Below are 56573 nucleotides of genomic sequence, written 5' to 3' on the forward strand. Positions count from 1 at the left end.
TGGCGGCAAGGCAATCTTGTCCAGACGTCGCGAACTTCGCGGCGATCGCAATATCGGCGGCTTTTTCGATATTCGCGTCCGCAAAGACGATCAGGGGGGCATGCCCGCCGAGCTCCATTACCAGCCGCTTCATCGTCGGCGCACATTGGGAGGCGATCAGGCGGCCGATCTCGGTAGAGCCGGTGAAGCTCATGGCGCGTACCCGTGCGTCTTCGCACATTCGTCCGACGATCGTTGCGGCTTTGCCGGTGACGACATTGAAGACGCCTGCGGGAAGACCGGCGCGCTCGCCGAGCTCGGCCAGGGCAAGCGCCGAAAGAGGGGTTTCGGAGGAAGGATGCGCCACCACGGTGCAGCCTGCGGCAAGGGCGGCGGCCGCCTTCCGGGTGATCATCGCGGAAGGGAAGTTCCAGGGCGTGACGATGCCGACGACGCCGAGCGCTTCGCGGCGCACGATCATTTCGGCCCCGGCAAGATGGCTCGTGACGCTTTCGGCATTGAGGCGTTTGCCTTCCTCGGCATACCACTCGATGAAGGATGCCGCGTAATCGATCTCGCCGCGCGACTCGGCAAGCGGCTTGCCCTGTTCAAGGGTCATCAACAATGCGAGGTCCTCGCGGGCTTCGAGCACCAGGTCGTGCCATTTGCGCAGGATGGCGGCGCGCCCCTGCGGCAGCATGTTGCGCCAGGACCTGAATGCCTTTTCCGCCGCGTCGATCGCCTCGGAGGTTTGGGCAGCGTCGAGCGAGGCGACGAAGGCGAGGGCGGCGCTGCTGGCCGGGTCGCTCACCTCCAGGCATGTGCCGTCCCGGCCGGCAACCCAGCGGCCGCCGACATAGGCCAGCTCCCGCAGCAATTGCCGGTCGTTCAGGTTTTTCAACGCGTCGTGAAAGGCTGTGCGCGCAAAGACGGCGGTCATATTGGTTCTCCTCGACTGTTGCGGGAAGAGTGCCATGCTTGTTGAGATAGATTGTCCAATCGGCGGTGGCGGAGGAGAGAGTTTGACCAAAGTGCGGGCAATGGGGAGAGAGATTGTCTATGTGGCGTGGCGGTGGGGTGGCTACACCCGCTGCCGACTATTCCTGCCCTGCCGGCGCGTGCGGTAGCAGCGAGCCGAACGGCAGCACCGTTTCTTCCTTTACCGTCTTCGTGACGATGTAGGTGAAATAGCGGTCGATGCCGAGTTCGCGTTCGAGCAGGCCGTCGACCAGCCGCTGATAGGCATCGATGTCCGCGGTCATGACCTTGAGGATATAGTCGACCCCGCCGCCGACCGACCAGCAGGCGACGATCTCGGGGATCGCGGCGATGGCGCGCTCGAACCGGTCGAAATCGGCCTGGCGGTGATTGCCGAGCGTCACCTCCATCATGACGCTGGCGACCGGCGCCACCCGGCGCAGCGCAACGCGGGCGTGATAGCCGGTGACGATGCCGGCTTTCTCCAACTTTCTGAGCCGCATCCAGCAGGGCGTCGGCGACAGGCCGGCCTTCTCGGCCAGCGCCAGCTTGGTGATACGCCCGTCGGCCTGGATCGCTTCGAGGATCCGCAGATCGATCGCATCGAGCTTCATAAAGAGGTCCTTCCGTCGGTGTTGGTCACGTCAAAGCCGGGAAATGACATTGGGTGCTCACTTTTACATTGTCAATTGAGCTGATTTTGATCACTGTTCAAATCATGACAAATTGGACGCCCGACACGACACTTCTGCGCCGCCCCGCCTATCTCTCTCTGGCGGACCAGTTCGCCCGCGCCATCCAGGAGGGGAGGCTCCAGAACGGCACGCGGCTGCCGACGCATCGCAAGCTCGCCGACGATCTGAAGCTCTCGGTGCAGACGGTGAGTCGCGCCTATGACGAGCTCATCCGGCGCGGCTTGATCTCCGGCGAGGTCGGACGCGGCAGCTTCGTACAGACGCGGCCGCGCGAGCCGGAGCCGCCCTATCTGCCGGAACGCCTTGGCGAATTGATCGATCTTTCGATCTTGAAGCCCGTATGCGAGCAGTACCATCTGGAAAAGATGCGGCAGGGTTTTGCCTGGCTTGCCGAGAACCTGCCGCCGAGTTCCGCGCTTTCCTTCCGCCCGAACATGGTGTTCCCGCGTCACCGCAATGTCGCGGCCGAATGGCTCTTGCGCTGCGGGCTCGATGTTTCGCCGCTCAACATCAACCTGACGAACGGCGCCACCTCGGCCATGACGGTGGCGCTGATGAGTGTGGCACCGCCCGGTTCGACGGTCGCGACGGAGGCCGTCAGCCATCATACGCTCGTGCCGCTTTCGACCTATCTCGGCATCCACCTTCAGGGTCTCGCGATAGACCGCGACGGCATGATCCCGGATGCGCTGGACGAAGCCTGCCGCAAGGGCGTGATCCGCGCGGTCTTTCTGCAGCCCTCGGTCATCAACCCGACCGCGACCCTGATGAGCGCCGAGCGGCGGGCAGCGCTGGCGGAGGTGGCGCGCCGGCATGACATCGCCATCATAGAGAACGACATTCTCGGACCCTTGGTGGAAGAACGCCTGCCCCCGGTCGCCGCACTGGCGCCGGAGCGCACGCTCTATGTGACGAGCTTCACCAAGATCACCGTGCCGGGCCTCAGGATCGGCTATCTGGTGGCGCCTGACCGCTACGTGGCCGCCGTCGCCAACCGGCATCTGGTTTCGAACTGGATGGCGACCCCCGCGATTGCAGAGATCGCAACGCAATGGGTGAGCGACGGAACGGCGATCGAGCTGGTGAACTGGCAGCGCCGGGCGCTCGCCGCTCGCCATGCGATCGCCAAGGAAGTTCTGGCAAGCCTTGCCCATCACACCCATCCGCAGAGCCTGCATGTCTGGCTGCCGCTGCCCGAGGGACACCAGGAAGATGCTTTCGTTTCCCAGGCGCGCTTGCGCGGGGTGGCGATCGCGCCGGGCGCGTCCTTCCGAACGGCAGACAGCGGCTGGCGTCCGGCGGTCAGGATATCGCTCGGCTCGACGACCGAGCTGGAGCTGAAGTCCGGGCTCGGCATCGTCGCCTCTCTGGCGCTCGGTGAGCCCGAGGCGCTGCTCCTCGTCATTTGAGGCGAATGCTCAGCTTTTGAGCATGTTTCAAATAATTGTCATGATATTATTATTCAGATTGACATGATTTTGGAACCGGATCATCGTTAGGACATTAACGCATGGCGCCCAGAAGTATGCAGCGGTCTGGAGCGACGTCATGCGCTTCAGTCTCAAAGGGAGAGGCGTGAATGTCCCAGCCGATCATTCGCATCGACAACATCGTCAAGCGATACGGTTCCCTTACCGTGCTCGACGGCCTGTCGATGGAGGTGATGCCGGGCGAGAAGCTGGCTCTCATCGGGCCGTCCGGTTCGGGTAAGACGACCATCCTCCGCATTCTGATGACGCTCGAGACCATCAGCGACGGCTTCATCCAGGTCGACGGCGAGCATCTCTATCACATGAAGAAGGCGGGCAACCTCGTCCCTGCCGACGAGCGGCATCTTCACAAGATGCGCGAGAAGATCGGCATGGTCTTCCAGCACTTCAACCTGTTTCCTCATAAATGCGTTCTCGACAACGTTACGTTGGCGCCGATGCTGACCAAGGGCATGGCGCGCGCTGCGGCGGAAAAGCGCGCGATGGAACTGCTCGACATGGTGGGCTTGGCCGATAAGGCCAAGAGCATGCCGGCACAGCTTTCCGGCGGGCAGAAGCAGCGTGTGGCGATCGCCCGGGCGCTGGCGCTCTCACCCAAGATCATGCTTTTCGACGAGGTCACCTCCGCGCTCGATCCCGAGCTCGTGGAGGAAGTCCTGAACGTCATGCGCAAGCTCGCATCCGAGACGGACATGACCATGCTGCTCGTCACCCACGAGATGGGCTTTGCCCATGATTTCGCAGACCGGGTGCTTTTCTTCGACCGCGGCAAGATCGTGGAGGAGGGAAAACCCGAGGACATTTTCCGGCATCCCAAGCAGGAGCGCACACAGACTTTCCTGCGCAAGATCATAGCGGCAGGGCACCGCGTCTAAGCCTTACGGCCGACATTGCCTCAAGGAAAACATCGAGAGAACAGAGGAGTTGGGAACGATGAAACTGAGAGATATCATGGTAATGGCGGCAGGCGCCACCGCGTTGATGGCAGTTGCTGCGGCGACGCCAGCCGCCGCGGACGAGAACAAGCTCGAGGAGCTGAAAGAGCAGGGCTTCGCGCGCATCGCCATCGCCAACGAGCCGCCCTTTACCGCCGTCGGAGCCGACGGCAAGGTCTCCGGTGCAGCACCGGATGTCGCCCGCGAGATCTTCAAGCGGCTCGGCGTTGCCGACGTCGTGGCCTCCATTTCCGAATACGGCGCGATGATCCCGGGCCTGCAGGCCGGGCGCCATGACGCAATCACCGCCGGTCTCTTCATGAAGCCGGAACGCTGCGCCGCCGTCGCCTATTCGCAGCCGATCCTCTGCGACGCCGAGGCCTTCGCGCTGAAGAAAGGCAACCCGCTCGGACTTAAGAGCTACAAGGACATCGCCGACAATCCGGACGCCAAGATCGGCGCACCGGGGGGCGGTACCGAGGAGAAGCTGGCGCTCGAAGCCGGCGTGCCGCGCGACCGCGTCATCGTGGTGCCGGATGGCCAGAGCGGATTGAAGATGTTGCAGGACGGCCGCATCGACGTCTACTCGCTGCCGGTCCTTTCGATAAACGATCTCGTCTCCAAGGCGAACGACCCGAACGTCGAGGTGCTGGCCCCCGTCGAGGGTGCGCCGGTCTATTGCGACGGCGCCGCCTTCAGAAAGGGCGACGAGGCGCTGCGCGACGCCTTCGATGTCGAGCTCGCCAAGCTGAAGGAGTCGGGCGAATTCGCGAAGATCATCGAACCCTATGGCTTCTCGGCCAAGGCTGCGATGTCGACCACCCGCGAAAAGCTCTGCGCCGCGAAATAAGCCCCGGGCTGGGGCTTCCCGCCGCCTTCCGTTCGCACAACGCGGAGGGAGGCGGTGTGGGCGGCGACGACCAAGCCGAAACTCTGACTGGAACAACGAAACGATGATCGACTGGTCCGGCTATATCGGATTGATCCTGCAGGGCGCCTGGGTGACCGTGCAACTGACCCTCATGGGTTCGGCGCTCGCCGTCGCGGTTGCCTTCGCTGCCGGCCTCGGGCGCCTCAGCCGGTTCATGGCCGTGCGCGCGCTTGCCACGACCTATATCGAATTCTTCCGCGGCACTTCCATTTTCGTGCAGCTCTTCTGGGTCTATTTCGTATTGCCGTTCGCCGGCATAACGCTGACGCCGCTGCAGGCGGGCGTCCTCGCGCTCGGCCTCAATGTCGGCGCCTATGGAGCGGAGGTCGTGCGGGGCGCGGTAAAGGCGATCGGCCGCGAGCAGCGCGAGGCCTGCATCGCCCTCAACCTCACGCGGTTCCAGGCGATGCGCCACATCGTCCTGCCCCAGGCGCTGCCTCTGATGCTGCCCACCTTCGGCAACAACGCCATCGAGCTCCTGAAGGGAACGGCGGTCGTCTCGCTGATCTCGCTCAGCGACATGACGTTTCAGGCCCAGGTGGTCCGCGCCCAGACCGGCAGCACGCTGATCCCGTTCGCGACCATCCTGCTGCTTTATTTCGTCATGGCCTGGCTGATCTCGCTCGGCATGCGGTGGCTCGAGAGGCGCGTTTCCCGCGGCCTCGACGGTGTGAGGGTCTGACCATGGAATGGGACTGGGAATTCGTCCGCCAGATCATGCCGACCCTCATCGAGGGGCTGAAGATCACGATCCTCGCGACGGCGCTCGGCTCGGTGGTCGCAGCGGTGATCGGTCTTGTCTTCGCCATCCTGCGGATGACCGCACCGGCTCCGATAGCGCGTGTCACGAGCTTTGCCGTCGAGTTCATCCGCGGAACGCCGCTGCTCGTGCAACTCTACTTCATCTTCTATGTGCTTCCGGACATCGGAATCCGCCTGCCTGCGCTGGTCGCCGGCGTCATCGGTCTCGGCATCCACTACGGCACCTATGCCGCCGAGGTCTATCGTGCCGGCATCGAGAACGTGCCGCGCGGACAATGGGAGGCGGCCAAGGCGGCGAACCTCACGACCCGGCAGACCTGGATACACGTGATCCTGCCGCAGGCGATCCCGCCGATGATACCGGCGCTCGCCAATTACCTGATTGCCATGTTCAAGGAGACACCCCTGCTTTCGGCAATCACGGTGCTCGAACTGATGAACCAGGCAAAGAGCATCGCCAACAGCAATTATCGCTATATCGAGCCGATGACGCTGGTCGGGGTGTTCTTCCTGATCATGAGCCTGATCTCGGTCTTCTTCCTGCGCTGGCTCGAAGAGCGCTATTCTCGGGTGGAGGAGCGCTGATGAGAACCCCTGTCGCCCTCTCGCTTGCGGCGCGCAGGCCGCGTCTGGACGATCGGCCGCTCGACAAGCGGATCGGCCTCGTCATCCTCGCCACGGACCATACGACGGAAGTCGATTTCCAGCGCATGGTCGCGTCGGACCGGATCGGGGTCTATGTCACCCGTATCCCCTATGCCAATCCGGTGACGCCGGAGAATCTGCGGGCGATGCAGCCGTCGCTCACCGAAGCGGCAGCCTTGATCCTGCCGGACGAGACCCTGGACGTCGTCATGTATTCCTGCACCTCGGCTTCCGTGGTCATCGGCGACAGGGAGGTGGCTGCGGCGATCAAGGCCGCAAAGCCGGAGGCGGCCGTCGTGACGCCGACGGCCGCTTCGGTCCAAGGCTTGCGTGCATTGGGTGCAAACAGGATTTCGGTGCTCACCCCTTACACGATCGAGACCAGCCGGCCCATGGCCGACTATTTCGCCGAGCGCGGCTTCGCAATCGACAAGTTTACCTGCCTGGGTCTCACCGACGACCGTGAGATGGCGCGGATCAGCCCGAAGGAGATCGTGGCCTTCGCAAAGGATGCGGCAGCGCCGGAATCGGACGCGCTCTTCATTTCCTGTACTGCCGTTCGCGCGGCAGGCGTCATCGCCGAAATCGAGCAGGCGATCGGCAAGCCGGTCGTCAGCAGCAATTACGCCACCGCCTGGGCTTGCCTCCGCCTTTGCGGCGATCGGGAAGCACGCCCGCAACTCGGACGGCTGATGGAGCTGCCACTCGAGGGGGAAAGGCCGTGAGCGCTTCTCTTCCCGTGACGATCGACGATATCGAGGCGGCGGCACGGCGCATTTCCGGCCGTGTTCTTACGACGCCGCTGGCAATGTCGGGCTCGTTGAGCGAGCTCTGCGGCGTGCCGGTCGGCTTGAAGCTCGAGCACCACCAGACGACCGGAAGCTTCAAGCTGCGCGGCGCGACCAATGCGGTGCTTTCGCTTTCTGCCGGCGACCGGGCGCTCGGCGTAATCGCGGCCTCGACCGGCAATCATGGCCGGGCACTTGCCCATGCGGCAAAGGCGGAAGGCTCGCTCGCCACGATCTGCATGTCGCACCTGGTGCCCGTGAACAAGGTCTCCGAAATCAGACGCCTCGGCGCCAATGTGCGGATTGTCGGCAATTCCCAGGACGAGGCGCAGGAAGAAGTCGAACGGCTCGTTGCGGAAAACGGTCTCGTAATGGTGCCGCCCTTCGACCATCCGGCGATCGTCGCAGGGCAGGGGACGCTCGGACTCGAGATCGTGGCACAGATGCCCGACGTTGCCATGGTGCTTGTACCCGTCTCGGGTGGCGGGCTGGCGGCCGGGGTGGCGGCAGCCGTCAAGGCGCGAAGACCGGCGACGCGTGTCGTAGGCCTTACGATGGAGCGCGGCGCGGCGATGAAGGCGAGCTTCGCCGCCGGCACACCCGTGCTCGTCGACGAACAGCCGAGCCTTGCGGATTCGCTCGGCGGCGGCATCGGCCTCGACAATCGCGTCACGTTCCGCATGTGCCGGGACCTCCTCGACGACATCATCCTTCTGACGGAAGCCGAAATCGCCGCCGGCATGCGCCACGCCTATGCCGAGGAGCGCGAGATCGTCGAAGGGGCGGGCGCCGTCGGCATTGCGGCGCTTCTCGCCGGCAAGATCAAGGACGTCGACGGTCCCATCGCGGTCATTCTCTCGGGGCGCAACGTCGACATGGACCTGCATCTGCGCGTGATGAACGGCGAAACGGATCCATTCCGCGAGGAGACGGCATGACACGGATGAAAATACTGACCGAGGCGGAACTGCGGCGCATCGTGCCGCTCGATCGCGAAGCGGTTGCCTGCGTTGAGGATGCGTTCCGCGCTCTCGCCACCAAGGCGGTGGCGATGCCGCCCATCCTGAGGCTCGATATTCCGGAGCATCGCGGCGAGGTGGACGTCAAGACGGCCTATGTGCCGGGGCTCGACGGTTTTGCGATCAAGATCAGCCCGGGCTTCTTCGACAATCCGAAGATCGGCCTGCCGAGCACCAACGGCCTGATGGTGCTTCTGTCCAGCAAAACCGGGCTGGTGCAGGCACTGCTGCTCGACAACGGCTATCTGACCGACGTGCGTACGGCGGCGGCAGGGGCGGTCGCGGCGAAACATCTGTCGCGGGAAGATTCCTCGGTGGCCGCGGTCTTCGGCGCCGGCATGCAGGCAAGGCTTCAGCTCGAAGCGCTCGCGCTCGTGCGCCCGATCCGGGAAGCACGCATCTGGGCCCGCGATGCGGCCAAGGCTGAAACCGCGGCCGCTGCTTTTGCCGGGAAGCTCGGCTTTCCGATCAAAGCCGAAACCGATCCGAGAGCGGCCATCGCAGGTGCCGACATCATCGTCACCACGACGCCGTCGGAGACGCCGGTCCTCAAGGCCGAATGGCTCGAGCCGGGGCAGCACGTCACGGCCATGGGTTCGGACGCCGAACACAAGAACGAACTGGACGCGCATGCGATCGCCCGCGCGACTTACGTCGCCGACAGCCTCAAACAGACACGCAGGCTCGGCGAGCTGCATCACGCGATTGCCGCTCATCTCGTGTCGGCGGAGGCCGAGTTCCCTGAACTTGGCCAGGTGATCGCCGGCCTGAAACCCGGACGCACGCGCGCCGACGAGATCACCATTGCCGACCTGACCGGCACCGGCATCCAGGACACGGCCATCGCCACGCTCGCCTTCGCGCGGGCCAACGCGGCGGACGCAGGCACCACATTGGAAAGTTGAGACCGGCACCCTGCAAGAACGGGGCCGGAAGAACGAGGGAAGAGACATGACCCAACCCAACCTCAAATTCTCCCTTGGAGAATATGAAGCGCGGCTTGCGAAGACCCGAAAGGCGATGGAGGCGAAAGGCGTCGACCTCCTGATCGTGAGCGATCCTTCCAACATGGCCTGGCTCACCGGCTATGACGGCTGGTCCTTCTACGTGCATCAGGCGGTCATCGTGCCGCCTACGGGCGAACCGATCTGGTTCGGCCGCGGCCAGGATGCGAATGGCGCGAAGCTGACTGCCTATCTCGATCACAAGAATGTCGTCGGCTATCCCGACCATTACGTGCAGTCGACCGAACGCCACCCGATGGACTATCTCTCGGGCATTCTCGCCGATCGCGGCTTTGGTTCGCTCAGCATCGGTGTCGAAATGGACAACTACTGGTTCTCGGCGGCCGCCTTCGCCTCGCTGCAGAAACACCTGCCCAATGCGCGTTTCAGCGACGCCACGGCGCTGGTGAACTGGCAGCGTGCGGTCAAGAGCGAGACCGAGATCAAATACATGCGCAACGCGGCGCGGATCGTCGAAGCCATGCATCAGCGCATCTTCGACAAGATCGAAGTGGGTATGCGCAAGTGCGACCTGGTGGCGGAAATCTACGATGCGGGTACGCGCGGCGTCGACGGCATCGGCGGCGACTATCCGGCGATCGTGCCGCTTCTTCCTTCCGGCGTCGAGGCATCAGCGCCGCATCTCACCTGGGACGACCGGCCGATGAAGCGGGGCGAGGGCACCTTCTTCGAAATCGCCGGCTGCTACAACCGCTATCATGTGCCGCTGTCGCGCACGGTGTTCCTGGGTAAGCCGACCCAGGCCTTTCTGGACGCCGAGAAGGCGACGATCGAGGGCATGGAGGCAGGGCTCGCCGTGGCCAAGCCGGGCAACACCTGCGAGGACATCGCGAACGCCTTCTTCGCCGTGCTGAAGAAATACGGAATCGTCAAGGACAACCGCACGGGCTACCCGATCGGTCTTTCCTATCCGCCGGATTGGGGCGAGCGCACGATGAGCCTGCGTCCGGGCGACAAGACGGAACTGAAGCCGGGGATGACATTCCACTTCATGACGGGGCTCTGGCTCGAGGATATGGGGTTCGAAACCACCGAGAGCATTCTCATCACCGAGAGCGGTGTCGAGTGCCTCGCCTCCGTGCCGCGCAAGCTGATGGTCAAGGACTGAGAGCATGAGGGAGCACCACTTGCGGCCGTCGCCGATCAGCGCGACGGTCGATTTCGAGGCCAATGGCGTCCAGCACGGCTTCCTGCGCCTTCCCTATAGTCGCGATGATTCCGCGTGGGGTTCGGTAATGATTCCGATTACCGTGGTCAAGAACGGGCAGGGCCCGACTGCCCTCCTCACGGGCGGCAATCACGGCGACGAATACGAGGGGCCGATCGCGCTCTTCGATCTCGCCCGCAAGCTGGATGCGGCCGACGTCGAAGGAAGGGTGATCATCGTTCCGGCGATGAATTACCCGGCCTTCCAGGCGCAGACGCGGACGTCGCCGATCGACAGGGGCAACATGAACCGCAGCTTCCCGGGGAGGCCGGATGGAACGGTCACCGAGAAAATCGCGGATTACTTCCAGCGTGTCCTGCTGCCGCTCGCCGACATCGTGCTCGATTTCCATTCGGGCGGGAAGACGCTCGACTTCCTGCCTTTCTGTGCGGCGCACATCCTGCCCGACAAGGCCCAGGAAGCGAAAGCTTTCGACTTCGTCCGGGCATTCGGGGCGCCCTATTCCATGAAGATGCTGGAGATCGACGCGGTCGGAATGTACGATACCGCGGCCGAGGAGATGGGCAAGATCTTCATCACGACGGAGCTCGGCGGTGGCGGTTCGGCGACTGCCCGGACCGCTTCAGTCGCAAAACGCGGCGTAGCGAATGTGCTGAGGCATGCCGGGATACTCAAGGGCGAGATCGAGGCGGAACCCACCAAATGGCTGGACATGCCCAGCGACGATTGTTTTGCTTTCGCGGAGGATGGCGGTCTCGTCGAGTTCCTCATCGACCTTGGCGCCGCAGTCGACCGCGGCGCAGTGATCGCGTGCATCTATCCGATCGGACGCACCGGTGTCGCACCGATCGAGGTTCGAGCCAAGATGGATGGCGTTCTGGTGGCCCGACATAACCCCGGGCTGATCAAGTCGGGCGACTGCTGCGCAGTCCTGGGTGTCGAGGTATAGATCTAGTCCAGCCCGGAGTCGTAGGACTTCTTGCAAGGGACCCGCCTCCGGACTTGCTCCGGACGGCGGGTCTTTGCCTGTCTGCGAAGCGCAAATGCGGCCTGCACGATAATTGGGCATGACGTGGCGGGTGGCCCAATATTTGGCCATGCCGGCAGGGTGCATGAAACGCGCGCCGGCTAATCTTTTGAATTCTCTCCCGCCTTCCGCGGATTTCGGTTTGGCACGCTGCTTGCATCCAATGTTTTGAGCCCGAGCAAGCCACCGGTGGCGCCCAATGTCGCGCGCCATGAGCAAGGTTGCCGGAGAGGATCGACGCGCCCCTTTGGGTGAGTGCGATGCCTGCTCGCGGCTATTCCCATGATCAACGACGCGTATCGCGCGAGCTATCGCGCAGGGAGATATCATGTCCGCTCTTCACCAGACGCAGTCGACCTATAAGGGCGCATCAGGACGCGCCTTGTGGGTCTCAACGGGTGCATTTACGGTCTGTTTCGCCATATGGACCATTTTTTCGATCATCGGCGTGCGCATAAAGGATGAACTCGGCCTGAGCGAAGCCGAGTTCGGGCTCCTGATCGGCATGCCGATCCTGACCGGCTCGCTCGTCCGCATCGTGCTGGGCATCTGGACCAGCCGCTATGGCGGCCGCCTCGTCTACACGATCACCATGCTGGCGGCCGCACTCGCCACCTTCCTGCTCGCTTATGCCGCGACCTATCCGCAGATGCTCCTTGCAGGGCTCGGCGTCGGACTGGCGGGAGGCTCCTTCGCCGTTGGGGTCGCCTATGTCTCGCCTTTCTTCCCGCCGGAAAAACAGGGCACGGCTCTCGGGATATTCGGTGCCGGCAACGTCGGAGCCGCTGTCACGAAATTTCTGGCGCCATTCGTTCTCGTCGCCTTCGGCTGGCAGGCCGTCGCGCAGGTCTGGGCGGCCGCGCTCCTTCTCACGGCGGTTGTCTTCTGGCTCTCGACGGAAGACGATCCTCAGTTCCGTGCCCGCCGCGATGTTGGTGCACCCAGGAAGAGCTTCCTTAGCGAATTCGAGCCACTCAAGAACGTTCAGGTCTGGCGCTTCTCGCTCTACTACTTCTTTTCCTTCGGTGGTTTCGTGGCGCTCGCGCTCTGGCTGCCGCGCTATCTCGTCGGCGTCTACGGATTCGACATCGAGGCCGCCGGCATGATCGCCGCCGCCTATTCCATTCCCGGCAGCATCTTCCGCGCCTATGGCGGCGCTTTGTCGGACAAGCTCGGGGCCCGCAAGATCATGTATGCGATGTTCGCCGTGTCTGCCGTCGCGACGGCCATTCTGTCGATACCCGCAGGTGGGGCCGGCGGTGCGATGCCGATCCTGGTGACCCCGGTGGTCTTCGTCGTCGTGACCTTCGTGCTCGGCTTCGTGATGAGCCTCGGCAAGGCGGCGGTCTACAAGCACATACCCGTCTATTATCCCTCCCATGTGGGCGCCGTCGGCGGCATCGTCGGCATGATGGGCGGGCTCGGTGGCTTCGTCCTGCCGATCGCCTTCGGCTTCCTTAAGGATGTGACCGGTCTTTGGTCCAGCTGCTTCATGCTGCTCTTCGTCATCGTAGCCGTCTCCATGGTGTGGATGAATGTCTCGATCCGGCAGATCAAGCGCGAGGCCGACCGAGGTCTTCCGGCCGGCGCACTTGCGCGATAGCGTTCGGATCGTCGCTCCGCGGGGCCGTCGTGGTCCGGGGATCCATGCGTCGCGATATCCACTTCCCCTGCAGGGATAGCCAATTCCCTGCCGACTGCCCGGCATTCTGCCGGGCATTTTTGTTGGAAGGCGGAACTTGTCGTGAGGCGGCCAGCGGTCACCGTTGACACGAACGCAAGCACGAGTAATGTGTAGCGATTGGTATGACCACTTGGCCACTTGGCCGCAGGTCGCCTCAACGGGGATCATGATGTTCTCTGCCGTGGAATCGCGTCGCCTCTATCGCCAGGTGGCGGATCAGATGCGAGCCCTGATCGAACGGGGCGAACTGGCGCACGGGTCGCGGCTTCCGGCGGAGCGCGAGCTGGCGCAGATGTTCGGCGTTTCGCGACCAACCATCCGAGAAGCGCTGATAGTGCTCGAAGTGGAAGGCTTCATCGACATCCGCATGGGTTCGGGCATCTATGTGACGGCGCGTCCGGCGCCGGCGGCCGATGCGCCGCCCGAGGATTTCGAAGGCCCTTTCGAACTGCTGCGGGCCAGGGCCGTGGTCGAATGCGCCATCGCCGAGGAAGCGGCGCGGCTGGCACGCCCGGAGCATATTTCCGTTCTCGACGACAATCTTGCCCGGATGGCCGCCACACTCGAGGATCGCCGCCTCGCGCTTGCGATCGATCGCGAGTTTCACGTCATCGTTTCGAGCATCATCGCCAATGCGACTCTGAACCGCTTCGTCGGCAGCATCCACGACATGCGCATGACGCCCTATTTCGAAAAGCTGGCGAGCTATTTCGAAAACACCGAGACCTGGCGGGCTGCGATGGAGGAGCATCGCGTCATCCGCGACGCGATCGCGCTCGGGGATCCCGCCGCCGCGCGCGCAGCCATGCGGGCGCATCTCGACCAGTCTCAGCTTCGCCTGTCCGCGAGCTTCGATGAGGAGCCGTCAGACAGCACGATACCCGCCGCGTGGAGGCGCGTCGGGCGGTAATCCACACAGCGACGATTTCACCTTGGGAGGAAAAAGATGACGATCAGACTGTTGACGCTACTCGGTGCCACCGCGACCATCCTGGCATCGGCCCTATCGGCTCATGCCCAAACGGCGCTCAAATGGGCCCATGTGTACGAAACGTCGGAGCCGTTCCATACCGAGTCCGTCTGGGCGGCGGAAGAGATCGCCAAACGCACCGAGGGGCGTTACAAGATCGACGTGTTCCCGGCGTCGCAGCTCGGCAAGGAAGCGGATATCAATCAGGGCCTGAAGCTCGGCACCGTCGATATCATCATTTCGGGCTCGAGCTTCGCCGCGCGCGATTATGCGCCGATCGGCGTCACCTATTTTCCCTATATCTTCCGCGACCCCGCCCATATGATCGCTTATACCAAGAGCGACGTATTCAAGCGTCTGGCCGCGGGATATGAAGAGGCCTCGGGCAACCACATCACCGCCGTCACCTATTACGGTACGCGCCACACCACATCGAACAGGCCGATTGCCAAATGCGCCGACATGCAGGGCCTGAAGATGCGTGTGCCGGACGTTCCGGCCTATCTCGCCATGCCGCGGGCCTGCGGTGCCAACACCACCCCGATCGCCTTTGCCGAGGTCTATCTCGCGCTCCAGAACGGCACAGTGGAGGCTCAGGAAAATCCGCTGACGACGATCGAGGCGAAGAAGTTCTTCGAAGTGCAGAAACATATCGTTCTGACGGGCCACATCGTCGATCATCTGAACACGGTCGTTTCGAAGAACCTCTGGTCGCAGCTCTCCGATGCCGACAAGCAGATTTTCACCGAGGTGATGCAGGAGGCGGCCGTGCGTGCCACCAAGATCATCGAAGAGCGCGAAAAGGAGCTCGTGGCCACCTTCAAGGAGCGTGGCATCGAAGTGACCGAGGTCGACAGGGCCGACTTCGAGAAGACCGTCAATGAAAAGGTGAAGCTCGAAGACTTCGGCTACAACAAGGAAGACTGGGAGGCCATCCGCGCCATCAAGTGAACCACTCTCGCCGGCTCGCCCTCAATGGCGGGCCGGCGTTTCGTTTTTCCAGACGCCGGATGATGCCATGTCCCAGGAAGTCCATTTGCAAACGACGCCCGAAGAAATCGCCCATGCCTTCGACGAGGCTCCGCCAGCCGCGGATCTCTCCAACTATGCCTTCGAGGATTGGGTGACGCTCGCCGTCTTCTGGCTGATGGCCGGATGCGTGTTCCTGCAGTTCTTCACGCGTTACGTGCTCAACGACTCCTATGCCTGGACGGAGGAGATCGCCACGAACTGCCTGATCGGCGTCGTGTTTCTGGGCTCCGTGATGTGCGTGCGGCTGTCGCGCCACATCCAGGTCGACGTGCTCTACCATTATCTGCCGCCGACCGTCGCCCGTACCCTGGCGATCTTCGTGGATCTGGTGCGTATCGTCTTCTTCGCCTATGCCTGCTGGCTGATGTGGCGCTACGTGGCGATCGTCGCCCACGAACGTATGGTCACCGTCGACCTGCCGCGCAACATCGTCTTCTATAGCGTGATGGCCGGTTTCGTGCTGATGCTGATCCGCTCCATCCAGGTCTTCGTGGCCAATCAGCGCCGCGGCTATTCGGTTCTCGAAAAGCCCGAAGAATTCCACAAGGTCGAGGACTGATCCCCATGCTCCTGCTCGTCGGTTCCTTTCTCGTCCTCATGCTGGTCGGCGTTCCCGTCGCCATCTCCATGGCTGCAGCGTCGGTCCTCTATCTGGTTTCCTACAATGTCGCGCCCGACATCATCGCGGCGCAGCGGATGATTGCGGGCGTCGAAAGCTTTCCGTTGCTTGCGGTGCCCTTTTTCATCCTGGCCGGCAACCTCATGAACTCCGCCGGCGTCACCGGCCGCATCTATTCCTTCGCGGTCGCCCTTGTCGGCTGGATGAAGGGCGGGCTGGCACAGGTCAACATCGTCGGCTCGGTGATCTTCTCGGGCATGTCGGGCACCGCGCTTGCGGACGCCGCCGGTATCGGGACGATCGAGATCAAGGCGATGAAGGATCACGGCTATCCGGTCGATGCGGCGGTCGGTGTTACCGCCGCTTCGGCGACGCTTGGCCCGATCTTCCCGCCGTCGCTGCCCTTCGTCATCTACGGCATGATGGCGAACGTCTCCATCGGGGCGCTGTTCATGGCCGGTGTCGTGCCGGGCGTGGTGATGACGGTGCTGATGATGCTGACGGTGGCGATCTTCGCCTATAAACGCGGCTGGGGCTCGGATACGCCTTTCGAAATGAAGCGGCTGCTTGCGGCTTCGCTCGAGGTCGTGGTCGTGCTTGCCGTTCCGCTTCTCATCTATCTTCTGATGGCGGCCGGACTGTCGATGAACCTTGCGGTCGGCATCGCACTCGTGGTGCTGCTGGCCCTCGACTGGTATTTCGACTTTTCCGCCGTCATGGCGCTGATGACGCCCATCATTCTGATCGGCGGCATGACCATGGGGTGGTTCACGCCGACGGAAGCAGCCGTCGCCGCCGTGATCTGGTCGCTGTTCCTGGGTCTGGTACGCTATCGCACGATGACGATGTCGACGCTCGCCCGTGCGACCTTCGACACGATCGAGACGACGGCATCGGTGCTCTTCATCGTCACGGCGGCGTCGATCTTCGCATGGCTCCTGACGGTCAGTCAGGCCGCGCAGATGCTCTCCGGCGCGATCCTGACGATCACCGACAACAAATGGGTTTTCCTCATCCTGGTGAACCTTCTGATGCTCTTCGTCGGCTGTTTTCTCGATACGATCGCGGCAATCACCATATTGGTGCCCATCCTTCTGCCATTGACCGCCCAGTTCGGAATCGATCCCGTGCATTTCGGCCTGATCATGACGCTCAACCTGATGATCGGCCTGCTTCACCCGCCGCTCGGCATGGTGCTTTTCGTACTGTCGCGGGTGGCGAAGCTCTCGGTCGAGCGGACGACGATGGCGATCCTGCCATGGCTTGTGCCGCTGTTCATCGCTCTCATTCTGATCACCTTCGTTCCGGCTGTGGTATTGTGGCTGCCGCAGTCAGTGGGACTGATCCGCTGATGTCGGGAGCACCCATGCGCACACGCCTTGCCCGGCTTTACGGCCCACGCGATCTTCGGCTGGAAGTCGCCGACGTTCCTGCGCCGGGGGATGGCGAGGTGCTGTTGAAGATGGCCGCAGGCGGCATTTGCGGCTCGGACCTTCACTATTACCAGGACGGGGGATTCGGGCCCGTCCGGGTTCGTGAACCGATCATACCCGGCCACGAGGCCTCGGGCCGCGTCGCGGCGCTCGGGGCCGGCGTCTCCGGCCTTGCTATCGATGATCTGGTGGCGGTCAATCCGAGTCAGCCTTGCGGGACCTGCCGCTTTTGCGGCGAAGGGCTCCCGGTCCACTGCCTCGATATGCGCTTCCTGGGCAGTGCAATGCGTCTCCCCCACACGCAGGGCATGTTCCGCGATTGGCTGGTGGTTCCGGCCGTCCAATGTCATCCCGCGGGCTCGCTGGTCAGCCCCGGCGAGGCAGCCTGCGCCGAGCCGCTGGCGGTCTGTCTTCACGCGGTCGCCCAGGCCGGCGAAATCAGCGGGAAGAAGGTACTCGTCACCGGAGCGGGGCCGATCGGCGCGCTCGTGGTGGCGGCGGCGCGCCATGCGGGAGCCGATGAGATCGTCGTGACGGATCTGGCCGATGCGGCACTCGACAGGGCGAGAGCCATGGGCGCGACCCGCACCGTCAATGTGCGTCGCGATCCGGCTGGGCTGGCCGCCTACGAGGCCGACAAGGGCCAGTTCCACGTGGCCTTCGAATGCTCGGCCGCCGAACCGGCACTGCGCAGCGCGGTCGCGGCAGTTCGGCCGCGCGGCACGATCGTGCAGGTCGGCGTGACGGGCGAAATCAACCTGCCGCTCCATTCGCTGGTCGGCAAGGAGTTGCGGCTCGTCGGATCGCAGCGGTTCGACCGAGAATTCGCCATTGCCATCGCGCTCATCTCTAATCGCCGGATCGACGTGCGGCCGATCATTTCCCATGAGTTTCCAGTCGACGAGGCGGTTCGGGCCTTCGAGCAAGCCGGCGATCGATCCGCTGCATGCAAGGTGCAGCTGACATTTCTTTCCTGAGGAGTTCACATGCGACATACATGGCGTTGGTTCGGGCCGGTGGACCGGGTGAGCGTTCAAGATGCAGCGCAAGCCGGTGCGCACGGGATCGTCAGCGCGCTGCACCATATTCCGACCGGCGACGTCTGGCCCGTTGAAGAGATCGGGAAGCGGCAGGAGGAGGTCCGCGCAGGCGGGTTGGAGTGGGAGGTTGTGGAAAGCGTGCCCGTTTCCGAGTCCATCAAGACTCAGACCGGTCCCTGGCGCGAGCACATCGCCAATTGGCAGGAAACGCTGCGCCGTCTTTCATCCGCCGGCATCCACACGGTTTGCTACAATTTCATGCCGGTCCTCGACTGGACCCGCACCGATCTGCGCTGGACCGCGCGCCACGGCGCCAAGGCGATGCGCTTCGACCGCATCGACTTTGCGGCCTTCGACCTCCATCTCCTTGAGCGGCCGGGCGCTTACGAGGACTATGACGCGCCGACGGTGGAGGCGGCCGAGCGGCGGTTTCGTGAAATGACCGAGGAGCGGCGGCTCGCGCTCTCCCGCAATATCGGCGCGGGGCTTCCCGGCTCCGCCGACGGTTACAGTCTGCCGCAGCTTCGAGAGCATCTGCGCACCTATGACGGCGTCAGTCGCGAAAAACTGCAGCGTCACCTGGTAGAGTTCCTCGCGGAAGTGACGCCGGTGGCGGAACGGGCGGGCATCAACATCTGTGCCCATCCCGACGATCCGCCCTGGGCGCTGCTCGGCCTGCCCCGCATTCTCTCGAACGCCGAAGATTACGCCTTCATGCTGCGGGAAGTCGACAGCCCGGCCAATGGCGTCACCCTCTGCACGGGTTCTCTCGGCGCCCTTGCCGCCAACGATCTGCCGGCCATGGCCCGCCAGTTCGCGTCCCGAATTCATTTCGTCCACCTGCGCAACGTCCATCGCGAGGAGGAACGGACACCCTGTTCCTTCTACGAGGACGAGCATCTGCAGGGCGACACGGACATGGTGGCGGTCATTGCCGAACTGCTCAAGGAAGAGCAGCGGCGGCGCGCCGCCGGACGGTCGGACCACCAGATTCCGATGCGGCCGGATCACGGGCAGGAGATTCTCGACGACCTCTCCCGTGGGGCCCAGCCCGGCTATCCGGCGATCGGCCGACTGAAAGGGCTCGCAGAATTGCGCGGCATAGAGCGGGCTCTCTCGCACGCGACGTATGGTCTGCCTGCCGCGAGAAGTTGATCCTTGCGCCGTAGCGTCCGGAAACCGGTCCATCGTGACAAGATGGATCGGCCGCGGCTGCGTGCCCGCAATCGAGTTCAACCCTTAGCCATCTTTCCGCCGGAATCACGCAAATTAACTCTCTGCAGTCGTGCGCCATTGACCGCGACACGTTCCGCGATAATTTTTCTGGGAATGGCAGGGTTGCATCGAAGATAGCGAACTGTAGCCTCAGGGGCTTGCTCGGGCGACACGGAACGGAAGGAAAGGCGAGGATGCCGGACGGCGATACGACACTGCCTGCTTCATCTTCCGTCGAGTCCGACTTTTTCGCCGGTTCCGACGAACTTGTCTCGCTTTATGACGCGAGTTTTCAGCTCGTCGAATGCACGCCGCGGCACAGACAGACCTATGCCGTCGATTCTCTCGTCGAGGCGTCCCTTTGGCACATCTATCCGGAACTGCTGGCGCCCGGACCGAAGTCCGCCGTCGAATTCGTCGTCGCAAGCGGATTGCCGCGAACCGTCGAGATTGCCCATGCATCGACCGGGAGCCGACGCACGCTCGTCATTTTCCGCAGTGCGCGCGGCATCGGGGTCGTCGAAGCTGAAAGCAGTTCCACCTACCGCGAAGCGTTCAGTCAGGGCGAGAGCGATCGTGCTCTTCTCCTGCATCAGGCGACCCATGACGTTCTCACTGGGTTGCCTAACCGGCGGCAGTTCAGCGATCAGCTGCGGGGCGCATTGCCTGTGCCTAACGGCGTCCGATTGGCGCTCATGCAGATCGACCTCGACGATTTCAAGCCGATCAACGACACATTGGGACACGGGGCAGGCGACGCCGTTCTCAAGATGGCGGCGGACCGGATCAGGAGCGTCCTGAGGGATCGGGAATTCGCCTACCGTCTGGCCGGGGACGAGTTCGCGGTCATTCAGTGGAGGGCCGATCAGCCGAGCGAAGCAGAACGTCTGGCAGACGCACTGATCAACGCGTTCAAGGAACCGTTCACGGTCGAGGGCATCAACGTCTTCGTCGGAGCAAGCGTCGGAATTGCCGTCGCGCCGGCGGACGGCAACGAGGTCGAGCAACTGATGAAAGCTGCCGATATCGCGCTTTATGCTGCGAAGAAGGACGGTCGGGGCCGGTCAAGCACGTTCAGCCGCTCGATGCTCATGGTGCTGGAACAAAGGGAAATGTTGCGCCGAAGCCTGCGCACCGCCCTTCAGGAGGGGCAGTTCTTCCTTGAATATCAGCCCTTGGTGAAGCCCTCCTCGGCGGTGGTCGGCTTCGAAGCCCTTTTGCGCTGGCGTCACCCACTGGTCGGCATCATCCCTCCGAGTGTCTTCATTCCGATGGCGGAAGCCGACGGTTTGATGAGCGACATCGGGCGATGGCTGCTGGAGCGGGCGTGCCGGGCTGCCATGGACTGGCCGTCCCACTTCACGATCGCCGTCAATCTCTCTCCCGCCGAATTCCTTCACGAGGGGCTTACGGACCGCGTGGCCCAGACGCTCGACCTGGTCGGCATGCGCGCAGACCGTCTCGAGCTCGAAATCACCGAGTCGGTGCTTCTGGAGCGTACGACCAACAACCTCGATACGCTCAATACTTTGAATGTATTAGGCGTGCAGATTTCGCTTGATGATTTCGGCACCTTCTATTCGTCGCTGAGCTACCTGAAGAATTTCCCCTTCGACACGATCAAGATCGACCAATATTTCATCAGGGACCTGGAAAGGGACGAGAAGAGCCAGACGATCGTGCGCTCCATCATCGCGCTCGCCCACGGCCTCGGCATGGATGTTACCGCCGAAGGAGTGGAGACCGCGGAGCAAGCAGCCTGGCTCAGGAATGAAGGCTGCGATCGCCTGCAGGGATATTTTCTGGGCATGCCGATGCGCGCGGAAGCGATAGCCGACTTTATCCGCAAAACGCCGGCCATCCCTGCGGCAGGTTTTCAACGAAGATGAGGGGGTCAATGCCGGGAATTATTTCGGGCAGTCATTGAATTTCGCGTCGCTTTTTTTGCATAACGGAGGAAGCCGCATGCACGGAGCCGAGAACCAGCCCACGGAAGCCGCTTTCGAGCCCTTGCTCCAGTTCGAGATGGAGATGGGCGCCTTTCTTTCCGATTGGAACCATTGCGATCAGCTGTCGACCTTCATGGCGCGAATGATAAGTCACAATCGCACTGATCCCGTTCGCCACTCGAATTTCTTCTCGTCCGCCTTGAACGAACTTCTCGAGGTCTCGTTTCGCAGCGGCTCCCCCGACGGCCGGATCGGCTGTGCGGTTTATCGATGGGGGCCGACTGAGCGGGTGGAGCTTACGTTCCCGTGCCCGCCCGGGCAGAGGCAGTTTTATCGCGAGGCGGTGTCGAAGACCCGCGACGGCGACGCCCATGCGCGCTACCTTGATTCCATCTCCACCGATCTCGCACCGAGTCGCGAGGCCGTTCTTCTGGACTTGTCGATCAATTTCGATGCCGACGTCCGGCTCGACGAAAGCGATCCGCCATCGATCACGCTTGTCGTGGATCTGCCTCTTGAAGGAGTGGTGAGGTGAGTACGACAGCGTTTGCAGTTCCCTTCAAGGTGGAATTCGACCCGAACAGTCAGGAATTCGCTCTTTCCGGGGTGATACGGCCGCGCTCGGCCGACGAGATTGCCGCAAGCATATCGATGCTCAAAGGCGCAATCGAAGAGGTGCGGGGCGTTCTCTACATCAACGTCAAGCGCCTGGTACAGATGAACAACACGGCCTATCACGCCTTCGCGCGCGTCCTTCTCGATGCCTGCCGCACGCGGTCGGACATTCGCTTCGTCGTCGTGACCTCGAGCGTCGTGGGCTGGACCGAGCGCATGTTCGCCCATTTGAACAGGATCGAGCCGCAAGTGACCGTCGAGGTCTACGACTCGAAGTTCTATCCCGGGCAGAGCTTCGTGGAAAATACGAGCTTCATCCCGATCCTGCGTACACAGACGAAAATGACCTGGCGCCACGAGCGCACGATCCTCCCGCGTCACGGCCTGCGCCCGGGTATGACGATGGCGGACATATGTTGCGGCATCGGCGACTTCGCCATGCTGGCCCGAAAGGAGTTCCAGCCGGCACGCATCGTCGCACTCGACCATTCGAAGGCGAGCCTCGCTTATGCGCGCGATGTGGCGTCCGGTTTCGGCGTCACGGATATCGAATATACCTATGGCGATGCCTCCGAGATGCTGCTGGAGGATAACCAGTTCGATTTCGTCACCTGCCGCCATTCGCTGCAGATCTTCAATCAGCCGGACGTGCTCCTGAAGGAACTCTTCCGCATTTGCAAGCCGGGCGGGCGCGTCTATATAACCAACGAGAAAAATTCGCACTGTCTCGGCGAGCCGCGCGCACAGAGCATTCAATGGACCTACAACGAGGTCGCTAGGCTGTTCAGCCATTTCGAGATGGATGTGGAGCTCGGACCGAAGAGCAAGCGCTATCTTGTCGATGCCGGCTTTGACGATATCATCGTCGAATCGTTCATGGTCACCAATCTCGACGGAGAACCTCAAGACTTCGCCGATATCATCGCCGCCTGGGAGAACGTCTATGCCGGTGAAATGGCCGTAAAGCGCGGCGACCCGCCCGAGTTCATCGAACGATTCCGGCAGGGTTTCCGGGATCATATTTTTGCGGCTCTCCATCCCAAGGGTTATGCCGGCTGGCCGATCTGGGCGGCCTCCGGGCGCAAGCCGCTATGAGCCTGCCCGGGGAAAACACCGCGCGTTTGGGCCTGCGCTCCTTCCGCGCCAAGTTCGTGCTGGTCGTCGGAAGCGCGGTGCTCTTCGATCTGCTCGTCACCGGCGGTCTTGCGCTCTGGAACGTGCAGAGACTTTCCCGCGACGCGGCGGCGGAAGTCGGCCGCGGCCTCGAGGAGGCCAACCAGGACTATATCCGCTCCTATGCGGCAACCACGGCCGCCCGGGTCAACCTGCTGCTCAACCAGGTCCACTCCGATGTGGGCACATTGGCGGGCGTTCTCCAGGAGCAGATCGATCGGCCGGTGAGAAAATCGGAAATCGGCGAGGCGATGGCGCGCGGTGCGCCGGGAACCGTGACGGTCGCGTACGATCAGAAAGGGGGATGGGCTCAGAACCTGCCGGGCCCTCCCTCGGTCGTCAGCGTCTGGGGCTATCTTCTTGATCAGAACCACGTTCCGCTTCCCGACGTGCAGACGGACATCGAGAACAGCGCGGTGCTGGACCTTGTCGCGCCGAGCCTGCTCGCAAACGGTCAGTCGAAACTGCAGATGTATTATATCGGCCCGAAAGAGCGGCCGATATTCAGGACGGCGCCCTATACCGACCAGGCGCAGACCTTCGACAAGCTCTACCCGGGACACAATTCGGCGGAGTTCTGGTCTTTCTTCTTTCCCGGGCTTTACGAATCCTGGGAACAATGGGCGCATGATCCGAAGTCACGTCCCATGAATGGCGACATCACTCAGACGGCGCCCTATACCGACGCGATTACCGGCAAGCTCATCGTGAGTTTCTTCCAGCCGCTGTGGTCGCGCGACCGCAGTCGTGTGCTGGGCGCTGCCGGCACGGATATCACGCTCGACCAGCTGGCCGAGATCGTCGAGAACGTTAAGGTTGCCGAGACCGGTTTCGGCTTTCTGACGATGTCGGACGGCAACGTCGTTGCCATCAATCCGGTTGGAGAAAAGATCATCGGCCTTCGGGCGTCGAACGCGGCCGCCAGCGGAGGTGTGACGGGTGTCGATCGCTCTCTCCGTCGTAGCGCCCAGCCGGAAATTGCACGATTGCCCTTGGGCGAGGATGGGCTGCTCAAGCATATTTTCCTTGAGGAGAACGGCGAGAGGGTACCCTATCTGGTCGTCCTGAAACAGTTGCAGCCGACCAACCTTTGGGCATCGGGCCCGGTCCGCCGTGAAGCGATGCTGCTTGGCATCGCCGTGCCCGAGCGGGAAATCTACGCTTCGCTGTTTGCCGCCCAAGCCGGGATATCGGAGGCGACCAACAGGATCTTGATTTATCAGGTCCTGGCGCTCCTCGTATCCCTGTTTTTCGTCATTGCCGCAGTATTCGCCATATCCAAGCGGATCACCGGCGGCATCAGCGCCCTTGCCAATGCCGCCAAGCGCATCGAGGCCAAGGACTATTCGGTGCGGGTCGACATTCCGACGCGTGACGAGGTCGGCGACGCCGGCGCCGCCTTCAATCGTATGGCGGAAGAGATCAGCTTCCACACCGAGAACCTCGAACAGCTGGTCGAGGATCGGACGAAAGAGATCGAGGAGGCGAACCTCCAGATATCAGCGCTGAACCAGCAGTTGCGCAGCGAGAACCTGCGTCTCGGCGCGGAACTCGCCGTTGCCCGCCATATCCAGATGATGGTCCTGCCGAAGGCCGGCGAACTCGAAGAAATTGCCGAACTGGAGATCGCCGCCTATATGCGGCCCGCCGACGAGGTCGGCGGCGACTATTACGACGTGCTGAAGGACGGAAAGCGGCTGAAGATCGGCATCGGCGACGTGACGGGGCATGGTCTCGAGAGTGGCGTGCTGATGCTGATGGTCCAATCCGTGGCCCGCGCCTTGCAGGAGATGGGCGAGATGGAGCCGGCGCAATTCCTCAATCGCGTGAACCGGGCGATCTACAAGAATCTCGTCAGGACCAGGACCAACAAGCATCTCTCCCTGGCATTTCTCGACTATGACGGCGCAAGGCTGACGCTCTCCGGTCAGCACGAGGAGCTGATCGTCATCAGAGATCTGGAAAGGGTGGAGCGGATCGACACTCTCGATCTCGGTCTGCCCATCGGTTTGGAGCCGGATATTTCCGCCTTTGTCGCAACGCGCGAAATCTCCTTCGGTCGCGGCGACATGATCATCCTCCATACCGATGGCGTGACGGAGGCGGAGAGCGGAACCGGCGAACTCTTCGGCATCGAAAGGCTCTGCGAAAGCGCGCGATGCCGCTATGGCAGCAGCGCCGAGGACGTCAAGTCCGGTATCATCGAGGATTTGATGGCACATATCGGTACCCAGAAAATTCATGACGATATCACTCTGGTGGTGATGAGGCACAGGTGAGCGTATGACGAGCTTATATGGACTGGAGGACCTTGCCGTCGGGACGGGCGAGAATTCGACGAAACTTCGTCTCTTCGACGGCCCGCTCGATCTCGGCTGGAAGCATTGCGCGATGACGTCCGATTTCGTCGCCGAGTTCGCGGCTCTGCGCTACAAGACATCCCGCGGCCTCTACAAGGAAGTCCGGCACAATGTCGGCTATCTGACCAATGAGCTGATAGAGAACGCCGTGAAATTCCGTGCAGGCGGCGAAATCGTCGTAGAGGCGGCGATCGCCTCCAACACGTTCCGAACCAAGATTTCCAATCTTGTCGACGAGGGCACGGCCGACAAGTTCCGCCATCTGCTTTCTGAAATAACGATAGGAGATCCGTCCGACCTTCTGATTGAGCGGATAGAGGCGAACGCAACAGGATCCGGCTCCGGTTCCGGCCTTGGACTTTTGACGCTCATGAGCGATTATGGTGCACGCTTCGCCTGGATATTCGGATCCGGCGAAGCGGATGGCAAGATCCCGCTGGAAACCTATGCTTCTATCGCCATCCCCGACCTCTCGAATTGACGGACAACGAAAACATGGAAATCAAGGAAGACGAATATCGCGTTTGGTCGGAAGACAAGGACATCTATTTCGACGGGACGATGCGCTTGCCGAGCACCGAAGCCTACGCCCCGATTTTCTCCCTCGTAATGGATATGCTCGAAGCCGAGCCGGAGCGCATGACCGTGGATCTCACGGGGCTGCAGTTCCTCAATTCCTCCGGAATCAACCTGCTCGCGAAGCTCACCATCGAAGCGCGCAAGCGGCCGAACATCCAGTTTACCGTTCGCGGAAGCTCCGAGTTCCCCTGGCAGACGAAGTCCCTGCCGAACCTCAAGAAACTCCACCCCGGCGTCGATCTGAGGCTAAGCTGAAGGGCGCTCCTAAGTTCGAAGGCGTGCTGAAGGCATCACGGATACTGCACGCCGTTCGTTGCCGTGTAGATGGAATAGAGCGACCGGGTGGCCGTAATGAAGAGGCGGTTCTTCTTGGGGCCGCCAAAGGTGAGGTTCGACACCGTCTGCGGCACGAGGATCTTGCCGAGCAGGGTGCCGTCGGCGTCGAAGCAATGCACTCCGTCGGCAGCACTGCACCAAAGATTTCCCGCCACGTCGAAACGGAAGCCGTCCGGATTGCCGTTGTCGATGGAACAGAAATAGCGGCCGTTTGCGAGAACGCCGCCAGCGGCGACGTCGAATACGCGAATATGGCGAGGAACCTCATGCTTTGCAGATCCCGAGTCGGCAATAAAGAGCCGCGCCTCGTCCGGTGAGAAGGCGAGCCCGTTCGGCTGGATGAAATCGCTGACGACGGCCTTGATAGCGCCGGATAGAGGGTCGATGCGGTAGACGTTGCGTGTCGGCTGTTCCGGTTCCGCTTTGTGGCCCTCATAGTCCGATATGATGCCGTAGGTTGGATCGGTAAACCAGATTGAGCCGTCGGAGTGCACCACGGCATCGTTCGGTGAATTGAGCCGCTTTCCTTCATAACTGTCGGCGAGCACGGTGATGCGGCCGTCATGTTCCGTGCGTGTCAAGCGCCGGCCGCCGTGCTCGCAGGAGATCAGGCGGCCCTGGCGGTCGCGCGTGTTGCCGTTCACGTAGTTCGAGGGGGAGCGGAAGACGGAAGCGCCGCCGTGCGGCGTCCACCGCATCATGCGTTGGTTCGGAATATCGCTCCAGATCAGGCAGTCGAGGTCGGAAAACCAGACCGGCCCTTCCGCCCAGCGGCAGCCGCGATAAAGTTCTTCGAGCGCTGCGCTGCGAACGATCAGCGAACGGAAACGTTCGTCGCGAATGTCGTAGAGCGGATTGTCGGCCAATGCTGTTCCTCCATTTCCCGAGAGCCCTGGCGTGCGTGCGGGCAAATATCTCCGGCTGTAGGGTTTCACTTATAGTTCGACACCGGCCGAAGGGAACAGGCGACACCCCATCGCCTGCATGGATTTCCTCCAGCAGGGCATGAAGGCGCGATTTCGCCAGCTCGCTGCGTGACGCATTCCGCCAAGCCACGGAACAACTCCTGAGCCCAACGGGTTGTTTGGCGGAAGGGACGCATTTCGCATAACGGGAGAATGCCTGATGAAAGATCTGATCGTCAAAGGTGCCATTGTTCTGGGTCTCGGGCTCGGCTGCTTTGCTGCTCCAGCAGCAGCGCAGAGCACGACCAAGAACAGCACCGTTACCGGCGCAGCCGGCGGAGCTGCTGCAGGTGCAGTCATAGGAGGCCCTGTCGGGGCAGCCGTTGGTGGTGTCGCAGGAGCAGTCGCGGGTGCGGCGCTCGACCCGCCGCCGCCGAAGGTAATCGAGTATGTCGAGGCGCAGCCGCTTCCGGCAGAGCCGGTCGTCGTTCAACAGGAGATCGTAGTCGGAAAGCCGCTGCCCGAGACGGTGGTGGTCACGCCGATCCCGGACGACACGCGCTATGCCTATGCGGTTGTCAACGAGAAGCGCGTCATCGTCGAGCCGAAGAGCCGCACGGTGGTGCAGGTCGTTCAGTAATCATGGGTCTTAAACGCGTTCGAGCGGAAGAAAGCCTTTCTCTCCTGCTGTGAACCTCAAGCTTGCCCGGCGAGTATCCGAAGCCCGCCGGGCATTCCTATGATGCAGGGTTTTGCGTCAACACGCCCCAGGCGGCCATTGCGCCATCGGCGACGTTTTTCAGCGCTTCATAGCTGCCGCCATCGCGGGCGAGGATCGACATTCCATGTTGTACCGTCGCATAAAAGGTCGCGACGGCGCCGGCATCCACCCCGTCGGGCAACTCGCCTCCTGCAATTGCAGCCTCAAGTCGGTCGCGTAGCTTATCAATGTTTTCCGTGCGGTGACGGGTCAACGCTTCGCAGACCGCTTCGGGAATCGCTGCCTGGTGAAGTCCTCCGAGCGCTATAAGGCAGCCGTGCGGGGTATCCGGCTGAGAATAGGCTTCGGCTGTCGCGAGAAGGAATCTCTTGACCGCTTCCCTTGCGGTCGGCGCTGTCTCCAGCGGCTCCCAGATTTCGGTGCCGACCGTTTGCGCGTAGAGCTCCATTGCCTCCAGATAGAGCGCTTCCTTGCAGCCGAATGCGGCATAAAGGCTGGGCGCATTGATGCCCATGGCGGCGGTCAGGGCTGTCAGCGACGCGCCCTCGTATCCTTTCTCCCAAAACACCTGCATGGCGCGCACGAGCGCATCGGCACGATCGAAGCTGCGGGGCCGGCCTTTGTCGGACATAGGATCAACTCTTTTCTGTAACGATCGATAAATATATCGCTTGACAGGCATTGGCAAGCTCGGGCAACATTTGTGTATCGATCATTACAAAAATGGAGTTTTCCGATGACATCGATCAGTTTGGGCGGAAAGACCGCTTTCGTCACCGGCGGCAGCAGGGGTATCGGCGCGGCTATCGCCAAGAGGCTTGCTCTGGAGGGGGCAGCGGTGGCGCTGACTTATGTGAATGCGGCCGACCAGGCTCAGGCGGTCGTGTCCGAGATCGAGCAGGCGGGCGGTCGCGCCCTAGCAATCCGCGCCGACAACCGCGACGCCGAAGCCATCGAGCAGGCTGTTCGCCAGACTGTGGAAACCTTGGGCGGGCTGGACATACTGGTCAACAGTGCGGGCATCTGGCACTCGGCTCCTCTGGAGGAGACGACTGTCGCCGATTTCGACGAAGTGATGGCCGTCAACTTCCGTGCGCCCTTCGTGGCCATTCGTTCCGCGTCAAGGCATCTCGGTGACGGCGGCAGGATAATCACGATCGGCAGCAACCTGGCCGAACTGGTTCCCTGGCCGGGGATCAGCCTCTATTCGGCCAGCAAGGCTGCTCTGGCCGGCCTGACGAAAGGCCTGGCCCGTGACCTCGGACCGCGCGGGATCACCGTCAACATCGTTCATCCAGGCTCGACCAACACCGATATGAACCCGGCCGATGGCGACCATGCCGAAGCGCAACGGGAACGTATCGCCACCGGCAGCTACGGTGAGCCGCAAGACATTGCCGGACTCGTCGCCTGGCTGGCGGGGCCGCAAGGCAAGTTTGTCACCGGTGCATCGCTGACCATAGACGGCGGCGCCAACGCTTGATGCCGAAAGCCACGGCGATCATGACGGTGTCGATAGTCCACGACGCCCGAACATGTGCCACGTGTGCGCTGCTCATCCCTCATCCTTGAACCGACTTGAGCCAGTCGCCGATCGTCGCCCCGCGGTCCCGCTCCGGCGGGGCAACGGGCGTGGCGAGGCGCTCGGCGGCCGCAGCCTTGCGGATTTCGCGCGGGCTCGCTCCGAATTCGTGGCTGAAGGCACGTGTGAAATTGGCGGCGAGGTCGAATCCGGCCGCTTCGGCGATCTCCGCGATGGGCCGGTTGTTCGTCGGATCGCTGAGCTCCGCGTGCGCCTGCAGGAGCCGACGTCTGCGGATATAGTTCAGCACGCCGCCGCTCGGCTCGAACAGCTGATAGAGACGGGTTCTGGAAATGCCCAGCTCCCGGCATATGGCTTCGGGCGTCAGGTCGGCCGAGTGCAGGTTCAGGTGGATATATCGATGCGCCCGCTCCATCACTCCCATTTTTGCCTGGGAGCCTCCCGCATCCGGTCTCACCGCCGCCACGCAGGCGACGACCATATCGCGTATCGTGCGAACGATGCGCGGCACTTCTTCCACGGTGATGTTGCCGAGGTTTTCTTCCATGCCGTTGATATAGGTCGCGAGCAGGTCGGCGAGGCTGCCGGACAAGACCGAATTGTTTGCGCCCTCGAGCTTGCCCGCATCGTCCGCGAGCAGTTCATAGGGCATGAAGAGAAGGATAGATGCGGCATCCGTCATGCGCCCGCGATAGGGATAGCCGAGCGACCGGAAGAAGAACTCCCCCGGCCCCGTCTCGGTGACGCGGCGGTCGGCTTCTGTCCAGGACCGGCCGCTGCGAAAGAGGCCGACGTTCCAATGGTCGATCGGGCTCGAGCGCAACATAGTCTGGGAGCGCTCGTAACTATGTGCCGGCGTCACCTGTTGAACGATCAGTAAGTCGCCGAGATGCCATCCGGTCAGCTCGGCCGCAAAGCCGTCCTCTCCGGACACTCCGTCGGGCAAGCGCACGTCCACGAGCGGCGCCATATGCGCCCGCCAGGATCTAAATTGCTCTTGCGGCGGCAGATCATGTGTCGAAAATCGCGAAGGTACGAGCGCCGGCGACCTTTCGGCTGAACGGTCCTTTCGGGCTGCCGGATCGCGCGGCCAACGGCGCCGCTCCATATGGGCAGGCCAGGCCGGAACTTCGACGGGGTCATCTCCTGATCCGGAGTCCTTCGTCATGCAACCCTCCAGCGAAATGGATTGCCCGTTCGGGTGAGCCCGAAAGAGCGATTTACCCGAGCGGCGAATCTGTCCCACCCTGACGCAACTCGCCTCAGGGTGGAATCGAATCGTCGAGGTGCACCTGCCAGTTTCCAGTTTATACCCCGTTATATGTAGAAATGCACGGCGGGATAACAATCGGGATTGGGTGATAACGACAATCCCCATCTGCTGCTTGTATTAAATACCTACAGTTGTTCCAAGCATTGCCCGAAAGTAATTAAGGTAGTTTCGAACGGTAAAGTTTCGATCACCAATTTATTGTGCCTGCTGTGGATGAATTTTAGAAGTTAGCAGATAGTGTGAGGATTATTCCGTGAACTATTTCACAAAAGACTTCAGGGGATCCATCTTCGGTCCGAATGACGATATAGATTCATTGCGGCGCCGAAGCCTTCAAAAGAGAATACTTGTTACCGGCGGTGCCGGCTTCCTTGGATCGCATCTTTGCGAACTGCTTCTCGGCGCCGGGCACGAGGTCGTCTGCCTCGACAATTTCTCGACGGGCCTGAGGCGCAATATCGCGCCGCTCAAGCGTTTCGATACCTTCCGCGTAATCGCCCACGACGTCGTGGAGCCGATCGACCTCGAGGTCGACGAGATCTACAACCTCGCCTGCCCGGCATCGCCGCCGCATTACCAGGCAGATCCGATCCAGACGACGAAAACCTGCGTGATCGGCTCGCTCAACCTCCTCGATCTGGCCGCGCGTCGTGGCGCACGCATCTTCCAGGCGTCCACATCGGAAATCTACGGCGACCCGCACGTCCACCCGCAGGTGGAAAGCTATTGGGGCAACGTCAATCCCTTCGGCCCGCGCTCCTGCTATGACGAGGGCAAGCGTTGCGCAGAGACCCTGTTCTTCGACTTTCACAAGTCCCATGGGGTCGAAATCAAGATCGTCCGTATCTTCAACACCTACGGCCCGCGGATGCGCCCGGATGACGGGCGTGTCGTTTCCAACTTTATCGTCCAGGCCCTGAAGGGTGAGGACATCACGATCTACGGCGACGGCTCGCAGACCCGTTCCTTCTGTTTCGTCGACGACCTGATCGACGGCTTCGTCCGCCTGATGGCATCGCCGCCGTCTCTTACCGGACCGGTCAATCTCGGCAATCCGGCAGAGTTCACGATCGGCGAACTCGCCGAAGAGGTGGTGCGGTTGACCGGGTCGCGCTCGAAGATCGTCCGGCGGCCCCTGCCTGTCGACGATCCCCGCCAGCGCCGCCCGGACATCTCGCTCGCGAAGGAAGAGCTCGGTTGGCGTCCGAAGGTCGATCTGGCCGAGGGCCTTGCGCACACGATCCGCTATTTCGACGACCTTCTCTCCCAGTCGATACGGGAAAGCGCGGAGTTGGTCTGATGGTTGCGCCAAATATCCTCGTCACTGGTGGCGCCGGCTATATCGGCAGTCACACCGCGAAGCTTCTGCGCCTCGAGGGCATCGAGCCCGTCGTCTACGACAATCTGACGACCGGAAACCGTTCCGCCGTGCGCTGGGGACCATTCATTCAGGGAGATATCCTGGACGGGCGGCACCTGATCGAGGTCATCGAGGCCTATCAGCCGGACGCCGTCATCCACTTCGCCGCATCCGCCTATGTCGGCGAGTCCGTCGCGGATCCTGCGAAATACTACAACAACAACGTCGGGGGCACGCTGTCGCTCCTCGATGCATGCCGCCAGACGGGTGTCGACAAGGTGATCTTCTCATCGAGCTGCGCCACCTATGGCGTACCGGCGTTGCTGCCGATCGACGAAGCGACGCCGCAGGCACCGATCAACCCCTATGGCAAGACGAAACTGATGGCCGAGCACATGCTCGCCGACTATGCGGCCGCCTTTGCGCTGAATTATGTCTCGTTGCGCTATTTCAACGCATGCGGCGCTGATCCTGAGGGTGATCTCGGCGAATGGCACGACCCCGAAACGCACCTCATTCCGCGGGCTCTGATGGCCGCGGCAGGCCGCATTCCGCATCTGGAGATTTTCGGCGAGGACTACGACACCCCGGACGGAACCTGCGTGCGTGACTATATTCACGTTGCCGATCTTGCGAGCGCCCATGTGCTGGCATACCGGCATCTCGCCAAAGGCGGCGGGAACCTCGCGCTCAACCTCGGTACCGGCCGCGGCTTCTCGATAAAGGAAGTCCTGCGGACGATCGGCGAAATTACCGGGCATAACGTCCCGGTCGTATTTCGCCGGCGGCGTGCCGGAGATCCGCCGGCGCTTTATGCGGATGCCGGGCTTGCCTGCCGGACGCTCGGCTTCCTGCCGCGATATTCCGATCTCCAGACGATCGTGCGAACCGCCGCCCCGTTCTTCGGGCTGGAGGTGCGGTCATGACCGCCCTTTCCGCCAATGAGCCGACGCGCATTTCCGAAGACGGTGAGCCGCGGCTTGTGCCTGTGCTCACGCGCGGACGCCGGATGGAATTTCTGCTCGGCGCGGGGCTCTGGGCCGCGGCGCTCGTCCATTTCTGGTCCTGGTGGCTGGAGCCGCGCCATCACGTTGACGCTTTGGGCAGTGCCATCGTGACTTCGGTCCTTGCCTGGGTCACCCTGCTGCCGGCCTATTTCATTGCGGTCTTTTATGGCGCGTTGAAACCGAACGGGCCGTTGCGGCTCCCGGCCGGCAGTCGCATTGCCATGGTCGCCACCAAGGCACCGTCGGAACCCTTTTCCGTCGTCGCCGAGACATTGGAGGCGATGCTTGCGCAGGACGTGCCGCACGACACCTGGCTTGCAGACGAGGATCCTTCCGAAGCGACGCTCGACTGGTGCCGCAGCCATGGCGTCCTCGTCTCCACCCGCAAAGGCCGGGCAGACTATCACCGAGCCACATGGCCACGGCGCACCCGCTGCAAGGAAGGCAATCTCGCCTTCTTCTACGATCACTACGGTTATGCCCGGTACGATTTCGTGGCCCAGCTCGATGCCGACCACGTCCCCGCACCCGGGTACCTCTTCGAAATGCTGCGCCCATTTGCCGACCCGGAAGTGGGTTACGTCTCGGCGCCGAGCATCTGCGACCGCAATGCTTCAGAAAGTTGGTCGGCGCGCGGCCGCCTCCATGCGGAGGCGAGCATGCACGGTGCTCTCCAGGCCGGATACAATGGCGGGCTCGCGCCGCTCTGCATCGGCTCTCACTACGCGGTGCGCACGGCTGCCCTCAAGGAGATCGGCGGTCTCGGCCCGGAGCTTGCCGAAGACCATTCGACGACATTGATGATGAATGCGGCAGGCTGGCGCGGCATTCACGCGCTCGATGCGATCGCCCATGGCGACGGACCGCGCACCTTTGCCGACCTGGTGACCCAGGAGTTCCAGTGGTCGCGCAGTCTCGTAATGCTCCTGCTGCAGTATTCGCCGCGTCTCGTCGGCCGGCTGCCGCTGCGACTGAAGTTCCAGTTCCTCTTCTCGCAGCTCTGGTATCCGCTCTTCGCGTGCTTCATGGCGCTGATGTTTGCTATGCCGATCGTTGCCCTTGCGCGCGGCGAAACCTTTGTCGCCGTGACCTATCCGGAGTTTCTGGCCTATTTCGCGCCGCTCTCGATCATACTCGTCCTGCTGGCCTATCGCTGGCGGGCAACCGGCGCCTTCCGACCTTACGACGCGAACATCCTGAGCTGGGAGTGCATGCTCTTCCTGTTTGCGCGCTGGCCCTGGGCGCTTGCCGGTACGCTGGCCGCTCTGCGCGATTGGCTGACCGGGTCCTTCGTGGATTTCCGTGTCACGCCGAAGGGATCATCCGAGGTCGATCCGCTGCCCCTGCGCGTGCTCGCGCCCTACTTTTTCCTGGCAGTTTCGGCCGCCCTGCCGGTCCTGTTCGTCGAAGATGCGGCGAAGGCCAAGGGGTTCTACCTCTTCGCGATCCTCAATGCGGCAATTTACTGCCTGCTTCTGCTGGTCATCGTCCTGCGGCACTCGAGAGAAAACGCCGTTGGCACCGCCTCCTGTTTCTATCGTCCCGCAATAGCGGCCGGGCTCCTGGCGGTCGTCGCACTGCCCGGCATTGCGACTGCCGAACACGGGAAGGACGGGCTCGAGGCGCTTGCATGGGGCAGTGGGCACCTGCGCATCTTCGAAGAGCGTTATGCGGTGGCCGGAGCCGGGCAGGGCGGTTCGGCATTGCGCAAGATCGTCTTCCGGCCACGCTGGATTTCCGCCCCCGCGGAACAGCGGGACGGCAACTCTAAGAGGGGATAAGAACATGAAAGTGAAAGTCCCATTCTTCGGGAGAGAGGGCCGCGGCACCCGACATGCGCTGCCCGGCCGGCGCTTCGCCCTTGGCATGTTGGCCGTCCTTGCCCTCTGCCAATCACCGGCGTCCGCAGAAGTTGCCGTTCCCGAAAAGGCCCGCACCATGACGGGCGTCGAGCTCTACATGATCTTCCAGGACAAGACCTGGAAATGGGAGAGCGGCGCCGGCCGGATGGACCGTGAAGGTCGCGCCTTTCGGGCCTGGGCGCAATCGGCCACGGGGGAGAGCTGGGCCGAAGGCCGCTGGAGTGTGAATGACCGCGGCCAACTCTGCCTGACGGCCGTGTGGCACAGCCAGGGTGCCGCCGCCCGAGACAAGACCTGCTTCAGCCACCGTACGCTCGACGGAACCATCTACCAGAAGAGGGAGCCGTCCGGCGACTGGTACGTCTTCAGACATGCCAAGACGCAGGCAGGCGACGAGTTCAACCGTCTGGTCAGGGAGGATCTGGTCGCCGCCAAGCTCGCAGCCTTCAAGGAGCGTATCGAGGGCCAAGTGAAACAAACAAAGATTAGCGTTGGCCGGCAAACCGGGATGAACGCGGTTGGAGGTGTTCGATGAACAGGAAATCCAAGGCCATTACCTTTGCATCTCTCGGTCTGTTGCTGTCGGGTACCGTGCTCGCGGCCAACATGCCGCGGGGCATCCCCGAACCGAACTCGCCGACGATGGCGACACCATCGGACAAGCGGCCCGTCCTGACGGAGAACTCGATCGATTTCGGCGCTTACGATCCCCATGGCGACTTCAGCGCGCCGGGCAGCTCGAAGATCGAGCATCTCTTCCTGCCCTGGGAAGACGTCGATCTGTCGACACTGACGCTTGCCGACGACTATGCCCAAGCCCGCGGCCGTTCGCTCATGATCACCATCGAACCCTGGTCGTGGTCGCCCGAGTGGCGCGTGACCGAAGGGGAGCTCCTGCGTTCGATCCTGAGCGGCGAACGCGACGAGAACATGGCCCAGGTCTGCTCCGCCGCCGCTGCCCTCAAGAGCCCCGTGATCATCCGCTGGGGCCAGGAAATGGACGAAACCGACAACCAGTTCTCCTGGTCCCATTGGCGGGGCGAGGACTTCAAAAAAGCCTATCGCCGCGTGGTAAACGTCTGCCGCAGCCACCTCAAGAACGCAAAGTTCATGTGGTCTCCCAAAGGCAACGAGGGGCTGGAAGCCTTCTATCCAGGCGACGACGTCGTCGATATCGTCGGGCTCTCGGTGTTTGGTTACCAGCCTTACGACCAGGGCACGACCGGCCGTGATCAGACATTTGCGGAGCGACTGGCGCCCGGATACGGCCGGGTGATGAACTATGGCAAGCCGATCATGGTCGCCGAACTCGGCTACGAGGGCGGTGGTTCATACGTAGCAAGCTGGGCGGCAACGGTCGCCGAGCGCCACGCCGAATTCCCGCAGCTGACAGCCGTAGTCTATTTCAACGATCGCGAGATCTATGACTGGCCGCAGGGCTACGACCGGCCCGATTGGCGGGTCGTCCGCGATACCATTAGCGGGCAGGTGCCCGATGGAGGCATGTGATGAAATCGACATCCCGAGGAATACCTTTGGCAATCGCGCTGGCCGCCAGCATAGCCGGTGCTTCGTTCGCCGAGGCCGCCACTGCGCGCCCGGAGAGGAAGGCAACTCCGCTGACGCACGCGGAACTGCTCCAACTCTACGGCCAGAAATCCTGGATATGGAAAGAGGGAGCGGGCTATTTCTCGGTGCAGGCGCGCCGGTTCACCGCCTGGTCCAAGGAGAACGGCAAACCGTCCTATGGGGTCGGCCGCTGGTTCATCACCGGTCCGGGGAAACTCTGCTTCCGCGCAGAATGGCACGCCAGGGATGGCTCGGCGCCGGCGACGACCTGCTTCAGCCACGCCAAGCGGGGTGGCGTGATCTATCAACGGCGAGAGCCGGACGGCACCTGGTACGTCTTCAAGAACGCACGGGTGAGGCCAGATGACGAATTCGCCAAGCTTCGACGCGGTAATTACGTGGGCGCGAGCCTGAGCCGCATCGAGGCGAGACTCGGCCGGGTCGAGTAACCCCGGCCGGGAAGGGGTTGCGCGGCTGGCCGATGTCAGCAGTTCAAACCGGCTCCGCAGATGAGCCCGGCGTCGAAAGGCCCGCAACCCCGCCCCACGCTTTTTCGGAAAACGCTCAGCGAAGGAAACAGCGCGAGGTGCTGCCGAAGCCGCTGGGCGTGCAGACATAGGGAGCCCGCCCGAGATAGGCCGAGCGCACGAGTTTGGGCGTTTTTTTCGTGACCGCTTGCTTGCCAGGTGCGGGCTTTCTTTCAGGCAAAGGATAGCCGACTTCCCTGGCGATCGAAGCGGTCGTTTCCTGGCTGACCGTCGAGGAGCAGCCCCAGGTGGTCACGGCAAGGATGACGGCAAGGGTGCTGCGGGCGACGGTTTTGCGGGCTTCGAACAGTCCGGCCAATGCTTTCGACTTTACCTTCACAATCGGAACTCCCCGTTTTTTGCTTGTGAGGGAAGGTTAGCCGAAAGCCTTTAATTCACGGTCGAGGAAAAGCCGACAATTCGCCGGGATTGCGCATCAGGCCCTTAACCATTCGGGCACTCACGCCGGCGTGGAAGCTGCCGCGCCGCGTCCTCAATTTTCGAGCTTGTTGCTGAAATGCGCGTTGCCGAGGCCCGTCCCGATCGTCAGGATTCCCCAGCTCGAAGCATTCTGCACGAAGGGTATCTGCGACAGACCTTGCACGACTGCGTCGTTGTGCATGATCACGAAAGTCTCGTGATCGCCGATTTGCGGAATGGCGTCCTTGAGCGCGGCAGGCAGGTTGAAATGCTCGCTTTCCCAGTTGCCGCCCGGCAGGTTCTGGCCGCCGCGAAGGATCGATCCATCTTCGTTGATCACGCCAGGACAGGCCACGCCGATGACCGGCGCCGGCGCGAGGTCCGCCTTATCCGCCTTGGCTATAAGCTTCTCGATCATGCCGATGAGCTCCTCGATGGTGGTGCTCCTGTTGGGCTTGTCATCCGCATGTCGCCAGATGTCCGATTTCCAGACCTTTGCCTTGGAGAGGTCGGTTTCATCCTTCAGGTGCAGCTCGACTATGCCTACGCGGATATTGGTGCCGCCGATGTCGATGGCGAGGATCGCCTTGTGGCCCTTCAGCATCCAGGCGGGCATGAGATGCGCGGCGCCGATGAGCCCGGCATCATCCGGATGGTGAACGATGGGGGAGAGTTCGATCTTGATGCCTTCAGCCTTCAGCAGCACCATTGCGCGGGCAATGGCCAATTCGCCCGCTGCGCTTCCCCGGAAGCCTCCGCCGATGACGACGCGCTGCGTATTTTTCCAGCTCTTTTGTTGCAGGAATCGTTCGAGAACGCTGGCGAGCTCGCCGGCGAATTCGTCGACCGCACCCATGATCAGGGCGGCCGCCTCCTTGTCGTCGCCGCGCAGAAGGGCATCGACCCGCTTTTTGGACAGATCCTGGGTTAGGGCCTGGCCCAGCGGGTCGTCGCCGCCCTTGCGCACGCGTTTGCGCCAGGCGTCGAGCTTCTCCTGGAAGGCAAATTTGTTGGCCCTGTCGCCAAGGAAGCCGTCGCCGTCACGCAGCTCCAGATTATAATCGTCGACCGTCACCGACGGCAGATTGCTGGCGCCATGAATGAGCGGGACGCCATTTCGTTTTTCGTTCGCGGATTTGCCCACGCAACCTCCCGAGTGACGCCTGGCCTGGCCTTGCCGGATAGCTGAGTACCTTACAACGTGGCGGGCGGTGCGATGTTCCCGTCCGAGACTTTCGAGACGCGCGTGACGATCTGCGGGGGCGCGCTTCGCTTCGGCAACATTGTTGACGCAGGCATCCATGATTGCGACAACGCATTCATGCAGACACCGATCAATATAGACCCGGACTATCTCACCAGCCGGCTGAATGCTCTGCTCGACATTGCGAGCCCAACCGGTTTCACCGATGAGGCGGTGCGCTACACGGCGCGTGAGCTCGAGCGGCTGGGCCTGGAAGTCAAGCTGACCCGCCGGGGTGCGATCCGCGCTCTTCGGCCCGGGGCCGCCGAGCGCCCGGCCCGCGGGATCGTCTCGCACCTGGACACCCTCGGCGCGCAGGTGAAGGCGCTGAAGGAAAACGGCCGCCTCGAACTGGTATCGATCGGGCACTGGTCTGCACGGTTCGCGGAGGGGGCCCGCGCCTCGATCTTTTCCGGCAAGGGCACCTATCGCGGTTCAATTCTCCCGCTGAAAGCCTCGGGTCACACTTTCAACGAGGAGGTCGACACGCAACCCACGGGCTGGCGCCATATCGAGCTGCGCGTCGATGCGCTCGCACGCGACCGGAACGACCTGGTGCAGCTCGGAATAGACGTCGGCGACATCGTCGCCATCGATCCGCAGCCGGAATTCCTCGAGAACGGGTTCATCGTTTCGCGGCATCTCGACGACAAGGCGGGGGTCGCCATCATGCTTGCGGCGCTCGAGGCCATGCAGCGCGAGAAGGTGGAAACGCCGGTCGATACCTATTGGCTCTTCACCATCGGCGAGGAAGTGGGTGTGGGCGCGTCAGCGGCAATCGTCCCGGAAATCGCCTCGCTGGTGGCGATAGACAACGGCACGACCGCGCCTGGCCAGAATTCGGACGAGTTCGGCGTGACGCTCGCGATGGCGGACCAGACGGGACCTTTCGACTATCACCTTTCAAAAAAGCTTTACGAGCTTTGCGGCGAGCATGGCATCCGCGTCCAGAAGGACGTCTTCCGCTACTACCGTTCCGATGCCGCTTCCGCGGTCGAGGCGGGGCACGACGTCCGCACGGCGCTTCTCACTTTCGGCGTCGACGCGTCGCACGGCTACGAGCGTATCCACCTCCATGCACTGATGTCCGTTGCAAAGCTCGCGGTGTATTACGCGGCAAGCGAGGTCCAGATCGAGCGCGACGCCGAGGAGGTCTCTGGCCTTCGGGGCTTTACCCGGCAGAAGGTACGACAGGCCGAGCAGGACCTGAAAGCGGACGAGCCTGACGTATCCTGAGGCGTCTCGCTTTTCTGACTCGCTACGCATGCGACGAGACCGGCCCCGATCGTTTAGCGCTGCCACCTGAAGGGTTGAATGGCGCTGTGGGACCCGGAAACGAAGCTGGTTCTTTAGGCTGCGATTCGACATAATCCCCCGTGTTTCTCGGAATTTGTGGGTTGCCTGTCTTCCGCTGCGGATTTCCTCCCCTCGAGAAGATCCGTCGCGCAATACAGAAGAGGGTTATTCGTCATCGAAGGAGCGCATGATGAGGGTGCCGCGGGCCTTCTTGCGGCGGGGTTTCAATCTCCGCAAGTGGTATACCACGCTCAAGGGCAGGATGGCCGCCGAGACGGGTTGGGCGGCCGCGCTCTTCGATGGGGCACCGGCAATTGCGACCAGCCGGCAAACATGGATCAATACATTTCGCGCGCGCTCGGACAGTGTTATCGCCATCGCTCGCATTCTTCTGGCCGTTGGAAGCCTCTGGATCACCTGGATCGATGCTACCATTCGGCCAGGTCGCTCGGACCTCGTCTTCTGGTTCCTCGTCATCTATCTGGTCTATGCAATCGCGGCGGCCCATTTTGTCTGGAAAGCCCAGGTCCATCGGGTCCGCGGGACCTTCATCAGGCATCTCATCGACGTCTCCAGCTTGGTGATCCTGGCGTTCCTTGCGGACCGCGTATCCGGTCCGGTCTTCATGCTGATACCATTTGTCCAGCTGGCAGCGACCCTTCACTGGCTTTGGCGCGGTGCCCTATGGACCGGATCCGTTGGCGTCGCGATCCTGATATACCTTGCGCTCTCTAATACGGTCTGGCCGTTCAGTTCGGACGTCGACGCGGCCGTCGCGCTGTCGTTCATTCTTTTCCTGGTCACGGCAACCATTCTTCTCACGTGGCTCGGCACCCATCAGGAGGCGGTGCGCTCGGAGTTGTTACGTCTGGTCGAGCGGACACCCTCCGCGTCCGACGGGCGCGAATGGCCGGCGGAGGCGGCGTTGGAATATGCGGTGCAGGTGGCGCGTGTTCCTCGTGCACTGCTAATCTGGAGCGATGGTGACGAGCCCTGGACCAATCTGGCGACATGGGAGAGCGGGACATGCGTGGTCAGGCACTTATCGCCGGCGGCCTATCTGCCCTGGACGCCGGAGGCGCTGGAGCATGCAAGTCTTCTGATCATCGACGCGAAGCGCTCCCGAGCTCTTGTTCATCGTGGCGGGGGGCGCTTCGACCGGTGGCGTGGCGACGGCCTGCCGGTGTCCCCGGCTCTCGTTGCGGAATTCTCTATCGCCTGCGCAATATCGGTGCAGTTTCAGGCGAGTGATGTCGAGGCGCGTCTTTTCTTCCTCGATCCGCCGGCCCCGACAATCGACGATGTGGCCTTGGCCGAGATTGTCGCCGAACGATTGAAAACACTTTTCGAGCAAACGATTTTGCTACGCCGCCTTAGCGATGCAGCCGCCCTTGAAGAGCGCGTCAAGATCGGACGAGATATCCACGATGGTGTCCTGCAAGCGCTCGCAGGCACCGCGCTGCAGCTTCAGACATTGCGCTCGTCGAGAGAATATCATGAGATCGACGAGCGTTTAATGGCTATTCAGGCTATGCTTTCTGAAGAGCAGACTGATCTACGTGCTCTCATCCGCAGGCTCGATCCGGGGTCCGGCCGCCACGCCAGCGACTCTCGATTGGCGCTTCGGCTGGCGGCCTTGGCCCGGCGTCTGCGGCAGCAATGGTCGATAGAATTTCGCTTTGTGCTATATCCCGAGGATCTTCGCTTGCCGGTGGCGATGGTCGACGAACTGGTGCATATGATAGCAGAAGCGACCGCCAATGCCGCGCGTCATGGCCATGCGCGAACTCTCGAGGCTCGGATCCGACGCGATGACGGAACGGTGACCTTGACCGTGGATGACGACGGGACCGGTTTCGGATTCGACCGGCGGCTGGAGCATGCGGAACTGGAGACCAGCAAGTGCGGTCCGCGAAGCCTGCGCGAACGCGTGTCGATGTCGGGTGGGAATCTTTCGATCGAGAAGGTTGATCAGTGGACACGGATAACGATCAAGATCCCGGCTCACCCGTGAGTGCGCGTATCCTCGTCGTCGACGATCACCGGATAGTCCTCGATGGTTTGCGCCGTTTGCTCGGCGCCGAGTCCGGCTGGGAGGTGGTTGCAACCTGCAGGACAGCTGCAGATGCAATCGAAGCGCTCGCGAATAAGCCCGTCGACCTCGCGGTCGTTGATCTACGGATGCCTGAAATGGGCGGATCGGATCTTGTCCGCCGTCTTCGCAGCGACCAACCGAGACTGGCGTGCGTCATTTTGACGGCGGATATCAGTGATGAAGAAGTTGCCGAGGCGATGGAAGACGGGGTGAGTGGAATTGTCCTAAAGGAACAGGCGCCGAGCGCCCTCATCGAGTGCATCCGGGCGGTGCTTGCGGGCCGCACCTATTTCACGGATCGCAGTTTAAGTGCCGCGATCGACCGAATCCGGGAGCGCGACACCGAGCGCCGCTCGGTCATGCAGAAGTTAACGCCCCGCGAGCTAGAGATATCCTGCCTGGCCGCCGCAGGTTTGCGCAGCCGGGAAATAGCCGCAAGGCTTGGAATCGCTTCCGGCACGGTCAAGCTCCACCTTCACAGCGTCTACAGCAAGCTCAACATCACCACCCGCGTGGAGCTTGCCAACATTTCCCAGCGACTGCGTCTTGATACGCGTTGACAGCATTCCGTCAGCGCGTCCCCGGAAGATCAGTTGCTTCCGACGATTTGTCCCGCACTCTCGGGCATTGCCGCCAAGCGTGTGAGGATCTCGTTCGCTGCGAATCTGGCGCCGTCGCGACTGAAATGAGCGTCAGGGGCGTACATGAGAATAGGTTCGGGGCGAGTGCGTATGGCCTCTTGGAGATCGATGACCTCGATGCCCTCTGCTGCCGCAGCACCGAGAACCTCCATCCGCAGCGCATCGAAAGGCTCATCCGAGGAGAAAGGCCCGATGAAACGGTCAATTCTGGGAACGTAGACCAGTGTAAAGGAGCCGCCCCAGCTCTCGGTGAGTGCTTTCGCGCGTTGCAATATACGCCTGAACTCGGGGTTGCTCTGCGTAATTTTTGGATAGACGAGTCCCAGTCTCGTTAGGGTCTGTTGCAGCGCGACAAAATTTCGGAACAAGGCTGTTCTCGTCAGGAGGTCGACACTTGTGACCGGCGCATTCTTACGCTCCACCAAAATCTTTCGGGCCTGGTCCATCGTCTCCTTCGCGGTTGCCTGCAAACCATAGTTCGCGTCGGGCGAAAGCGCGGCGCGAAGCCACGGAATTGTCAGTTCGCGCTCCAAATTCTCCCAATCATTGCCTTCGAAGAAGACCATGACGACGCGACGGGGCCGCAGAGTCTCACCAAAGCGGCCGAGCGTCGCCAGTTCCGTCAGCGGACCGTTTCCTCTTATGCCGATGCTTGCCGTGCTAAGGCCGCGCCCGCGCAGCCTAGACGCAAGGTCCTCGCCCGGAGGCAGGCAGAAGCCCTCGACGAATGAATCTCCGAGAAGCATCACGTCGAGCCGCTTGTCGTATACATGGTCCGGATTATTGAAACCGAACCTGTCCGCGGTATAGCTGACGACGCCCTTGTTCGAAGTGCAGAGCACCACTTGTGTCGACGGGAAACCCGACAGAAGCGCCTCGGAAAGTTCGTCAGTGCCTGCAAGCCGATTCAAGCCACGAAGCGTGAATCCCGGAACCACGTTCTTGTTGCGCGTGAGCGTCTCAGCCTGGGCTTCGCTGAGTTGGCCGAACATTCCCAGCCGAACGGACACGACCGAGACCGTGTGCATCGCCTCAAAAAGAAACAGAGCCGCCAACAGGCTCGCACCACAGATACCGACGAGCAGGGAAAACTGTGGCTTTGCAAACAGGCCTACGACGATGAAGGCTACTGCTAGCACGCCCGGGATCAGCACGTAACGGAGGAAATGCGGATTTTCAGCTGCGAACAGTTCGTAGTGCAGCAGAGCGTAGATGGGACTTAACAACAGGTACAGGCCGGGAATCGCGCATACCAAAAGCCCCAGATGCCGCTTTGTCACGATGGCCTATCCTCTCGCGAAGCCGTTCAACGAAAAATGCTTGTGAGACCCCTGGCTCAGGTGACCCACTCCTTTGATGGTCTGGCTGATATGATTTTCAATCTCTCATGATTTATTTCACAGAAATGCTTTTTAAAATGAATACGGAAAAACGTGCGCGGCGGAATATAGGCCATTTTGCTGCTCCTGTCTCATCAAAATGCTGAATACTTCAAGTTCGAGCGCGGGCCCGGCGAGCTTCTGCCCCGCCCTTACCTGAATTTGGCACTAATGGCCGTCTATATCCAATGGTATATTGACCGGATCGACCGCCGCTTGTTCTATACACATCTCTTATCTTATTGATTACAAGAATGACGCGAACGAAAGCCGCGCCCCGACGGTATTAAAAAGCGATTAGCACTGGCCGCGCAGGAAGTGCCCAATGAACAAGTCTCACGAGTCCTTTTCCGAGCACATCGTGGAGGGGCCGTCAAACCGGAGCTTCGGCTATACCGTCGGCGGCATCCTCCTCGCTATCGTGCTCGTAAGGTGGCTGGTCACCGGGTCACTATCGTCCATCTCCGTAGGACTTGCCGCGATCGGTACGGTCCTCGTCCTGCTGGCGCTTGCTTTCCCCAACTCGCTTTCGGTGCCAAACCGGCTTTGGATGCGGCTCGGTCTACTGATGTTCAAGGTCGTCAATCCTGCTGTGATGATGCTGATCTACGGCACGGCCTTCGTGCCTATAGGATTGTTCCTGAGATGGCGCGGCTACGATCCGCTCGCAGCCTCCTTGGACAAGTGTGCCGACACATATTGGACGACGCGGGAACAAAACGAACCTGACCCGGCGACGATGCGAAATCAGTTCTGATCGTCCGGGTTCACGAGGGGAGGAAATGGGATGGAACTGGTACGCGAACTCTGGACCTATATGGGAATCCGCAAGAAGTTCTGGCTGCTGCCGATTTTCATCGTCCTCGGCGTCTTTGGCGCATTGGTCGTGCTGACGCAGGGTACCGCGGTGGCGCCGTTCATTTACACCCTGTTCTGAGTCGGCCGATCCCATGCGTATTCTGGGTATCTCGGCGTTTTACCACGACAGCGCGGCAGCGATAATAGAGGACGGACGCATCGTTGCCGCGGCGCAGGAGGAGCGGTTCACCCGCAAGAAGCACGATGCCGACTTTCCTACCAATGCAGTGGCCTATTGTCTGTCTGCCGCCGAGTGCGAAATGGCGGAGGTCGACCATGTCGTCTTCTACGACAAGCCGATCCTGAAGTTCGAACGGCTGCTGGAGACTTACCTCGCCACAAGTCCGCGCGGCTTCCGCTCCTTCAAGATGGCGATGCCGCTTTGGATCAAGGAAAAGCTTTTTCAAAAGAAGCTGTTGCGCAGGTATCTAGGCAAGCTTGCCGGGGTGAAGCAATGGCCCGGCTCGCTCCTGTTCACGGAACATCATCTGGCGCACGCGGCCAGTGCTTTCTTTCCGTCGCCCTTTGCGAGCGCCGCGGTCTTGACGATGGACGGTGTCGGAGAATGGTGCACTACGTCACTGGGTCATGGCCGCGGCAAGGACCTCCACATACTTAAGGAAATTCGCTTCCCACATTCGCTGGGGCTGCTTTATTCCGCATTTACTTACTATACGGGTTTCAAGGTCAACTCCGGCGAATATAAAGTGATGGGCCTTGCCCCCTATGGACGTCCGTTATTCGTACAGAAAATACTGGATCACCTGATCGATCTGAAGGAAGACGGTTCGTTCCGTCTGGACCAGCGCTATTTCGACTACTGCGCCGGTCTCACCATGACGTCTCCTGCCTTTCATGAACTGTTTGGCGCAGCACCTCGAAGACCGGAATCGCCCCTGACCCAGCGCGAGATGGATCTCGCCGCTTCAGTGCAGGCGGTCACGGAAGAAGTCGTCCTGAAGCTCGCCCGTTTTGCCCGTCAGGAAACTGGCGAGCGTCACCTTTGTCTCGCCGGTGGCGTTGCGCTGAATTGCGTCGCAAACGGCAAGCTTCTTAAGGAGCGTATTTTCGACGACATCTGGATCCAGCCCGCGGCGGGTGATGCGGGCGGGGCGGTCGGCTCGGCGTTGGCGGCCTGGCACGGCTATCTCGGTAACCGGCGATCCCCAGACGGTCGAGACCGAATGGCAGGGGCCTATCTCGGCCCGGCGTTCGACCAAAGGGAAATTGAAAAGCGGCTGACCGCCAGTGGCGCGGTCTACACAGTCTTGAGCGACGAAGACGTGATCGCGCGTACCGTTGACGCGATCGTCGACGAGAAGGCGGTAGGATGGATGCAGGGGCGCATGGAATTCGGACCGCGCGCCCTGGGTGGACGGTCGATACTGGGCGATCCGCGCTCGCCGACCATGCAGAAGACGCTCAACCTGAAGGTCAAATATCGGGAGAGCTTCCGCCCCTTCGCCCCTTCCGTCAGACGTGAGGACGTGGCGGAGTGGTTCGATGTCGACGTAGACAGCCCCTATATGCTGCTTGTAGGCGACGTACTCGATCGCCACAGACTGCCTCTCGGTGCCGGTGAGGCGGCATTGTTCGGCATAGCCCGCCTGAACGTTCCGCGGTCGGGTATCCCAGCCGTCACGCATGTGGATTATTCCGCCCGGGTGCAGACCGTCCATCGCGACACTAATCCACGCTATTGGGAGCTTTTAAGCGCGTTCAAGCAGCGAACCGGCTGTCCCGTATTGGTCAACACCAGCTTCAACGTCCGCGGCGAGCCGATCGTATGCACCCCGGAGGATGCTTTCCGCTGCTTCATGGGGACCGAGATCGAATGCCTCGTGGTGGGCAATTGCTTCTTGCGGAAAGAAGATCAGCCCTCGAACTTGCGGCAGGACTACAAAGATCGGTTCGAGCTCGACTAAGGCCTCCGGAGAGCCAATACCCGCCGCGGCTTGTTCGATCTCCTCATCCCGGTGCTCGAGTGTCTAGCCCGGGGATCCAGCCAGACCAAGTCCATAGCTGAAAGAACGCTTTCCGCGCCGCAGACACGGTACTGCCCTCATCTCTGTGACAAGCTGACAAGCATAGAGATGCGGAAGGGGATCATCGAAGCAATAAAACAGTTGCGCTGATTCGCGTCAGATGGAGCTGTCGGACGTTTGCAACTGAGTCCAGACCCTTCCGGCAGCCTCAGCGGGACGCCAGCGGAGGCGGTTTCCGGTGGGGGCAGGCGTAGCAACCTGTGGCTTTGCAACATCTGGCGTGCGTGCGTTTCTTTCAGACAGGGTGCGGATTTCTAGCCTTGGAATTGCCCTGTCGACGGGCGCGATGAGCTCGCGAGCTATGCCGCAACGAATTGTCAGACGACGGAACAATGTGGTAGCGGCGTAAATCTCCTCGGCGAAAAGCACAGCCTCGCGAACGCGTGTTTTGTCCCCAACGTCGACATAAAGCACGCCGGGGATCGTCATCGGCAGCGTCACTACGATCGGGTCCAGCACCAAATCGACGGCCTGAGGAGCAACACCGTTGAGAATGAAAACCACGAGGCCGGACTGGCTTGCCCAATAGCCGGTGAAGATTAGTTCAGCAGGCAGATAACCGCCGGTCTGGACAATCTCGATAACGCGTCGCGCTTGCATGTTTCTGCCCACGTCAATGAAATGAGGGCCGAGGCCAATATCAGTAATAGCAAGGCGCCGGGTGGCGCGTGATCACTTCAAATTTTGATGAATGCCTGATGTCTATGCTTCAAGTACGGCACAGAGACTAGCGTCATCATACCGCTTGCACCATATGCCCTTGGATATATGTCCCGGCCCGGACAAAGACCGATTGATTATATCGCGCGCCGTCAGTGGCTCCCATTTAGGGCAGGCATGCGACCGCCAGCCGCGCGCGCCAGGTCCCTCTATCTTGCGAGCTATCCTGCGTCGATGCAATTACCATACTTTGTAAGAACTCGAGAGGCTCCGAGGGAAGTGGATCGCGTGGAGGTTTCCTAGGTGCCGGCGCTCGGCGCGACGAGAGGGCCGCTGTATATCGCAATTGCCGAAGGTCATCGCCGGGCTCCTCGCTCAGTCGCCAACGGCGCAAAACGTCATCGTTTGAAGGCGACTCTCCCGTGCGAAGGCTGCGTGGAATTGCCGGCGGTCGACGAAGCGGGTGGTGCCCGGTCGACGGGAACGTAACGATGCCGGTGGCGGCCTCTGTGGCCGCTGTATATGGGTTGCGCGATCGCTGCCCCCGTTGCGGCCCAGGGCATTTGTTCGATGGCTTCCTAAAGTTTAGGCGAGAATGGGAAGTCTATGGTCTGGACTCTTCCTTCGCCGATTGCATCGTGCGTGGGATGTTTGCAGCGGCCGTCGAAGGAATGTGTGGACAGCGCGTCCGGCCATGCCCGATCCTTGTCGCTTTCGACGATTAGGCGCGGCAAAGATCGCCATCGACGCGGGATTCAAGGGTCACGTGGCTGCGAGTCGTACGGGGTATCGCGGCAATCGACAGCTGCTGTCGATTGCCAAATCATTTTGCATCTGTGACCGGCACAAACCTGTCGCAAATCAACAGTTGAAATTCGACGTGGAACGCCCATTTTGCAACGGTCTTTCCCCCGACCGCAAAGGGCGGAAGCAGACGAGATGTTTCGCCTCGCACCATACTCCGTTACACGGCTGCCGGCTTGTCTTCCGCGAGAGTGTAAGCCACGACCGCATTTGCATGGCCGTGGCCAATTCCGTGTTCGCTCTTCAGCATAGCGACGAGTTCCATGTGCTTCGCTGGATGGTGCATCCGCACGAGCGCTTGCCAATCACTGATCGGACGGCCGTATGCCTTCTCGATCGATGGAAAATAGGAAGCCGGTCCTTTGATCTTGTCGGCGGTCATAGCGTGTCAGCCCCTTTTCGTGCCGCATCGATCGCAGCTACGTCGATTTTCCTCATCGACATCATCGCGTCGAATGCGCGTTTTGCCTGTTCGCCACCAGCCGTAAGCGCGTCCATTAGAGTGCGAGGTGTGATCTGCCAGGATACGCCCCACTTATCCTTGCACCAGCCGCATTCGCTCTCCTGACCGCCATTGCCGACGATGGCGTTCCAATAGCGATCTGTTTCTTCCTGATCCTCGGTGCTGATCTGGAACGAGAAAGCTTCGCTGTGCTTGAATGTGGGGCCGCCGTTCAATCCGACGCAGGCGACACCTGCCACCGTGAACTCGACGACCAACACGGCTCCCTCTTCTCCGTCGGGGTATTTGCCGGGGGCGCGGATGATGGCTCCGATCTTGCTGTCTGGGAAGGTGTCCGCATAGAAGCGGGCGGCTTCCTCGGCGTCCTTGTCGTACCATAGGCAAATGGTGTTCTTAGACATCGCGTCGTCCTCCTGGTCGTTGTGCTTCAGATCGAAAACCCGACCTGATGATACGAAGACGCACCAGCCGCCGCCGATCCGACATCATCGTCAAAAAATCGCTACGCTCTTTTGACCGACCTCGTTTTGGCGGGCCGAACGCCTCGGGCCGAGGGGTCGGTCGGGGCCATCCCTTCCATGTCCCGCGCGGTGAAGGTCAAATTCAATCATGATAAATTATTGCAACGTGAAGATTTATCGTTATAAATACATCCTCGCGAACTGAAGCCAAATCGAAAGGATCTTCCCCATGAAGAGGCTGTTTCGGAGCGCCATCGCCTTGGCCGCTCTTGCTTTTGCAGGGGCTGCCGCCGCGCCGGCCGCAGCGCAGACTCCGCCCGACGTTCTCGTCGTCGGCCAGATTGCCGAGCCGCAGTCTCTGGACCCGCATACGGTGACCGCAACCAACGATTTCCGCATCCTGGTCAACGTCTATGACGGCCTCGTCCGTTTCAAGGACGGTACATTGGAGGTTGAGCCGGCGCTTGCGGAAAGCTGGGAAATCTCGGATGACGGCAAGACTTATACGTTCAAGCTAAGAAAGGGCGTTAAGTTCCACGACGGTTCCGATTTCGACGCCGAGGCGGTGAAGTTCAACTTCGACCGCATGCTGAATAAGGACCATCCATTCTACGACACCGGGCCATTCCCGCTTTCCTTCAACTTCGCCTCCGTCGAAGCGGTCAATGTGCTGGATGAGCATACGGTCGAGTTCAGGCTCAGCGAAGCCTTTGCGCCGTTCCTTTCCAATCTCGCCTATCCCACGGGTCTGATCGTTTCCCCCGCCGCCGTGGAAAAACATGGCAAGGAATATGGCCGCACCCCGTCGGGGACCGGCCCGTTCAAGTTCGTAGAGTGGCTGTCGAACCAGCGCGTCGTCGTAGAGCGCAATCCGGATTACTGGGATGGCGCCGCGAAGCTTCAGGCCGTCGTCTTCCGTCCCATCACCGACGCCAACACCCGTGTCGCCGAGATGATGGCCGGCGGTATCGACGTGATGGTGGAGGTGCCGCCGGACAATCTCGCTACCTTTGAGCAGGATGCCAATTTCGCCGTGGCCGAGCAGGCGGGGCCGCATGTCTGGTTCGCCATCCTGAACACAAAGGAGGGGCCTTTTGCGGATAAGCGCGTGCGCCAGGCGGCCAATTATGCGGTGAACAAGCAAACGCTGGTGGACGACGTGCTGCAGGGAACGGCGACGGTCGCAGCCGGCCCGATACCGCCGGCCTTCAACTGGGTGGAAAGCTCGGTGGAGCCCTATGCCCATGATCCCGAAAAGGCCAAGGCACTGCTCGCGGAAGCCGGCGTCGAAAATCCGCAGGTGACGTTCTACGTTACCGAAGGCGGCTCGGGCATGCTCGATCCGATCACCATGGGTGCAGCGATCCAGGCGGATCTCCAGGCTGTGGGCTTCAAGGTCAAGATCGAGACCTACGAGTGGAACACCTTCCTTGGCCGCGTAAATCCCGGCCTCGAGGGCAAGGCGGACATGGCCGAGATGGCCTGGATGACAAACGATCCGGATACCGTTCCCTATCTGACGTTGCGCACTGATGCCATGCCCGACAAGGGAGGCTTCAACTCCGGCTACTATTCCAATCCGCAGCTGGACGAGCTTCTGGAAAAGGCGCGCAGGTCCGCCGACCAGGCCGAACGCGGCAAGCTCTATGGCGAGGTCCAGTCGATCGTGCATGACGATGCGCCGTGGCTGTTCGTCGCCAACTGGAAGCAGAACGCGGTGACGACCGCTGCGGTCAAGGGGTTCAAGCTTCAGCCCTCCTTCCTTCTCGATCTCCATGACGTGACGAAAGAGTAGATCGCGCACCCGGAACGGCCACCGGCATATTCGTTCTGCCGGTGGCGACCAACACAGACCTCCCGGGAGGGTTATCCATGCAGGCCTTTGTCCTGAAGCGGCTTGTTGCCGTGGTGCCCGTCCTGTTCGGGCTTTCCATCATCGTCTTTCTCGTCATGGCTCTGATCCCTGGCGACACGGCGACGGCCATTCTCGGCTCCTATGCGACGCCGGAAAACGTCGAGCGCATCAATCGTGACCTCGGGCTCGACAAACCGCTGGTGCAGCAATACGCGATCTGGATCGGCAACGTGCTGCAGGGCGACTTCGGCCGGTCCTTCGCTCTGAACCGCCCCGTGCTCGACGAGGTGCTGGAACGGTTTCAGGCCACGCTGGTGCTGGCCGGCGTATCGCTGGTCCTGTGCTCGGTGATCGGGCTTTTCGCGGCTGTGATTTCAGCCGTACGCCAGTTCGGCTGGGCCGACCGCATCATCACCTTCTTCGTACTGGCCGGCATCTCCACGCCTTCCTTCTGGCTCGGGCTGCTGCTCATCTATCTCTTCGCCGTTCATTGGCGCATCCTGCCGGCCTCCGGCATGTACGCCGTCTACGGCGGGGGTGACCTCAAGGATCTTCTGCTCCATCTGATCTTGCCGGCGGCCACGCTCGCCGTCGTTGCCGCCGGCGTCATAGCGAGGCTGACGCGTGGAGCGATGCTGGAGGTCCTGAGGCAGGACTATGTGCGCACGGCCCGCGCCAAGGGGCTGCCCGAGCGGCGTGTGATCTACGCCCATGCCTTCCGCGCGGCGCTGGTCAGCGTCGTTCCCGCGATCGGCATCCAGGCGGGCTTCGTGCTGGGCGGCGCCGTCTATGTCGAGACGGTGTTCCAGTGGCCCGGCATCGGCGCGATGCTCGTGAAGGCGATTTCGACGCGCGATATCCTCCTGGTGCAGGGCGGCGTGCTGATCGTTGCGGCGAGCTACGTGCTGTTCAACCTTCTCGCCGACATCGTCCAGTCCATGCTCGATCCGAGGATTCGTACATGAGCGCGCTGGTAGCATCGCCGGCTCCGCCGAGCGGGTCGGCACGGATCACCTCCTGGCACCTGTTGCTCAACAACCGGCTCGCAGCGGCGGGGCTCGTGCTGCTCGGACTGATCCTGTTGCTGATCGTTCTGGTCCCGGTCCTCCCGCTGCCCGACCCGGATGCGACGGCACCCGCCGACCGGTTGAAGCCTGTGCTGACCGCCGGGCATCTTCTCGGCACGGATCAGCTCGGCCGGGACATTCTGAGCCGCCTGCTTTGGGGCACGCGGGTCTCGATCGCAGTCGGTTTCGCCGCGACCCTCATTGCCGCCGGGATTGGATCGGCCATCGGCATCGTTGCCGGTTACGCCGGCGGGCGCACCGACAATGCGATGATGCGCGGCATCGACATGCTGATGGCTTTTCCATACATCCTGCTGGCGCTCGCGATCGTCGCCGCCCTCGGGCCCGGACTGATGAACGCGCTTTATGCGATCGCTCTCGTAAATATCCCGTTCTTCGCCCGGAATGTGCGCGGCGTGACGCTCGGCTACGCCCATCGCGAATTCGTCGACGCGGCGCGGCTCTCCGGCAAGGGACATCTGTCGATCATTCTCACCGAGGTTCTGCCCAACGTTATGCCCGTCATCGTCATCACCATGTCGACAACGGCAGGCTGGATGATCCTCGAGACGGCCGGGCTCAGCTTCCTCGGCCTCGGCGCGCAGCCGCCGCAGGCCGATCTCGGCTCCATGCTGGGAGAGGGCCGAGCGCAGCTCTTCACGGCTCCGCATGTCTCGATCGTGCCGGGCGTGATGATTTTCCTGATCGTCATCAGCCTGAACGTTTTAGGTGATGGGATCCGCGACGTGTTGGACCCGCGGCTTCGCTCCGGCGCTCTTGCGCGGCCGGGGCCGGTGACCGAAGTTGCCCCCGGCCGCGCCGCGCCGGCAAACACGGCGGAAGGTGCTTCCCTCGCGATCCAGAAGCTCGAAACCGGTTTTCGGCGGGGAAAGGAGATAATCCCCGCAGTTCGAGACGTCTCGCTGCATGTGAAGCCCGGTGAATGCCTGGGGCTTATCGGCGAGAGCGGCTCGGGCAAGAGCGTCACCGCCTTGTCCGTCATGGGGCTCGTGGCTTCGCCGCCGGGTGTGATCCGCAACGGTGCGATCTATCTCGGAGACGACGATGTGCTTTCCATGCCTGAAACCAGGCTGATCGCGAACCGCGGCAGCCGGGTCGCCTACGTGTTCCAGGACCCGCTCACGACGCTGCATCCGATGTATCCTGTCGGGCGGCAGGTGGAGGAGGCGATCGCAGCGCATCAGCCGGTCAGGGCGGCCGAGCGGCGGGAAAAAGCCGTCGCGCTCCTGGAAAAGGTGGGAATCCCGGACGCTCGCGAGCGGTCGGTGCATTATCCTCACCAGCTTTCCGGCGGTCAGCGTCAGCGAGTCGGCATCGCCATGGCGCTCGCCAACGATCCGGAGATCATCATTGCGGACGAGCCGACGACCGCGCTTGACGTGACCGTTCAGGCCCGCATTCTGGAGCTCCTGCGCGATCTTCAGCGCGAGCGGGGCATGGCACTGCTGTTCATCACCCACGACTTCGGCATCGTTTCGGAATTCTGCGACCGCGTTGCCGTGATGAAGGATGGCGAAATCGTCGAAACCGGTAACACCCGGGAGGTACTCGACAATCCGCAGCATGCCTATACGAAGCGGCTGATCGCCTGCGTGCCCGAGCTCGGAACGGGCGAGCGTTTCCTGGATCGTGTCGGCGAACTTTTTGCCGGCAGCAAGGAGGTGGCGCAATGACGGGTGCTGCCATTCAGGTTCGGGACCTTTCCAAGACCTTCGGCGGAGGCCGCAGCCTTTTCGGCAAGGCGAAGCATGAGACAAGGGCGGTGAAGGCGGTGTCGCTGGATGTCGCGCGGGGCGAGACTCTCGCCGTCGTCGGCGAAAGCGGGTCCGGCAAGAGCACGCTTGCGCGCATGCTCGTCGGCCTCGAGGAGCCGACATCCGGCAGCATGCTGATCGCAGACAGGGATGCGGCGGCGCTGCGGCGATCCGGCCCGAGGGCATTCGGCAAGACGATCCAATATGTCTTCCAGGATCCGGTCGCTTCGCTGAACCCGCGCAAGACGATTCAGGAGATCCTGGAGACGCCGCTGAAGCTTTTGTGCGGCTACGAAGCCCCCCGCCGTCGCGCCCGGATGCAGGAACTGCTTCACGCGGTGCAGATGCCGGAGGATACGCTCTCGCGCTACCCGCACGAGTTTTCCGGCGGACAGGCACAGCGGATCGCGATCGCCCGGGCGCTGGCGACGGAGGCCGAGATCATCGTGCTCGACGAGCCGGTGAGCGCGCTCGACGTGTCCATCCAGGCGCAGGTCCTGCTTCTGCTGCGCGATCTGAAGCAGCGCTTCGGTCTCTCCTATCTGTTCATCAGCCACGATCTGGCGGTGGTCGAGGCGATCTCCGATCGGGTGGCGGTGATGTATTTCGGGGAGGTGGTCGAGACCGCACCGGCCGCCCGCCTTTTTACCGACCCTGAGCACGCCTATACACGACAGCTTGTCGCCAGCGCGCCCCGCATCAGGAAAGAGTGACGGTTCATGCCAGTGGTCATCGAAAAGAAAAAGGAAACCGGTGGAGACGGCCAGCGTCTCTTCGTCCCGGCCGAGCGCACGAAACGCAGACCTGAGGCGATCGCCGATCGGATCAAGGATTACATCCGCCTGGAAGGATTGGGGCCGGGCGACCGGCTTCCGCAGGAGCGCGACCTGATCGACACCTTCAAGGCGGCGAAGGGGACCGTACGCGAGGCGATGAAAGCGCTGGAGACGCAGGGCCTCGTCTTCACGCGCAGCGGTCCGGGAGGCGGGGCATTCGTCGCCAAGCCGTCGGCGCGGCACGCCATGGAGCTTCTGTCGACATATTTCTTTTTCGATCAGCCGAGCATTTCCGACATCTATGCCATGCGCAAGATGCTGGAGCCGGAGGTGGCGGCGCTCGTTGCCGGCAGGGTGACGCGGGAGGAACTCATCGCCCTCGAAAATACGATCCGCATTTACGATCATCCACCCGCAGATCTGGACGAGCAGTATCGTCAGCGCGTCGCCGAGCTCGATTTTCATTCGATGCTGGCGCAACTCTGCCCGAATCCGCTTCTCGGCTTCGTCTGCGGCCTCATGCACAATCTGCTGCGCGAACTCCCGGCCGCACGGGCGATCTATGCCGACCCGACGTCGCTTTCGCGCGAATCGGGCTTGTCCTTCCAGTACCGGCTCATGGCCGCCCTTAAGGACGGGCGGTCGGAGGATGCGCGCACGATCGCCGCCGAGCATATGGCTTTCGCCGAAAGCTACATGCTCGAACGTGCAGCCGCGACCAAGTGACGCCCATGGCGGAACTGTCGGCTCGGTGGGGCATTGGGTTTTCATAGCGACGTCAGGGCCGCGGATCGATCCGCGGCCCTGACGTCGCGTCTTGTACCAACAATGGAGGTTTCGACCCGGTTCATGTGTGGAATTTGTGGAGAAGTCAGGTTCGATGGCGGTTCGCCGTCGGTTACGGCAGTCTCGATCATGGCGGACGTCCTTGCCCCTCGCGGGCCGGATGCGTCGGGCGTGGTGGTGCGCGGGAATGTCGGGCTGGGACATCGGCGATTGCGTATCCTCGACCTCTCCGACAAGTCGCAGCAGCCCATGGTCGATCCTGACCTCGGCCTTTCGCTCGTCTTCAACGGCTGCATCTACAATTTTCGCGAACTGAGGTCGGCGCTTGAAGAGAAGGGTTACAGATTCTTCTCGTCCGGCGATACCGAGGTCATCCTGAAGGCGTGGCATGCATGGGGCGAGGAATGCGTCTCGCGCTTCCATGGCATGTTCGCCTTCGTCATTCACGAGCGTGACAGCGGACGTGTCGTCATGGCGCGCGACCGTTTCGGAATCAAGCCGCTCTATATCGCCGAAGCCCAAGGCGCCTTGCGCTTCGCTTCCGCCTTGCCCGCGCTCGTCAAGGCGGGTGGCGTCGACACCTCGATCGACGTGGCTGCGCTCCACAATTACATGACCTTCCACGCGGTCGTGCCGCCGCCGCTCACGATCCTGAACGGCGTGCGTAAGCTGCCGCCTGCGACCCTTCGCGTCTATCAGCGCGACGGGAGCTTCAAGGACCGGCGCTACTGGGAT

At 61.8% G+C, this 56573-nt stretch carries 54 protein-coding genes and 1 pseudogene (2 of these 55 only partly in view); 44 read left to right on the forward strand and 11 right to left on the reverse strand.

Features of this window, described 5'->3' with window-relative positions; all coding sequences use genetic code 11:
* A protein-coding gene (locus BHD07_RS22990; protein WP_338283220.1) for an NAD-dependent succinate-semialdehyde dehydrogenase crosses the window boundary here: on the reverse strand, nt 1-919 show its 5' portion. Its footprint begins 578 nt before the window's first position; only the first 919 of its 1497 coding nucleotides appear in the window; its start codon is at nt 917-919; its stop codon lies beyond the left edge, outside the window.
* Between the two features lie 157 nt (nt 920-1076).
* Nucleotides 1077-1571 carry an Lrp/AsnC family transcriptional regulator gene (locus BHD07_RS22995; RefSeq protein ID WP_100672351.1) on the reverse strand — a complete coding sequence of 165 codons (495 nt, stop codon included), beginning with the start codon at nt 1569-1571 and terminating at the stop codon, nt 1077-1079.
* A 104-nt stretch (nt 1572-1675) separates the two neighbouring features.
* On the opposite strand from BHD07_RS22995, the gene ehuR reads away from it, so the two are divergent.
* The 23 genes from ehuR (at nt 1676) to BHD07_RS23110 (ending at nt 26366) form a co-directional block, all read left to right on the forward strand.
* Nucleotides 1676-3061, forward strand: a complete 1386-nt coding sequence (gene ehuR, locus BHD07_RS23000; protein ID WP_338283221.1) for a MocR-like ectoine utilization transcription factor EhuR — start codon at nt 1676-1678, stop codon at nt 3059-3061.
* A gap of 170 nt (nt 3062-3231) precedes the next feature.
* Nucleotides 3232-4017 (forward strand): ectoine/hydroxyectoine ABC transporter ATP-binding protein EhuA, encoded by a 786-nt coding sequence (ehuA, locus tag BHD07_RS23005; protein ID WP_018098470.1) that lies wholly within the window; start codon nt 3232-3234, stop codon nt 4015-4017.
* Between the two features lie 58 nt (nt 4018-4075).
* The gene (ehuB, locus tag BHD07_RS23010; RefSeq protein ID WP_324764145.1) at nt 4076-4927 is read left to right on the forward strand and encodes an ectoine/hydroxyectoine ABC transporter substrate-binding protein EhuB; all 852 of its coding nucleotides are present in this window, start codon (nt 4076-4078) and stop codon (nt 4925-4927) included.
* Between the two features lie 103 nt (nt 4928-5030).
* On the forward strand, nt 5031-5690 hold the full coding sequence (gene ehuC / locus BHD07_RS23015) for an ectoine/hydroxyectoine ABC transporter permease subunit EhuC (protein WP_338283222.1): 660 nt from the start codon (nt 5031-5033) through the stop codon (nt 5688-5690).
* A 2-nt stretch (nt 5691-5692) separates the two neighbouring features.
* Entirely contained in the window at nt 5693-6355 is a 663-nt protein-coding gene (gene ehuD / locus BHD07_RS23020) for an ectoine/hydroxyectoine ABC transporter permease subunit EhuD (RefSeq protein WP_018098471.1), read from the forward strand.
* Nucleotides 6355-7140 carry an ectoine utilization protein EutA gene (gene eutA, locus BHD07_RS23025; RefSeq protein WP_338283223.1) on the forward strand — a complete coding sequence of 262 codons (786 nt, stop codon included), beginning with the start codon at nt 6355-6357 and terminating at the stop codon, nt 7138-7140. The genes ehuD and eutA overlap by 1 nt, the downstream gene beginning before the upstream one ends.
* Nucleotides 7137-8141, forward strand: a complete 1005-nt coding sequence (gene eutB, locus BHD07_RS23030; protein ID WP_338283224.1) for a hydroxyectoine utilization dehydratase EutB — start codon at nt 7137-7139, stop codon at nt 8139-8141. The genes eutA and eutB overlap by 4 nt, the downstream gene beginning before the upstream one ends.
* Nucleotides 8138-9127, forward strand: a complete 990-nt coding sequence (gene eutC, locus BHD07_RS23035) for an ectoine utilization protein EutC (protein ID WP_338283225.1) — start codon at nt 8138-8140, stop codon at nt 9125-9127. Before eutB ends, eutC begins: the two co-directional genes overlap by 4 nt.
* 46 nt (nt 9128-9173) lie before the next feature.
* Complete coding sequence (gene doeA, locus BHD07_RS23040; protein ID WP_338283226.1) at nt 9174-10355, forward strand: ectoine hydrolase DoeA; 1182 nt, start codon at nt 9174-9176, stop codon at nt 10353-10355.
* A gap of 4 nt (nt 10356-10359) precedes the next feature.
* Nucleotides 10360-11364 carry a N(2)-acetyl-L-2,4-diaminobutanoate deacetylase DoeB gene (doeB, locus tag BHD07_RS23045; RefSeq protein ID WP_338283227.1) on the forward strand — a complete coding sequence of 335 codons (1005 nt, stop codon included), beginning with the start codon at nt 10360-10362 and terminating at the stop codon, nt 11362-11364.
* Nucleotides 11365-11770: 406 nt separating this feature from the next.
* Nucleotides 11771-13045, forward strand: coding sequence for an MFS transporter (locus BHD07_RS23050; RefSeq protein WP_338283228.1), 1275 nt, complete (start codon nt 11771-11773; stop codon nt 13043-13045).
* A 250-nt stretch (nt 13046-13295) separates the two neighbouring features.
* Nucleotides 13296-14036: a FadR/GntR family transcriptional regulator gene (locus BHD07_RS23055; protein ID WP_050563214.1), complete on the forward strand. Its 741-nt coding sequence runs from the start codon at nt 13296-13298 to the stop codon at nt 14034-14036.
* Between the two features lie 36 nt (nt 14037-14072).
* Nucleotides 14073-15047: a sialic acid TRAP transporter substrate-binding protein SiaP gene (locus BHD07_RS23060; protein ID WP_100672345.1), complete on the forward strand. Its 975-nt coding sequence runs from the start codon at nt 14073-14075 to the stop codon at nt 15045-15047.
* 67 nt (nt 15048-15114) lie between these two features.
* Nucleotides 15115-15687 carry a TRAP transporter small permease gene (locus BHD07_RS23065; protein WP_275598785.1) on the forward strand — a complete coding sequence of 191 codons (573 nt, stop codon included), beginning with the start codon at nt 15115-15117 and terminating at the stop codon, nt 15685-15687.
* Nucleotides 15688-15692: 5 nt separating this feature from the next.
* On the forward strand, nt 15693-17099 hold the full coding sequence (locus BHD07_RS23070) for a TRAP transporter large permease (protein ID WP_100672343.1): 1407 nt from the start codon (nt 15693-15695) through the stop codon (nt 17097-17099).
* 14 nt (nt 17100-17113) lie between these two features.
* Entirely contained in the window at nt 17114-18157 is a 1044-nt protein-coding gene (locus BHD07_RS23075; protein WP_338283230.1) for an L-idonate 5-dehydrogenase, read from the forward strand.
* A gap of 9 nt (nt 18158-18166) precedes the next feature.
* Nucleotides 18167-19375 carry a mannonate dehydratase gene (uxuA, locus tag BHD07_RS23080; RefSeq protein WP_338283231.1) on the forward strand — a complete coding sequence of 403 codons (1209 nt, stop codon included), beginning with the start codon at nt 18167-18169 and terminating at the stop codon, nt 19373-19375.
* Nucleotides 19376-19629: 254 nt separating this feature from the next.
* The gene (locus tag BHD07_RS23085; RefSeq protein WP_338283232.1) at nt 19630-21324 is read left to right on the forward strand and encodes a putative bifunctional diguanylate cyclase/phosphodiesterase; all 1695 of its coding nucleotides are present in this window, start codon (nt 19630-19632) and stop codon (nt 21322-21324) included.
* 76 nt (nt 21325-21400) lie between these two features.
* The gene (locus BHD07_RS23090; RefSeq protein WP_100672339.1) at nt 21401-21919 is read left to right on the forward strand and encodes a ubiquinone biosynthesis methyltransferase UbiE; all 519 of its coding nucleotides are present in this window, start codon (nt 21401-21403) and stop codon (nt 21917-21919) included.
* The gene (locus BHD07_RS23095) at nt 21916-23094 is read left to right on the forward strand and encodes a methyltransferase domain-containing protein (RefSeq protein WP_338283233.1); all 1179 of its coding nucleotides are present in this window, start codon (nt 21916-21918) and stop codon (nt 23092-23094) included. Before BHD07_RS23090 ends, BHD07_RS23095 begins: the two co-directional genes overlap by 4 nt.
* Nucleotides 23091-25451, forward strand: a complete 2361-nt coding sequence (locus tag BHD07_RS23100) for a SpoIIE family protein phosphatase (RefSeq protein ID WP_338283234.1) — start codon at nt 23091-23093, stop codon at nt 25449-25451. The genes BHD07_RS23095 and BHD07_RS23100 overlap by 4 nt, the downstream gene beginning before the upstream one ends.
* Before the next feature lie 4 nt (nt 25452-25455).
* A complete protein-coding gene (locus BHD07_RS23105; protein ID WP_338283235.1) occupies nt 25456-26013 on the forward strand; it encodes a slr1658 superfamily regulator in 558 nt (185 codons plus the stop codon).
* A 14-nt stretch (nt 26014-26027) separates the two neighbouring features.
* Nucleotides 26028-26366: a slr1659 superfamily regulator gene (locus tag BHD07_RS23110; protein WP_026168975.1), complete on the forward strand. Its 339-nt coding sequence runs from the start codon at nt 26028-26030 to the stop codon at nt 26364-26366.
* Between the two features lie 35 nt (nt 26367-26401).
* On the opposite strand, the gene BHD07_RS23115 is transcribed toward BHD07_RS23110, so the two are convergent.
* Nucleotides 26402-27313 carry an SMP-30/gluconolactonase/LRE family protein gene (locus BHD07_RS23115; RefSeq protein ID WP_338283237.1) on the reverse strand — a complete coding sequence of 304 codons (912 nt, stop codon included), beginning with the start codon at nt 27311-27313 and terminating at the stop codon, nt 26402-26404.
* A gap of 259 nt (nt 27314-27572) precedes the next feature.
* On the opposite strand from BHD07_RS23115, the gene BHD07_RS23120 reads away from it, so the two are divergent.
* Nucleotides 27573-27992 carry a DUF1236 domain-containing protein gene (locus BHD07_RS23120; RefSeq protein ID WP_102762653.1) on the forward strand — a complete coding sequence of 140 codons (420 nt, stop codon included), beginning with the start codon at nt 27573-27575 and terminating at the stop codon, nt 27990-27992.
* A gap of 97 nt (nt 27993-28089) precedes the next feature.
* Here the strand turns inward: BHD07_RS23120 and BHD07_RS23125 are convergent, their stop codons facing one another.
* Nucleotides 28090-28704 (reverse strand): TetR/AcrR family transcriptional regulator, encoded by a 615-nt coding sequence (locus tag BHD07_RS23125; protein ID WP_338283240.1) that lies wholly within the window; start codon nt 28702-28704, stop codon nt 28090-28092.
* A 105-nt stretch (nt 28705-28809) separates the two neighbouring features.
* Between BHD07_RS23125 and BHD07_RS23130 the strand changes: the two genes are divergently transcribed.
* A complete protein-coding gene (locus BHD07_RS23130) occupies nt 28810-29556 on the forward strand; it encodes an SDR family NAD(P)-dependent oxidoreductase (protein WP_338283241.1) in 747 nt (248 codons plus the stop codon).
* Between the two features lie 79 nt (nt 29557-29635).
* Here the strand turns inward: BHD07_RS23130 and BHD07_RS23135 are convergent, their stop codons facing one another.
* Entirely contained in the window at nt 29636-30784 is a 1149-nt protein-coding gene (locus BHD07_RS23135; protein WP_338283242.1) for an AraC family transcriptional regulator, read from the reverse strand.
* 358 nt (nt 30785-31142) lie between these two features.
* Between BHD07_RS23135 and BHD07_RS23140 the strand changes: the two genes are divergently transcribed.
* From BHD07_RS23140 to BHD07_RS23165, 6 genes are read left to right on the forward strand one after another with little or no spacing between them, the layout of a single operon-like run.
* Nucleotides 31143-32189 (forward strand): UDP-glucuronic acid decarboxylase family protein, encoded by a 1047-nt coding sequence (locus BHD07_RS23140; protein WP_445190494.1) that lies wholly within the window; start codon nt 31143-31145, stop codon nt 32187-32189.
* Nucleotides 32189-33175 carry a UDP-glucose 4-epimerase GalE gene (gene galE / locus BHD07_RS23145; protein WP_338283243.1) on the forward strand — a complete coding sequence of 329 codons (987 nt, stop codon included), beginning with the start codon at nt 32189-32191 and terminating at the stop codon, nt 33173-33175. The genes BHD07_RS23140 and galE overlap by 1 nt, the downstream gene beginning before the upstream one ends.
* Entirely contained in the window at nt 33172-35037 is a 1866-nt protein-coding gene (locus BHD07_RS23150) for a glycosyltransferase family 2 protein (protein ID WP_338283244.1), read from the forward strand. Before galE ends, BHD07_RS23150 begins: the two co-directional genes overlap by 4 nt.
* A gap of 4 nt (nt 35038-35041) precedes the next feature.
* Complete coding sequence (locus BHD07_RS23155; protein ID WP_338283245.1) at nt 35042-35653, forward strand: DUF995 domain-containing protein; 612 nt, start codon at nt 35042-35044, stop codon at nt 35651-35653.
* A complete protein-coding gene (locus BHD07_RS23160) occupies nt 35650-36627 on the forward strand; it encodes a glycoside hydrolase family 26 protein (RefSeq protein ID WP_338283246.1) in 978 nt (325 codons plus the stop codon). Before BHD07_RS23155 ends, BHD07_RS23160 begins: the two co-directional genes overlap by 4 nt.
* On the forward strand, nt 36627-37136 hold the full coding sequence (locus BHD07_RS23165) for a DUF995 domain-containing protein (RefSeq protein WP_338283247.1): 510 nt from the start codon (nt 36627-36629) through the stop codon (nt 37134-37136). Before BHD07_RS23160 ends, BHD07_RS23165 begins: the two co-directional genes overlap by 1 nt.
* A 115-nt stretch (nt 37137-37251) precedes the next feature.
* Here the strand turns inward: BHD07_RS23165 and BHD07_RS23170 are convergent, their stop codons facing one another.
* The gene (locus BHD07_RS23170; protein WP_338283248.1) at nt 37252-37554 is read right to left on the reverse strand and encodes a hypothetical protein; all 303 of its coding nucleotides are present in this window, start codon (nt 37552-37554) and stop codon (nt 37252-37254) included.
* A gap of 153 nt (nt 37555-37707) precedes the next feature.
* On the reverse strand, nt 37708-38778 hold the full coding sequence (locus BHD07_RS23175; protein ID WP_338283249.1) for an ROK family protein: 1071 nt from the start codon (nt 38776-38778) through the stop codon (nt 37708-37710).
* Nucleotides 38779-38955: 177 nt separating this feature from the next.
* On the opposite strand from BHD07_RS23175, the gene BHD07_RS23180 reads away from it, so the two are divergent.
* The 3 genes from BHD07_RS23180 (at nt 38956) to BHD07_RS23190 (ending at nt 42828) form a co-directional block, all read left to right on the forward strand.
* Complete coding sequence (locus BHD07_RS23180) at nt 38956-40113, forward strand: osmoprotectant NAGGN system M42 family peptidase (protein ID WP_338283448.1); 1158 nt, start codon at nt 38956-38958, stop codon at nt 40111-40113.
* Between the two features lie 247 nt (nt 40114-40360).
* Entirely contained in the window at nt 40361-42187 is a 1827-nt protein-coding gene (locus tag BHD07_RS23185) for a sensor histidine kinase (protein WP_338283251.1), read from the forward strand.
* Entirely contained in the window at nt 42148-42828 is a 681-nt protein-coding gene (locus BHD07_RS23190) for a response regulator transcription factor (RefSeq protein WP_445190495.1), read from the forward strand. The genes BHD07_RS23185 and BHD07_RS23190 overlap by 40 nt, the downstream gene beginning before the upstream one ends.
* A 29-nt stretch (nt 42829-42857) precedes the next feature.
* On the opposite strand, the gene BHD07_RS23195 is transcribed toward BHD07_RS23190, so the two are convergent.
* Nucleotides 42858-44189 (reverse strand): GDSL-type esterase/lipase family protein, encoded by a 1332-nt coding sequence (locus tag BHD07_RS23195; RefSeq protein ID WP_338283252.1) that lies wholly within the window; start codon nt 44187-44189, stop codon nt 42858-42860.
* A 424-nt stretch (nt 44190-44613) separates the two neighbouring features.
* Here BHD07_RS23195 and BHD07_RS23200 point away from each other — a divergent pair, with 424 nt between their 5' ends.
* From BHD07_RS23200 to BHD07_RS23210, 3 genes are read left to right on the forward strand one after another with little or no spacing between them, the layout of a single operon-like run.
* Complete coding sequence (locus BHD07_RS23200) at nt 44614-45045, forward strand: hypothetical protein (protein ID WP_338283253.1); 432 nt, start codon at nt 44614-44616, stop codon at nt 45043-45045.
* 30 nt (nt 45046-45075) lie between these two features.
* Nucleotides 45076-45225, forward strand: coding sequence for a DUF5989 family protein (locus BHD07_RS23205; protein ID WP_010975331.1), 150 nt, complete (start codon nt 45076-45078; stop codon nt 45223-45225).
* A gap of 13 nt (nt 45226-45238) precedes the next feature.
* A complete protein-coding gene (locus BHD07_RS23210) occupies nt 45239-47071 on the forward strand; it encodes a carbamoyltransferase family protein (protein WP_338283254.1) in 1833 nt (610 codons plus the stop codon).
* Between the two features lie 216 nt (nt 47072-47287).
* Here the strand turns inward: BHD07_RS23210 and BHD07_RS23215 are convergent, their stop codons facing one another.
* Nucleotides 47288-47791: a hypothetical protein gene (locus BHD07_RS23215; RefSeq protein ID WP_338283256.1), complete on the reverse strand. Its 504-nt coding sequence runs from the start codon at nt 47789-47791 to the stop codon at nt 47288-47290.
* Between the two features lie 567 nt (nt 47792-48358).
* Between BHD07_RS23215 and BHD07_RS31965 the strand changes: the two are divergent.
* Nucleotides 48359-48483 (forward strand): annotated as a pseudogene (locus BHD07_RS31965) (DUF983 domain-containing protein); the annotation flags it as partial.
* A 332-nt stretch (nt 48484-48815) separates the two neighbouring features.
* Here the strand turns inward: BHD07_RS31965 and BHD07_RS23220 are convergent.
* Nucleotides 48816-49037, reverse strand: coding sequence for a DUF4287 domain-containing protein (locus tag BHD07_RS23220; RefSeq protein WP_338283257.1), 222 nt, complete (start codon nt 49035-49037; stop codon nt 48816-48818).
* Nucleotides 49034-49519, reverse strand: a complete 486-nt coding sequence (locus BHD07_RS23225; protein ID WP_338283258.1) for a VOC family protein — start codon at nt 49517-49519, stop codon at nt 49034-49036. Before BHD07_RS23225 ends, BHD07_RS23220 begins: the two co-directional genes overlap by 4 nt.
* A gap of 289 nt (nt 49520-49808) precedes the next feature.
* Here BHD07_RS23225 and BHD07_RS23230 point away from each other — a divergent pair, with 289 nt between their 5' ends.
* The 6 genes from BHD07_RS23230 to BHD07_RS23255 all read left to right on the forward strand — a co-directional run.
* Nucleotides 49809-51374: an ABC transporter substrate-binding protein gene (locus BHD07_RS23230; protein ID WP_338283259.1), complete on the forward strand. Its 1566-nt coding sequence runs from the start codon at nt 49809-49811 to the stop codon at nt 51372-51374.
* A 77-nt stretch (nt 51375-51451) separates the two neighbouring features.
* Nucleotides 51452-52399, forward strand: a complete 948-nt coding sequence (locus BHD07_RS23235; protein ID WP_338283260.1) for an ABC transporter permease — start codon at nt 51452-51454, stop codon at nt 52397-52399.
* Nucleotides 52396-54195: a dipeptide/oligopeptide/nickel ABC transporter permease/ATP-binding protein gene (locus BHD07_RS23240; RefSeq protein ID WP_338283261.1), complete on the forward strand. Its 1800-nt coding sequence runs from the start codon at nt 52396-52398 to the stop codon at nt 54193-54195. Before BHD07_RS23235 ends, BHD07_RS23240 begins: the two co-directional genes overlap by 4 nt.
* Nucleotides 54192-54989, forward strand: a complete 798-nt coding sequence (locus tag BHD07_RS23245) for an ATP-binding cassette domain-containing protein (RefSeq protein ID WP_338283262.1) — start codon at nt 54192-54194, stop codon at nt 54987-54989. The genes BHD07_RS23240 and BHD07_RS23245 overlap by 4 nt, the downstream gene beginning before the upstream one ends.
* A 6-nt stretch (nt 54990-54995) precedes the next feature.
* Complete coding sequence (locus tag BHD07_RS23250; protein WP_338283263.1) at nt 54996-55778, forward strand: FadR/GntR family transcriptional regulator; 783 nt, start codon at nt 54996-54998, stop codon at nt 55776-55778.
* A 123-nt stretch (nt 55779-55901) separates the two neighbouring features.
* On the forward strand, nt 55902-56573 hold the 5' end (the start) of the coding sequence (locus BHD07_RS23255) for an N-acetylglutaminylglutamine amidotransferase (RefSeq protein ID WP_338283264.1). It continues 1104 nt past the right edge of the window; 672 of the gene's 1776 nt are visible here — the first part of the coding sequence; the start codon lies at nt 55902-55904; its stop codon lies off the right edge, out of view.

Origin of the sequence: Sinorhizobium sp. KGO-5 (assembly GCF_036245905.1) — a bacterium.
GTDB classification, from domain to species: domain Bacteria; phylum Pseudomonadota; class Alphaproteobacteria; order Rhizobiales; family Rhizobiaceae; genus Sinorhizobium; species Sinorhizobium meliloti_A.

Excerpts from the sequence above, each read along its gene's own strand:
- doeA (WP_338283226.1), top strand. The coding sequence starts at position 9,174 with ATGACCCAACCCAACCTCAAATTCTCCCTTGGAGAATATGAAGCGCGG.
- BHD07_RS23225 (WP_338283258.1), bottom strand. The coding sequence starts at position 49,519 with ATGTCTAAGAACACCATTTGCCTATGGTACGACAAGGACGCCGAGGAA.
- BHD07_RS23165 (WP_338283247.1), top strand. The coding sequence starts at position 36,627 with ATGAAATCGACATCCCGAGGAATACCTTTGGCAATCGCGCTGGCCGCC.
- BHD07_RS23230 (WP_338283259.1), top strand. The coding sequence starts at position 49,809 with ATGAAGAGGCTGTTTCGGAGCGCCATCGCCTTGGCCGCTCTTGCTTTT.
- BHD07_RS23130 (WP_338283241.1), top strand. The coding sequence starts at position 28,810 with ATGACATCGATCAGTTTGGGCGGAAAGACCGCTTTCGTCACCGGCGGC.
- doeB (WP_338283227.1), top strand. The coding sequence starts at position 10,360 with ATGAGGGAGCACCACTTGCGGCCGTCGCCGATCAGCGCGACGGTCGAT.
- BHD07_RS23245 (WP_338283262.1), top strand. The coding sequence starts at position 54,192 with ATGACGGGTGCTGCCATTCAGGTTCGGGACCTTTCCAAGACCTTCGGC.
- BHD07_RS23120 (WP_102762653.1), top strand. The coding sequence starts at position 27,573 with ATGAAAGATCTGATCGTCAAAGGTGCCATTGTTCTGGGTCTCGGGCTC.
- eutC (WP_338283225.1), top strand. The coding sequence starts at position 8,138 with ATGACACGGATGAAAATACTGACCGAGGCGGAACTGCGGCGCATCGTG.
- ehuD (WP_018098471.1), top strand. The coding sequence starts at position 5,693 with ATGGAATGGGACTGGGAATTCGTCCGCCAGATCATGCCGACCCTCATC.
- BHD07_RS23200 (WP_338283253.1), top strand. The coding sequence starts at position 44,614 with ATGAACAAGTCTCACGAGTCCTTTTCCGAGCACATCGTGGAGGGGCCG.
- ehuA (WP_018098470.1), top strand. The coding sequence starts at position 3,232 with ATGTCCCAGCCGATCATTCGCATCGACAACATCGTCAAGCGATACGGT.
- BHD07_RS23205 (WP_010975331.1), top strand. The coding sequence starts at position 45,076 with ATGGAACTGGTACGCGAACTCTGGACCTATATGGGAATCCGCAAGAAG.
- BHD07_RS23105 (WP_338283235.1), top strand. The coding sequence starts at position 25,456 with ATGACGAGCTTATATGGACTGGAGGACCTTGCCGTCGGGACGGGCGAG.
- BHD07_RS23215 (WP_338283256.1), bottom strand. The coding sequence starts at position 47,791 with ATGCAAGCGCGACGCGTTATCGAGATTGTCCAGACCGGCGGTTATCTG.
- galE (WP_338283243.1), top strand. The coding sequence starts at position 32,189 with ATGGTTGCGCCAAATATCCTCGTCACTGGTGGCGCCGGCTATATCGGC.
- BHD07_RS23235 (WP_338283260.1), top strand. The coding sequence starts at position 51,452 with ATGCAGGCCTTTGTCCTGAAGCGGCTTGTTGCCGTGGTGCCCGTCCTG.
- BHD07_RS23210 (WP_338283254.1), top strand. The coding sequence starts at position 45,239 with ATGCGTATTCTGGGTATCTCGGCGTTTTACCACGACAGCGCGGCAGCG.
- BHD07_RS23075 (WP_338283230.1), top strand. The coding sequence starts at position 17,114 with ATGCGCACACGCCTTGCCCGGCTTTACGGCCCACGCGATCTTCGGCTG.
- BHD07_RS23135 (WP_338283242.1), bottom strand. The coding sequence starts at position 30,784 with ATGACGAAGGACTCCGGATCAGGAGATGACCCCGTCGAAGTTCCGGCC.
- BHD07_RS23160 (WP_338283246.1), top strand. The coding sequence starts at position 35,650 with ATGAACAGGAAATCCAAGGCCATTACCTTTGCATCTCTCGGTCTGTTG.
- BHD07_RS23250 (WP_338283263.1), top strand. The coding sequence starts at position 54,996 with ATGCCAGTGGTCATCGAAAAGAAAAAGGAAACCGGTGGAGACGGCCAG.
- BHD07_RS23110 (WP_026168975.1), top strand. The coding sequence starts at position 26,028 with ATGGAAATCAAGGAAGACGAATATCGCGTTTGGTCGGAAGACAAGGAC.
- eutA (WP_338283223.1), top strand. The coding sequence starts at position 6,355 with ATGAGAACCCCTGTCGCCCTCTCGCTTGCGGCGCGCAGGCCGCGTCTG.
- BHD07_RS23180 (WP_338283448.1), top strand. The coding sequence starts at position 38,956 with ATGCAGACACCGATCAATATAGACCCGGACTATCTCACCAGCCGGCTG.
- BHD07_RS23065 (WP_275598785.1), top strand. The coding sequence starts at position 15,115 with ATGTCCCAGGAAGTCCATTTGCAAACGACGCCCGAAGAAATCGCCCAT.
- BHD07_RS23155 (WP_338283245.1), top strand. The coding sequence starts at position 35,042 with ATGAAAGTGAAAGTCCCATTCTTCGGGAGAGAGGGCCGCGGCACCCGA.
- BHD07_RS23240 (WP_338283261.1), top strand. The coding sequence starts at position 52,396 with ATGAGCGCGCTGGTAGCATCGCCGGCTCCGCCGAGCGGGTCGGCACGG.
- BHD07_RS23125 (WP_338283240.1), bottom strand. The coding sequence starts at position 28,704 with ATGTCCGACAAAGGCCGGCCCCGCAGCTTCGATCGTGCCGATGCGCTC.
- BHD07_RS23185 (WP_338283251.1), top strand. The coding sequence starts at position 40,361 with ATGATGAGGGTGCCGCGGGCCTTCTTGCGGCGGGGTTTCAATCTCCGC.
- ehuC (WP_338283222.1), top strand. The coding sequence starts at position 5,031 with ATGATCGACTGGTCCGGCTATATCGGATTGATCCTGCAGGGCGCCTGG.
- BHD07_RS23060 (WP_100672345.1), top strand. The coding sequence starts at position 14,073 with ATGACGATCAGACTGTTGACGCTACTCGGTGCCACCGCGACCATCCTG.
- ehuR (WP_338283221.1), top strand. The coding sequence starts at position 1,676 with ATGACAAATTGGACGCCCGACACGACACTTCTGCGCCGCCCCGCCTAT.
- BHD07_RS22995 (WP_100672351.1), bottom strand. The coding sequence starts at position 1,571 with ATGAAGCTCGATGCGATCGATCTGCGGATCCTCGAAGCGATCCAGGCC.
- BHD07_RS23070 (WP_100672343.1), top strand. The coding sequence starts at position 15,693 with ATGCTCCTGCTCGTCGGTTCCTTTCTCGTCCTCATGCTGGTCGGCGTT.
- BHD07_RS23100 (WP_338283234.1), top strand. The coding sequence starts at position 23,091 with ATGAGCCTGCCCGGGGAAAACACCGCGCGTTTGGGCCTGCGCTCCTTC.
- uxuA (WP_338283231.1), top strand. The coding sequence starts at position 18,167 with ATGCGACATACATGGCGTTGGTTCGGGCCGGTGGACCGGGTGAGCGTT.
- ehuB (WP_324764145.1), top strand. The coding sequence starts at position 4,076 with ATGAAACTGAGAGATATCATGGTAATGGCGGCAGGCGCCACCGCGTTG.
- BHD07_RS23050 (WP_338283228.1), top strand. The coding sequence starts at position 11,771 with ATGTCCGCTCTTCACCAGACGCAGTCGACCTATAAGGGCGCATCAGGA.
- BHD07_RS23055 (WP_050563214.1), top strand. The coding sequence starts at position 13,296 with ATGTTCTCTGCCGTGGAATCGCGTCGCCTCTATCGCCAGGTGGCGGAT.
- BHD07_RS23220 (WP_338283257.1), bottom strand. The coding sequence starts at position 49,037 with ATGACCGCCGACAAGATCAAAGGACCGGCTTCCTATTTTCCATCGATC.
- BHD07_RS23090 (WP_100672339.1), top strand. The coding sequence starts at position 21,401 with ATGCACGGAGCCGAGAACCAGCCCACGGAAGCCGCTTTCGAGCCCTTG.
- BHD07_RS23085 (WP_338283232.1), top strand. The coding sequence starts at position 19,630 with ATGCCGGACGGCGATACGACACTGCCTGCTTCATCTTCCGTCGAGTCC.
- BHD07_RS23150 (WP_338283244.1), top strand. The coding sequence starts at position 33,172 with ATGACCGCCCTTTCCGCCAATGAGCCGACGCGCATTTCCGAAGACGGT.